General features: G+C 60.4%; 54 protein-coding genes, 2 tRNA genes and 3 pseudogenes. 36 read left to right on the forward strand and 23 right to left on the reverse strand.

Annotation, left to right across the window (positions count from 1 at the left end; genetic code table 11):
* Positions 1-326 precede the first annotated feature (326 nt).
* From rhtA to ACW9IB_RS01415, 4 genes are all read left to right on the forward strand, one after another.
* Positions 327-1,214, forward strand: coding sequence for a threonine/homoserine exporter RhtA (gene rhtA / locus ACW9IB_RS01400; protein WP_457411964.1), 888 nt, complete (start codon positions 327-329; stop codon positions 1,212-1,214).
* A 167-nt stretch (positions 1,215-1,381) separates the two neighbouring features.
* The gene (locus tag ACW9IB_RS01405) at positions 1,382-1,663 is read left to right on the forward strand and encodes a hypothetical protein (RefSeq protein ID WP_016980214.1); all 282 of its coding nucleotides are present in this window, start codon (positions 1,382-1,384) and stop codon (positions 1,661-1,663) included.
* Between the two features lie 108 nt (positions 1,664-1,771).
* A complete protein-coding gene (locus ACW9IB_RS01410) occupies positions 1,772-2,503 on the forward strand; it encodes an SDR family oxidoreductase (RefSeq protein ID WP_457411965.1) in 732 nt (243 codons plus the stop codon).
* Positions 2,504-2,537: 34 nt separating this feature from the next.
* Positions 2,538-3,128 (forward strand): 2-hydroxychromene-2-carboxylate isomerase, encoded by a 591-nt coding sequence (locus ACW9IB_RS01415; RefSeq protein ID WP_457411966.1) that lies wholly within the window; start codon positions 2,538-2,540, stop codon positions 3,126-3,128.
* Here the strand turns inward: ACW9IB_RS01415 and ACW9IB_RS01420 are convergent.
* On the reverse strand, positions 3,125-4,120 hold the full coding sequence (locus ACW9IB_RS01420) for a zinc-dependent alcohol dehydrogenase family protein (protein ID WP_457411967.1): 996 nt from the start codon (positions 4,118-4,120) through the stop codon (positions 3,125-3,127). The genes ACW9IB_RS01415 and ACW9IB_RS01420 overlap by 4 nt on opposite strands.
* 114 nt (positions 4,121-4,234) lie before the next feature.
* On the opposite strand from ACW9IB_RS01420, the gene ACW9IB_RS01425 reads away from it, so the two are divergent.
* Positions 4,235-5,143, forward strand: a complete 909-nt coding sequence (locus ACW9IB_RS01425) for a LysR family transcriptional regulator (protein WP_457411968.1) — start codon at positions 4,235-4,237, stop codon at positions 5,141-5,143.
* Here the strand turns inward: ACW9IB_RS01425 and ACW9IB_RS01430 are convergent.
* From ACW9IB_RS01430 to ACW9IB_RS01440, 3 genes are all read right to left on the reverse strand, one after another.
* On the reverse strand, positions 5,136-6,944 hold the full coding sequence (locus ACW9IB_RS01430; protein ID WP_457411969.1) for an aminopeptidase P family protein: 1,809 nt from the start codon (positions 6,942-6,944) through the stop codon (positions 5,136-5,138). The two genes, ACW9IB_RS01425 and ACW9IB_RS01430, sit on opposite strands and share 8 nt — an antisense overlap.
* Positions 6,945-6,972: 28 nt before the next feature.
* Positions 6,973-8,136, reverse strand: a complete 1,164-nt coding sequence (locus tag ACW9IB_RS01435) for a cysteine desulfurase family protein (protein ID WP_457411970.1) — start codon at positions 8,134-8,136, stop codon at positions 6,973-6,975.
* A gap of 234 nt (positions 8,137-8,370) precedes the next feature.
* The gene (locus ACW9IB_RS01440; protein ID WP_457411971.1) at positions 8,371-8,640 is read right to left on the reverse strand and encodes a hypothetical protein; all 270 of its coding nucleotides are present in this window, start codon (positions 8,638-8,640) and stop codon (positions 8,371-8,373) included.
* 397 nt (positions 8,641-9,037) lie between these two features.
* Between ACW9IB_RS01440 and msuE the strand changes: the two genes are divergently transcribed.
* The 4 genes from msuE to ACW9IB_RS01460 all read left to right on the forward strand — a co-directional run bounded on the left by msuE (position 9,038) and on the right by ACW9IB_RS01460 (position 13,202).
* Complete coding sequence (gene msuE / locus ACW9IB_RS01445; RefSeq protein WP_457411973.1) at positions 9,038-9,601, forward strand: FMN reductase; 564 nt, start codon at positions 9,038-9,040, stop codon at positions 9,599-9,601.
* Positions 9,602-9,610: 9 nt separating this feature from the next.
* Positions 9,611-10,750, forward strand: coding sequence for an FMNH2-dependent alkanesulfonate monooxygenase (gene ssuD / locus ACW9IB_RS01450; RefSeq protein ID WP_457368525.1), 1,140 nt, complete (start codon positions 9,611-9,613; stop codon positions 10,748-10,750).
* 149 nt (positions 10,751-10,899) lie between these two features.
* Positions 10,900-12,087, forward strand: a complete 1,188-nt coding sequence (locus ACW9IB_RS01455; RefSeq protein WP_457411975.1) for an acyl-CoA dehydrogenase family protein — start codon at positions 10,900-10,902, stop codon at positions 12,085-12,087.
* Between the two features lie 11 nt (positions 12,088-12,098).
* Positions 12,099-13,202, forward strand: a complete 1,104-nt coding sequence (locus ACW9IB_RS01460; protein ID WP_457411976.1) for a sigma-54 interaction domain-containing protein — start codon at positions 12,099-12,101, stop codon at positions 13,200-13,202.
* Here the strand turns inward: ACW9IB_RS01460 and ACW9IB_RS01465 are convergent.
* Positions 13,191-13,556 carry an antibiotic biosynthesis monooxygenase gene (locus ACW9IB_RS01465; RefSeq protein ID WP_457368522.1) on the reverse strand — a complete coding sequence of 122 codons (366 nt, stop codon included), beginning with the start codon at positions 13,554-13,556 and terminating at the stop codon, positions 13,191-13,193. The genes ACW9IB_RS01460 and ACW9IB_RS01465 overlap by 12 nt on opposite strands.
* 102 nt (positions 13,557-13,658) lie before the next feature.
* On the opposite strand from ACW9IB_RS01465, the gene soxR reads away from it, so the two are divergent.
* A complete protein-coding gene (soxR, locus tag ACW9IB_RS01470; RefSeq protein WP_457368521.1) occupies positions 13,659-14,108 on the forward strand; it encodes a redox-sensitive transcriptional activator SoxR in 450 nt (149 codons plus the stop codon).
* A 44-nt stretch (positions 14,109-14,152) separates the two neighbouring features.
* Here soxR and ACW9IB_RS01475 read toward each other — a convergent pair whose 3' ends face one another.
* From ACW9IB_RS01475 to ACW9IB_RS01485, 3 genes are read right to left on the reverse strand one after another with little or no spacing between them, the layout of a single operon-like run.
* On the reverse strand, positions 14,153-14,923 hold the full coding sequence (locus ACW9IB_RS01475) for a MetQ/NlpA family ABC transporter substrate-binding protein (protein ID WP_457411978.1): 771 nt from the start codon (positions 14,921-14,923) through the stop codon (positions 14,153-14,155).
* A gap of 29 nt (positions 14,924-14,952) precedes the next feature.
* Positions 14,953-15,618, reverse strand: a complete 666-nt coding sequence (locus tag ACW9IB_RS01480; RefSeq protein WP_457411980.1) for a methionine ABC transporter permease — start codon at positions 15,616-15,618, stop codon at positions 14,953-14,955.
* A gap of 3 nt (positions 15,619-15,621) precedes the next feature.
* On the reverse strand, positions 15,622-16,845 hold the full coding sequence (locus ACW9IB_RS01485) for an SfnB family sulfur acquisition oxidoreductase (protein ID WP_457411981.1): 1,224 nt from the start codon (positions 16,843-16,845) through the stop codon (positions 15,622-15,624).
* Positions 16,846-17,123: 278 nt separating this feature from the next.
* Here ACW9IB_RS01485 and ACW9IB_RS01490 point away from each other — a divergent pair, with 278 nt between their 5' ends.
* The 3 genes from ACW9IB_RS01490 (at position 17,124) to ACW9IB_RS01500 (ending at position 20,391) form a co-directional block, all read left to right on the forward strand.
* Positions 17,124-17,999, forward strand: a complete 876-nt coding sequence (locus ACW9IB_RS01490; RefSeq protein WP_457411983.1) for an alpha/beta fold hydrolase — start codon at positions 17,124-17,126, stop codon at positions 17,997-17,999.
* Between the two features lie 97 nt (positions 18,000-18,096).
* Positions 18,097-19,398, forward strand: a complete 1,302-nt coding sequence (locus tag ACW9IB_RS01495; protein WP_457411984.1) for a dicarboxylate/amino acid:cation symporter — start codon at positions 18,097-18,099, stop codon at positions 19,396-19,398.
* A gap of 78 nt (positions 19,399-19,476) precedes the next feature.
* A complete protein-coding gene (locus ACW9IB_RS01500) occupies positions 19,477-20,391 on the forward strand; it encodes a LysR substrate-binding domain-containing protein (protein ID WP_457368536.1) in 915 nt (304 codons plus the stop codon).
* A 64-nt stretch (positions 20,392-20,455) separates the two neighbouring features.
* Here ACW9IB_RS01500 and leuD read toward each other — a convergent pair whose 3' ends face one another.
* Both leuD and leuC read right to left on the reverse strand, forming a co-directional pair.
* Positions 20,456-21,070: a 3-isopropylmalate dehydratase small subunit gene (leuD, locus tag ACW9IB_RS01505; protein WP_457368516.1), complete on the reverse strand. Its 615-nt coding sequence runs from the start codon at positions 21,068-21,070 to the stop codon at positions 20,456-20,458.
* Entirely contained in the window at positions 21,067-22,485 is a 1,419-nt protein-coding gene (leuC, locus tag ACW9IB_RS01510) for a 3-isopropylmalate dehydratase large subunit (protein ID WP_457411986.1), read from the reverse strand. The genes leuD and leuC overlap by 4 nt, the downstream gene beginning before the upstream one ends.
* Positions 22,486-22,737: 252 nt before the next feature.
* On the opposite strand from leuC, the gene ACW9IB_RS01515 reads away from it, so the two are divergent.
* Genes ACW9IB_RS01515 through ACW9IB_RS01550 form a run of 8 tightly spaced genes read left to right on the forward strand, consistent with a single transcriptional unit; the run spans position 22,738 to position 28,894 of the window.
* Positions 22,738-23,940, forward strand: a complete 1,203-nt coding sequence (locus ACW9IB_RS01515) for a PepSY-associated TM helix domain-containing protein (RefSeq protein WP_457368514.1) — start codon at positions 22,738-22,740, stop codon at positions 23,938-23,940.
* Positions 23,937-24,473, forward strand: coding sequence for a thiamine pyrophosphate-binding protein (locus ACW9IB_RS01520; RefSeq protein WP_457411987.1), 537 nt, complete (start codon positions 23,937-23,939; stop codon positions 24,471-24,473). Before ACW9IB_RS01515 ends, ACW9IB_RS01520 begins: the two co-directional genes overlap by 4 nt.
* Positions 24,470-24,799: a hypothetical protein gene (locus ACW9IB_RS01525; protein WP_457411988.1), complete on the forward strand. Its 330-nt coding sequence runs from the start codon at positions 24,470-24,472 to the stop codon at positions 24,797-24,799. Before ACW9IB_RS01520 ends, ACW9IB_RS01525 begins: the two co-directional genes overlap by 4 nt.
* Positions 24,796-25,356 (forward strand): DUF6162 family protein, encoded by a 561-nt coding sequence (locus ACW9IB_RS01530; RefSeq protein ID WP_457411990.1) that lies wholly within the window; start codon positions 24,796-24,798, stop codon positions 25,354-25,356. The genes ACW9IB_RS01525 and ACW9IB_RS01530 overlap by 4 nt, the downstream gene beginning before the upstream one ends.
* A 19-nt stretch (positions 25,357-25,375) precedes the next feature.
* The gene (locus tag ACW9IB_RS01535) at positions 25,376-26,296 is read left to right on the forward strand and encodes a metal ABC transporter substrate-binding protein (RefSeq protein WP_457411992.1); all 921 of its coding nucleotides are present in this window, start codon (positions 25,376-25,378) and stop codon (positions 26,294-26,296) included.
* Positions 26,293-27,039 carry a metal ABC transporter ATP-binding protein gene (locus tag ACW9IB_RS01540; RefSeq protein WP_457411994.1) on the forward strand — a complete coding sequence of 249 codons (747 nt, stop codon included), beginning with the start codon at positions 26,293-26,295 and terminating at the stop codon, positions 27,037-27,039. Before ACW9IB_RS01535 ends, ACW9IB_RS01540 begins: the two co-directional genes overlap by 4 nt.
* Positions 27,036-27,935, forward strand: a complete 900-nt coding sequence (locus ACW9IB_RS01545; RefSeq protein ID WP_457411995.1) for a metal ABC transporter permease — start codon at positions 27,036-27,038, stop codon at positions 27,933-27,935. Before ACW9IB_RS01540 ends, ACW9IB_RS01545 begins: the two co-directional genes overlap by 4 nt.
* Positions 27,935-28,894 carry a metal ABC transporter substrate-binding protein gene (locus ACW9IB_RS01550; protein ID WP_457411996.1) on the forward strand — a complete coding sequence of 320 codons (960 nt, stop codon included), beginning with the start codon at positions 27,935-27,937 and terminating at the stop codon, positions 28,892-28,894. Before ACW9IB_RS01545 ends, ACW9IB_RS01550 begins: the two co-directional genes overlap by 1 nt.
* A gap of 166 nt (positions 28,895-29,060) precedes the next feature.
* Here the strand turns inward: ACW9IB_RS01550 and ACW9IB_RS01555 are convergent, their stop codons facing one another.
* Complete coding sequence (locus tag ACW9IB_RS01555) at positions 29,061-29,774, reverse strand: UTRA domain-containing protein (protein ID WP_457368506.1); 714 nt, start codon at positions 29,772-29,774, stop codon at positions 29,061-29,063.
* 354 nt (positions 29,775-30,128) lie between these two features.
* Here ACW9IB_RS01555 and ACW9IB_RS01560 point away from each other — a divergent pair, with 354 nt between their 5' ends.
* From ACW9IB_RS01560 to ACW9IB_RS01585, 6 genes are all read left to right on the forward strand, one after another.
* Positions 30,129-31,205 carry an ABC transporter substrate-binding protein gene (locus ACW9IB_RS01560; protein WP_457411997.1) on the forward strand — a complete coding sequence of 359 codons (1,077 nt, stop codon included), beginning with the start codon at positions 30,129-30,131 and terminating at the stop codon, positions 31,203-31,205.
* A 115-nt stretch (positions 31,206-31,320) separates the two neighbouring features.
* Positions 31,321-32,127: an alkaline phosphatase family protein gene (locus ACW9IB_RS01565; protein ID WP_457411998.1), complete on the forward strand. Its 807-nt coding sequence runs from the start codon at positions 31,321-31,323 to the stop codon at positions 32,125-32,127.
* Positions 32,124-32,960, forward strand: coding sequence for an ABC transporter permease (locus tag ACW9IB_RS01570; RefSeq protein ID WP_457368503.1), 837 nt, complete (start codon positions 32,124-32,126; stop codon positions 32,958-32,960). The genes ACW9IB_RS01565 and ACW9IB_RS01570 overlap by 4 nt, the downstream gene beginning before the upstream one ends.
* Positions 32,947-33,747 carry an ABC transporter permease gene (locus ACW9IB_RS01575; protein WP_457368502.1) on the forward strand — a complete coding sequence of 267 codons (801 nt, stop codon included), beginning with the start codon at positions 32,947-32,949 and terminating at the stop codon, positions 33,745-33,747. The genes ACW9IB_RS01570 and ACW9IB_RS01575 overlap by 14 nt, the downstream gene beginning before the upstream one ends.
* Positions 33,744-34,733, forward strand: a complete 990-nt coding sequence (locus ACW9IB_RS01580) for an ABC transporter ATP-binding protein (protein ID WP_457412000.1) — start codon at positions 33,744-33,746, stop codon at positions 34,731-34,733. Before ACW9IB_RS01575 ends, ACW9IB_RS01580 begins: the two co-directional genes overlap by 4 nt.
* Positions 34,734-34,762: 29 nt before the next feature.
* Positions 34,763-35,416 carry an HAD family hydrolase gene (locus tag ACW9IB_RS01585; protein WP_457368500.1) on the forward strand — a complete coding sequence of 218 codons (654 nt, stop codon included), beginning with the start codon at positions 34,763-34,765 and terminating at the stop codon, positions 35,414-35,416.
* Between the two features lie 143 nt (positions 35,417-35,559).
* On the opposite strand, the gene ACW9IB_RS01590 is transcribed toward ACW9IB_RS01585, so the two are convergent.
* Positions 35,560-36,522, reverse strand: a complete 963-nt coding sequence (locus ACW9IB_RS01590) for a zinc-binding dehydrogenase (RefSeq protein WP_457412002.1) — start codon at positions 36,520-36,522, stop codon at positions 35,560-35,562.
* Between the two features lie 138 nt (positions 36,523-36,660).
* Here ACW9IB_RS01590 and ACW9IB_RS01595 point away from each other — a divergent pair, with 138 nt between their 5' ends.
* Both ACW9IB_RS01595 and ACW9IB_RS01600 read left to right on the forward strand, forming a co-directional pair.
* Positions 36,661-38,742 carry a carboxy terminal-processing peptidase gene (locus tag ACW9IB_RS01595; protein ID WP_457369120.1) on the forward strand — a complete coding sequence of 694 codons (2,082 nt, stop codon included), beginning with the start codon at positions 36,661-36,663 and terminating at the stop codon, positions 38,740-38,742.
* A 117-nt stretch (positions 38,743-38,859) separates the two neighbouring features.
* Entirely contained in the window at positions 38,860-40,629 is a 1,770-nt protein-coding gene (locus tag ACW9IB_RS01600; RefSeq protein ID WP_457369119.1) for a bifunctional diguanylate cyclase/phosphodiesterase, read from the forward strand.
* On the opposite strand, the gene ACW9IB_RS01605 is transcribed toward ACW9IB_RS01600, so the two are convergent.
* The 4 genes from ACW9IB_RS01605 to ACW9IB_RS01620 form a co-directional block, all read right to left on the reverse strand.
* Positions 40,626-40,997 carry a hypothetical protein gene (locus ACW9IB_RS01605; RefSeq protein WP_005786715.1) on the reverse strand — a complete coding sequence of 124 codons (372 nt, stop codon included), beginning with the start codon at positions 40,995-40,997 and terminating at the stop codon, positions 40,626-40,628. The genes ACW9IB_RS01600 and ACW9IB_RS01605 overlap by 4 nt on opposite strands.
* Positions 40,994-41,332, reverse strand: a complete 339-nt coding sequence (locus tag ACW9IB_RS01610) for a helix-turn-helix domain-containing protein (protein WP_457369118.1) — start codon at positions 41,330-41,332, stop codon at positions 40,994-40,996. The genes ACW9IB_RS01605 and ACW9IB_RS01610 overlap by 4 nt, the downstream gene beginning before the upstream one ends.
* Before the next feature lie 93 nt (positions 41,333-41,425).
* Entirely contained in the window at positions 41,426-41,884 is a 459-nt protein-coding gene (locus tag ACW9IB_RS01615; protein ID WP_457412003.1) for a YkvA family protein, read from the reverse strand.
* Between the two features lie 320 nt (positions 41,885-42,204).
* Positions 42,205-42,936, reverse strand: a complete 732-nt coding sequence (locus tag ACW9IB_RS01620; RefSeq protein ID WP_457369116.1) for an FKBP-type peptidyl-prolyl cis-trans isomerase — start codon at positions 42,934-42,936, stop codon at positions 42,205-42,207.
* A 247-nt stretch (positions 42,937-43,183) separates the two neighbouring features.
* Here ACW9IB_RS01620 and ACW9IB_RS01625 point away from each other — a divergent pair, with 247 nt between their 5' ends.
* Together ACW9IB_RS01625 and ACW9IB_RS01630 are read left to right on the forward strand one after the other, a co-directional pair.
* Positions 43,184-44,992, forward strand: a complete 1,809-nt coding sequence (locus ACW9IB_RS01625; RefSeq protein WP_457412005.1) for a di-heme-cytochrome C peroxidase — start codon at positions 43,184-43,186, stop codon at positions 44,990-44,992.
* Positions 44,989-46,155 carry a catalase family protein gene (locus ACW9IB_RS01630; RefSeq protein WP_457412006.1) on the forward strand — a complete coding sequence of 389 codons (1,167 nt, stop codon included), beginning with the start codon at positions 44,989-44,991 and terminating at the stop codon, positions 46,153-46,155. The genes ACW9IB_RS01625 and ACW9IB_RS01630 overlap by 4 nt, the downstream gene beginning before the upstream one ends.
* Before the next feature lie 311 nt (positions 46,156-46,466).
* On the opposite strand, the gene ACW9IB_RS01635 is transcribed toward ACW9IB_RS01630, so the two are convergent.
* Positions 46,467-46,543, reverse strand: a tRNA-Asp gene (locus ACW9IB_RS01635).
* Positions 46,544-46,562: 19 nt separating this feature from the next.
* Positions 46,563-46,638 (reverse strand) — tRNA-Val (locus ACW9IB_RS01640).
* Between the two features lie 297 nt (positions 46,639-46,935).
* Between ACW9IB_RS01640 and tnpC the strand changes: the two are divergent.
* Together tnpC and ACW9IB_RS01650 are read left to right on the forward strand one after the other, a co-directional pair.
* Positions 46,936-48,145: pseudogene (tnpC, locus tag ACW9IB_RS01645) on the forward strand (IS66 family transposase); the annotation flags it as partial.
* Positions 48,146-48,400: 255 nt separating this feature from the next.
* Positions 48,401-48,606 (forward strand): annotated as a pseudogene (locus tag ACW9IB_RS01650) (FAD-dependent oxidoreductase); the annotation flags it as partial.
* Positions 48,607-49,522: 916 nt separating this feature from the next.
* On the opposite strand, the gene ACW9IB_RS01655 reads toward ACW9IB_RS01650, so the two are convergent.
* Genes ACW9IB_RS01655 through ACW9IB_RS01670 form a run of 4 tightly spaced genes read right to left on the reverse strand, consistent with a single transcriptional unit; the run spans position 49,523 to position 50,821 of the window.
* Positions 49,523-49,897, reverse strand: coding sequence for a hypothetical protein (locus ACW9IB_RS01655; RefSeq protein WP_051032808.1), 375 nt, complete (start codon positions 49,895-49,897; stop codon positions 49,523-49,525).
* Positions 49,848-50,063 (reverse strand): formyltransferase family protein, encoded by a 216-nt coding sequence (locus ACW9IB_RS01660; protein ID WP_198430922.1) that lies wholly within the window; start codon positions 50,061-50,063, stop codon positions 49,848-49,850. The genes ACW9IB_RS01655 and ACW9IB_RS01660 overlap by 50 nt, the downstream gene beginning before the upstream one ends.
* Positions 50,033-50,356 carry a formyltetrahydrofolate deformylase gene (locus ACW9IB_RS01665; RefSeq protein ID WP_198430923.1) on the reverse strand — a complete coding sequence of 108 codons (324 nt, stop codon included), beginning with the start codon at positions 50,354-50,356 and terminating at the stop codon, positions 50,033-50,035. The genes ACW9IB_RS01660 and ACW9IB_RS01665 overlap by 31 nt, the downstream gene beginning before the upstream one ends.
* A 21-nt stretch (positions 50,357-50,377) precedes the next feature.
* Positions 50,378-50,821, reverse strand: a complete 444-nt coding sequence (locus ACW9IB_RS01670) for an ABC transporter transmembrane domain-containing protein (protein ID WP_100831523.1) — start codon at positions 50,819-50,821, stop codon at positions 50,378-50,380.
* A 510-nt stretch (positions 50,822-51,331) separates the two neighbouring features.
* On the opposite strand from ACW9IB_RS01670, the gene ACW9IB_RS01675 reads away from it, so the two are divergent.
* A complete protein-coding gene (locus ACW9IB_RS01675) occupies positions 51,332-51,739 on the forward strand; it encodes a hypothetical protein (RefSeq protein WP_130886755.1) in 408 nt (135 codons plus the stop codon).
* Here ACW9IB_RS01675 and ACW9IB_RS01680 read toward each other — a convergent pair.
* On the reverse strand, positions 51,705-51,962 hold the full coding sequence (locus ACW9IB_RS01680) for a hypothetical protein (RefSeq protein WP_016973502.1): 258 nt from the start codon (positions 51,960-51,962) through the stop codon (positions 51,705-51,707). The genes ACW9IB_RS01675 and ACW9IB_RS01680 overlap by 35 nt on opposite strands.
* On the opposite strand from ACW9IB_RS01680, the pseudogene ACW9IB_RS01685 reads away from it, so the two are divergent.
* Positions 51,940-52,513, forward strand: a pseudogene (locus ACW9IB_RS01685) (IS66 family transposase); the annotation flags it as partial. The gene ACW9IB_RS01680 and the pseudogene ACW9IB_RS01685 sit on opposite strands and share 23 nt — an antisense overlap.
* A gap of 139 nt (positions 52,514-52,652) precedes the next feature.
* Positions 52,653-55,211, forward strand: a complete 2,559-nt coding sequence (valS, locus tag ACW9IB_RS01690) for a valine--tRNA ligase (protein ID WP_457412113.1) — start codon at positions 52,653-52,655, stop codon at positions 55,209-55,211.
* Positions 55,212-55,611: the final 400 nt, after the last annotated feature.

Consider the following 55,611-nt stretch of genomic DNA (forward strand, 5'->3'; position numbering starts at 1 on the left):
AACGTCAATAGAGCCAAACAACACCGCTCTACCAACTCCCTCCAGGCTTCGATGACCTGAAGCAACTCGCTTTCGAAACCTACTTAACTCATTGAAACTCAAGGAGTTTTCCGTTTCGACTGCGCCGGAAGTGGGGCGAATTATAGACAGATAAAATTCGACGTCAACACTTAATTTGAGTTTTCTATCAGCCCACCTGAATTCTCTAAACACCCCACCTCATATAAAGCCTCAGTGGAATAATTGAGCAGTATATTGCTCACACCTAAACAGTTAAGCATCATAGCGTCCTCTGCTTCTCTAATATGACTTCGGACAAACAATCAATGACCACCCCACCCCGCAGCCTGGCCACGGTATTCTTTCCTGTAGGCCTGCTGTTGATCGCCATGGCCTCCATCCAGTCCGGCGCATCACTGGCCAAAAGCATGTTTCCTATCGCTGGTGCCCAAGGCACCACTGCACTACGCCTCATCTTCGCCAGTGTCATCATGCTGCTTCTACTGCGTCCATGGCGCGCCAGGCTCACCGCCAAGTCTCTGCGCACCGTGGTGGTCTACGGGCTGGCGCTCGGCGGCATGAACCTTCTCTTCTATATGTCACTGCGCAGCGTTCCGCTGGGTATTGCCGTTGCCTTGGAATTTACCGGCCCGTTGGCCGTAGCGATCTATTCGTCAAGGCGTGCGATAGACTTCCTGTGGATCGGCCTCGCAATCATCGGCCTCCTTCTGCTCATCCCAATAGGACAAGCCAGCAATGGGGTCGACCTGGTCGGCGCAGCCTACGCACTCGGCGCCGGCGTCTGCTGGGCGCTCTATATTCTGTTCGGCCAGAAGGCCGGGAATGACAACGGCGTACAAACCGCCGCCCTCGGCGTAATGATCGCTGCGCTATTTGTGGCGCCCATCGGCATCATCCATGCCGGGACCGCGCTACTGACCCCCGCCTTGATCCCCCTCGCGATCGGCGTCGCCATCCTGTCTACCGCATTGCCTTACACCCTGGAAATGGTCGCGCTCACCCGCCTCCCCGCCCGCACATTCGGCACACTTATGAGCATCGAGCCGGCATTCGGTGCGTTATCTGGATTGTTATTCCTTCACGAGCACTTGTCCCTCGCTCAATGGCTGGCCATCACCTGCATTATCCTGGCCTCTGTCGGTGCCACGTTGACGATGCGCAAGGACTCAACGCCGCCGGTTGCAGCCGATTGACCGATCTTTGCAGGTAGCTCTGGCATTTACCGCTCATTTAGGCCATGTTTAGGCCGTAAACGAATGTCATTCATGGAGAATTTCGACAAGGACAGCGCGAACGCTACACTCGAGAGCGAGTAAAGCCTGCTTCCAGCACGGTTGCGAAGCGGCTATTAAGGATAGGAATGAAGCGAATTTTGATACTGTTGATGGTCATGGCCATCGCTGGCTGCGCCGCGACCACCAAAACAGAAGTGAAACGGGGTAAAAAAGGGCTGCACATCAACTGTTCCGGCCTGTCTTCTTCCTGGGACCAGTGCTACACCAGTGCAACCAACTCATGCGGCGCCAAGGGTTATCGGGTCATCGCCAAGTCCGGTGACAATTCGGAAGAACCCGGGGACTACCCTTTCGGTCTCAACCCTGCCGGCTATACCAGCCGCAGCATGATCGTCATCTGCAAGTAACAGTCCGAGCAGCCACCAGGCTGCTCCCATTAAATTCCCGCGACAGACCCAACCCTTCACGACGCTGCGGCTAAACTCCTGCTCGACACATGAGCCCGTGGAGTTCCCATGACACCCAACAAGAAGGTCGTATTGGTCGTAGGCGCCGGAGACGCAACCGGCGGTGCCATTGCCAAGCGCTTCGCCCGCGAAGGTTATGTCGCCTGTGTAACCCGGCGCAGCGCCGAAAAACTGCAACCTCTGATCGACAGTATTCATGCGGCAGGCGGGGAAGCGCATGGCTTTGCCAGCGACGCGCGAAAAGAAGAAGACGTCATCGCCCTGATCGAACAGATTGAAACCGAACTTGGCCCCATTGAAGCCTTCGTTTTCAACATCGGGGCCAACGTGCCTTGCAGCATCCTTGAAGAGACCGCCCGCAAGTATTTCAAGATCTGGGAAATGGCCTGTTTTTCCGGTTTCCTGAATGCGCGCGAAGTGGCCAAGCGCATGGTCACCCGTAATCGCGGCACCATTCTTTTTACCGGTGCGACCGCAGGCTTGCGTGGAGGCGCCGGCTTCGCTGCATTCGCGGGCGCCAAACACGGTATTCGGGCGCTCGCTCAAAGCATGGCCCGTGAGCTCGGCCCCAGAAATATCCACGTCGCCCATATCGTGGTCGACGGGGCAATCGACACCGAATTCATTCGCGACAACTTCCCGCAGAAATATGCCCTCAAAGACCAGGACGGCATTCTCGACCCCATGCATATCGCCGAGAACTACTGGTACCTGCACAGCCAGCCACGGGATGCCTGGACCTTTGAACTGGACCTGCGCCCCTGGAATGAACCCTGGTAAGCCCTCCCATAACAATAAACAGCGAGCAGCGACCATGAGCAAAACCCTGGAGTTCTTCTTCGACCTTGGCAGCCCTGCCACTTATCTGGCCCACACCCAACTACCGTCTCTGTGCGCCGAAACCGGTGCCCGGCTGATATACCAGCCGATGCTGCTGGGCGGGGTCTTCAAAGCCACCGGCAACGCGTCCCCCATCACCATACCCGCCAAGGGCCGTTACATGTTCGACGACCTGGCGCGCTACGCACAACGCTACAACGTCCCCCTCAAGTTCAGCCCGCACTTCCCCATCAATACACTGATGCTGATGCGCGCCGTTACCGGCATGCAATTGCACCGGCCCGAACGTTTCCACGAGTTTGTCGACTGCCTGTTCCACGCCCTCTGGGTCGAAGGCCGCGACCTGGGGGACCTGACCGTCGTGGCGGCAGTGCTGACCGCGCATGGTTTTGATCCCGAAGGAATCCTCGCCCTGGCCAACGACGAGGCCGTCAAAACCGCCCTCAAGGACAAGACCGAACAAGCCGTACAACGCGGCGTATTCGGCGCGCCCAGCCTGTTTGTAGGCGATCGGCTGTTCTTTGGTCAGGACCGTCTGGAGTTTGTGCGCGAAGCACTACGTTAAATCTCGATCGCCAAACGCCCCTGCGCGCCACTTGCCAGTAAATCGTAGGCGGCATTTACCGTGTGCAGGTCGAAACGGCGGGGGTCCAGGATGGGCTTGAGCTTGCCGGCATCGATCAAACCGGCGGCCTTGGCAAGAATCTCGCCGTGGTGCTCACGCCCCTTGCCCGTCAACAGCGGCAACAACGTAAAGACGCCCGAGTAAGTCGCACCACGGAACGACAACGGTGCCAAGCTGTGCTGGCCCCAACCCAGGCAACTCACGACATGGCCGACATACGTTCTGGCCGCGCGAAAAGACGCATCCAGGCTCTCCCCACCCACCGTGTCATACACGATGTCAAACCCTTCGCCAGCAGTGTATTGCTCCACGTAAGCCTCCACCGTCTGTTGCTGGTAATCGATAAACGTGGCTCCCAGGCCCTCGATCACAGCGCGATGCCTGGCGGAGCCTGTCGCAAAGACCTCTGCACCATGGGCAATCGCCAGTTGCACCGCAACATGTCCCACCCCGCCCGCGCCGCCCTGGATCAAGACCTTGTGCCCTGCGCCTACCCGGGCACGGTCCACCAGCCCTTCCCATGCGGTAATCAGCACCAACGGCAGCACCGCCGCTTCGCGCATGCTCAAGGTCTCCGGCTTTTTGGCCAACAGACGCGCGTCGACCGCAGCGTATTCAGCCAGCGAGCCCTGTGCACCACCGATCCCTGTTGCCAGCGCGTAGACTTCATCACCCACATGCCATTCACCAACGCCAGCGCCCACCGACGCTACCGTGCCCGCCAGGTCCATGCCGATCACGGCCGGCAAGGGCTGTCGGGCATGGGCGGCCTGACCTGCGCGAATTTTCCCATCCAGCGGGTTAAGGCCGCTGGCACGAATCCTCACCAACACCTGCCCTTCGCCCGCCACCGGCTTGGCCATCGTCGTCAATCGGAACGGCGCATCGACCGTGTCCACTACCAGCGCCTGCATTTCAGTTGTATCAGTCATGTCGATGATCTCGGGTGTCTAGGGAATGAGGCCATCATCCCCGCGCTTCTCCATGCCGATAAGACACTAAAAAGCTATAGTGCCCATGCGCATACGGCATGAATCGGACACCCCATGGACAAACTCAACGCAATGGCGATTTTCGTTCGAGTCATCGAACGCGGCAGTTTTTCCGCCGTCGCCCGGGAACTGCACACCACCCAGCCGACCATCAGCAAAATCCTGCGCGCCCTGGAAACCGAACTGGGTGGCAAGCTGATCTCCCGCAGCACACGTCAACTGTCTCTCACTGATGAGGGGCAGCGGTACTACAACCATTGCCGGAAAATCCTAGCCGCCGTAGACGCTGCCGAGCACAGCTTCCAGACCGGCAAAGAGACCATTGCGGGCCCTTTGCGTATCGGCTCTTCCGTCAGCTTCGGTCGCCTGCACATTGCAGCACGCCTCGCGGGCTTCCTGCAGCGCTACCCCGACGTACAGGTGGACCTTCAACTCAGCGATCAATTGCAAGATCTGGTCAGCGAAGGGCTGGACGTGACCCTGCGCATCGGCGAACTGCGCGACAGCGGCCTGATCGCCCGGCAAATCGGCACCACCCATCGCATCACCGTCGCCAGCCCGGCTTATCTCGCCAGGCACCCTGCCCCGCAAACCCCGCAGGACCTGACGCAGCACAATTGCCTGCTGTTCAGTCTGTTGAGCAGCCAGAACCAATGGATCTACCAGAAAGAAGGGATACAGCAAGCGGTGCGCATCACCGGCAACGCCCAGAGCAATAACTCCGAGGCGGTGCGAGAGATGGTGTTGACCGGGCTCGGCATTGCGCTGTCGCCCCTCTGGCTGTTCTACGATGATTTGAAGGCCGGCCGCGTGGTCGCGCTGCTGCCGGACTACACCCCATCGTCACTGCCGATCCACGCGGTGTTGGCAGCCAATCGGCGCCAGTCGGCCCGGGTCAAGGCGTTTGTCGACTACATGGCCGACGCCCTGGCCCTGGCCCCCGAGCTACAACCGATCAGATAGCTGCGGTACGCACCTGCAGCCACTCCAGCGCAGCACCACTCACCAACGGACTCAGGCGCTCACGCACCTCGGCGTGGTAGGCGTTGAACCACTCACGCTCATCCGCCGTCAGCAGCGACGGCACCAGGCAGCGGGTATCAATCGGGCAAAGCGTCAGGGTTTCGAACTTGAGAAACTCGCCGAACTCGGTCTTGCCCGCCTCACGGTTCAACACCAGGTTTTCGATACGCACGCCCCAGCGGCCCGGACGGTACGTACCGGGTTCAATTGAAGTGATCATGCCCGGCTGCATCGCGGTTTGCGGCGCGGTGGCCGCTTGGTAGGCGATGACCTGCGGCCCCTCATGCACATTGAGGAAATAACCGACACCGTGACCTGTACCGTGGCCGTAGTCCACGCCTTCAGCCCAGATCGGCGCACGCGCAATCGAGTCCAGCAGCGGCGACAGAATGCCCTTGGGAAACTGCGCGCGGGACAAGGCAATCACGCCTTTGAGCACCCGCGTGCAATCACGCTTCTGCTCATCGCTCGGCGTACCGATCGGCACCATGCGCGTGATGTCCGTGGTACCGCCCAGGTACTGACCACCCGAGTCGATCAGCAACAGGCCATCGCCTTCGATCAGCGCATGTTCTTCTTCGGTGGCGCGGTAATGCGGCATTGCTCCATTGGCGTTGAACCCGGCAATGGTATTGAAGCTCAACGACACATACCCCGGGCGACGCATCCGCGCGGCCGTCAGGTGTTCATCGATCGTCAGCTCGGTGATGCGCTCGCGCCCCAGCGCACTGTCCAGCCAGGCGAAAAATTCGCACAGTGCCGCGCCGTCCTGCTCCATGGCCAGACGGATATGCTCCGCATCGGCCAGGCTCTTGCGCGACTTGGCCAAGGTAGTCGGGTTCAACCCTTCGACCAGCTTGACGCCCGCATCGAGGTTTTCCAGCAACCCGGCGGTCACCCGCGCCGGGTCAACCTGCAGGCTGGCGCCCGCGGGTACCGCACGCAGCCCATCGGCCACTTCACTGTAGTCGCGCAGGGTCACGCCATCCTGCGCCAGCACGGCCCGCAATTCGGCGTCGACCTTACTCAGCGCCACGAACAGCGTGGCCTGCTGCTGGCTGATCAGGGCAAACGAGACAAACACCGGGTTGAACGAAACATCCCCGCCACGCAGGTTGAACAGCCAGGCGATGTCATCCAGGGTAGCGATGAAATGCCAGTCGGCACCCTTCTCTTTCAGGCTGGCGCGCAACGCGGCGAGTTTGTCGCCACGACTGAGCGTGGCCTGCGGCGGCAAATGTTGATAGATCGGCTGATCCGGCAGGCTCGGGCGGTCCTTCCAGACTTCATTCAACAGGTCGATGTCGGTACGCAAGCGCGCACCGCGCTCGGCCAGCTTGCAGCCCAAGGTACGCGCCGAGGCCACGGCCATGACCGCACCGTCCACCGCCACCACACCGCCTTCGGGGGTTTGCTCGGCCAACCACTCCAGCGGCCCGGGTTGACCAGGCTGCAGTTTCACCAGTTCGATGCCACTGCCCTTGAGTTCCTTCGTCGCCTGCTCCCAGTAACGACTGTCGGCCCAGACACCGGCGAAATCCGCAGTGACAATCAACGTGCCGACCGAGCCATGAAAACCCGACAACCATTGACGGCCCTGCCAGTAACCCGGCAGGTATTCAGACAAATGCGGGTCAGCCGACGGCACCAGCAGGGCGTGAATGCCCTCGCGGCTCATCAGCTCACGGGTATGCGCCAGGCGCTGGGGGACCGTTCCATGGGTCAAAGGCTGCGTACTCATTGTTTCTCCTGCTAACCACGAATAATTGTTATGTGTTCGCCCAAAACGCCGGCGCACTGGCGAGAGCGGCCTTGATCAGGCCAACGGCCTGGTCAATATCCTGCTCGGTGGTAAACCGGCCCAGACTCAGCCGAATGGTGCGACCGGCACTGCGCGCATCATGCCCCAGTGCCAGAAGCACGTGGGACGGCGCATTACTGGCCGAGTTGCAGGCCGAGGTGGCCGAAAACGCGATGCCCGCGCTCAGCGCTGCGGCATTGAACTCGCCGTCATCGAAGGTCAGGCTCAGCGTATGGGGAATGCGCTGGGACGGGCTGCCGTTGAGCCGTACCCCCGCGACCGAGGCGAGTTGGTCCAGCAGGCGCTGGCGCAAGGCGACAATCGTGGCCTTCTCTTCGGCAAACGCCTGCGCAGCCAGGGCAAACGCGGTGCCCATGCCGGCAATCTGATGCGTCGCCAGGGTACCGGAACGCAAGCCGCCCTCATGGCCGCCGCCATGAATCTGCGCCAACACCTTCTGTTGCGCACGCGGGCCGACATACAACGCGCCGATGCCTTTGGGGCCATACAGCTTGTGGGCAGAAAACGACATCAGGTCCACCGGCCACTGGGCCAGATCGATGGCCACCTTGCCCGCGCCCTGTGCCGCATCCACATGCAGCAACGCGCCATGCTCACGCACCCGCGCGCCAATGGCCGGGATGTCATTCAGGGTGCCCAACTCGTTGTTCACCAGCATCAGCGACACCAGAAAAGTGTCATCACGCAACGCTTCGCTCACCGCCTCGGCACTGATCAAACCGTTGGCATCCGGTACCAGGAAGGTCACGGCCACGCCGGCTTCCTGCAATTGCCGGGCGGTGTCCAGCGTGGCCTTGTGTTCGATCTGGCTGGTGATGATATGCCCACCCGCCACGCCCCGCGCCTGGGCCACGCCCTTGATCGCCAGGTTGTTGGATTCCGTGGCGCCGGACGTCCACACGATCTGCCCGGGCTGGGCACCGACCAGTTCCGCCACCTGGCGACGCGCCTGCTCAACCGTTTGCCGGGCCGCCTGACCGAACGCATGGGAACTGGACGCAGGGTTGCCGAAATTGGCGTTGAAGCCCAGGCATTCAACCATCACCTGGATGACCCGCTCATCCACCGGCGTGGTGGCGGCGTAGTCGAAATACAACGGACGTTTATTCATGACAGTCAAGACTCGCAGAGCAGGTTCCCGAGAGCAGGGCCTCAGGGGCATCGACCGGGACAGGGGCCGTCAGGTTTAACCGATCGAATGCCGTTGAAGAAAGACCACTTTATTGCAAATGTGCGTAGGAACGCTCCTGATTTCAGCTTAACAGACTGCAGTCATGCCATGGAAAACAAAAAGCCCGAGGTTTCTCAGTGGAAGCCTCGGGCTTTTTGTCGTCGACACGCGAGCTCAACTGGGGCGACCGTGCAAGGTCACACTGCGTTCGGCGTTCATTTCACCCTGCTGATCAAAGCTGTAGGACTTCTGCGGTTGCCCCATCAACGCAGCACGCTGCTGCTGGTATTCATCGAACGACAACCCTCGCCGGCTCAACGCTTCCAGCGCCAATTGTTTCGTCTCATCCGCCGTGTAGGGCCGCAGTTCGGGTGAAGGATGGGTCGCACATCCAGCCAAGACAGCGGTGACAAGCAATAACGAAACAGCGAGAAATCGGTTCATGGCGAGGGCCCTGCAAAGGAGGTTTCGAGTCAATGAACACAGGCTACTCCCGCCCCTTCACGCTGAAAAATCAACGTCCGTGATAGTCGCTATCAACCGTAGAAGCACCTTCGATAGCCGCACGCACATATCTCTTTATGATCTATAAATATGGAAATACGTTCGTTTACGGAATAAAAACAACCCTCTATAAATGACCTCAACACCCGCCACTGTTGGCCACGCAACTGTTGCCCCAGCAACAGCCATTCAACAAAACACCAGTCAGACAACAGCCGCATTTTTCAGCAGGAAGCTTGCAGCCCGCGTTCCCCAAGGGTTGCAGCCATTGGTACAGCTCTTGCTCAAGCCGTCCTACTTCTTTTGCTGTGAACCACTGTTGAAAAAGGAACTGTTCATGACCCGTCCCCTGAATGTCGTTGCCCTCTCCGGCGGAACCTGGCGCCCGTCCCGCACCCTCGTACTGACCCAAGCCGTGTTGACCGCATTGGCCGCCCAGCTGCCGATCCAGCCCACCGTGATCGAACTGGGCGACATTGCCCGGCCATTGGGCGGCGCACTGTCCCGCGATGAACTGCCCGCAGAGGTCGAAGCGCAACTGTTGGCCATCGAACAGGCGGACTTGCTGATCGTCGCAGCACCGGTCTATCGCGGCTCCTACCCGGGCTTGCTCAAGCATCTGTTCGATCTGATCGGCCTCAATGCGTTGATCAACACCCCGGTGTTGTTGGCCGCCACTGGAGGCAGCGAGCGCCACGCCCTGGTCCTCGACCACCAACTGCGGCCGCTGTTCAGCTTCTTCCAGGCCTTGACCCTGCCGATTGGCGTGTACGCCACCGAGGCGGACTTCACCGACTATCAAATCACCAGCGAGCTGCTCAAGGCGCGCATTCAACTGGCGGCGGAACGTGCAGCCCCTTTGTTTGCGGCGCATGCCCCTTCTCTGCGCAAAATTGCCTAAGGATTTGTCATGGATGTTTTCTGGTTTCTGCCGACTCACGGCGACGGTCATTTCCTGGGCACCACCCAAGGCGCACGCCCCGTCACCCTCAACTACCTGAAACAAGTCGCGCAAGCGGCTGACAGCCTGGGTTACCACGGCGTATTGATTCCCACCGGACGCTCGTGCGAAGACTCCTGGGTCATCGCCTCGGCGCTGGTGCCGCTGACCGAACGCCTGCGCTACCTGGTCGCCATTCGCCCCGGCATCATCTCGCCCACCGTCTCCGCGCGCATGGCAGCAACCCTGGACCGCCTGTCCAACGGCCGCCTGCTGATCAACGTCGTGACCGGCGGCGACCCCGACGAAAATCGCGGTGACGGCAGCTTTCTCGACCACAGTGAACGCTACGAAGTCACCGACGAATTCCTCAGGATCTGGCGCCGCGTGTTGCAGGGCGAATCCGTGGATTTCGAAGGCAAACACCTGCGCGTACAGAATGCCAAGGCCCTCTATCCACCCGTGCAGAAGCCTTATCCACCGCTGTATTTCGGCGGCTCTTCCGACGCGGCCCATGACCTGGCCGCCGAACAGGTGGACGTGTACCTCACCTGGGGCGAGCCGCCCGCCGCCGTCGCGGAAAAACTCGCCGACGTGCGTGAACGCGCCGCCCGCCACGGTCGCACGGTGAAGTTCGGTATTCGTCTGCATGTGATCGTGCGCGAAACCGAAGAAGAGGCCTGGAAGGCCGCCAACAAACTGATCGAACACATCAGCGATGACACCATCGCCGCCGCGCAGAAATCGTTCTCGCGCTTTGACTCCGAAGGCCAACGACGCATGGCGGCCCTGCACGATGGGCGCCGCGACAACCTGGAAATCGCCCCCAACCTGTGGGCCGGTGTCGGCCTGGTACGCGGCGGTGCCGGCACCGCGCTGGTGGGCAACCCGCAGCAAGTGGCCGCGCGCATCAAGGAATATGCGGACCTGGGCATCGAAAGCTTCATTTTCTCGGGCTACCCGCATCTGGAAGAAGCCTATCGCTTCGCCGAGCTGGTGTTTCCGCTGCTGCCGGAGCCCTACGCCAGCCTGGCCGGACGCGGCATCACCAACCTCACCGGTCCGTTCGGCGAAATGATTGCCAACGATGTATTGCCAGCCAAAGCCTAGGAACGTTGGGATCTGCTTTATGTGGGAGCCGGGCTTGCCCGCGATGCAGCCGACTCGGTTTTCCAGTGGTTGCCGGATGACGCCATCGCAGGCAAGCCAGCTCCCACATTTGGCCTCGATTACCCAAACAGACATTGAGGAACCCCAGCGTGACAGCCAAACCCCACAGCGTCCTGCCCTCCCCGTTGCAGACCGCCAAACTGCTGGCCGCCGAATTCGCCGTCACTGCCGTCGAACGTGACGAGCGTGGCGGCACCCCCAAGGCCGAACGTGACGCCCTGCGCCAAAGCGGCTTGCTGGCCCTGAGCATTCCCACTCAATACGGCGGCCTTGGCGCACGCTGGAGCGAGACCTTGGGCATCGTCCGCGAATTCGCCAAGGTCGACAGCTCCATCGCCCATGTCTTCGGCTTTCATCACTTGATGCTGGCCACGGTACGCCTGTTTGCGCGCCCGGACCAATGGCAACCCTGGTTTGAACAGACCGCGCGCAAAAACTGGTTCTGGGGCAACGCCCTCAACCCGCTGGACACACGCACCGTGGTCAAGGACTTCGGCGGCTGGCGCGAGTTCTCCGGCAAGAAGAGCTTCTGCTCCGGCGCCAGTGACTCGGAAATGCTCATTGCCTCGGCGGTGGACGAGACCGCCGGCGGCAAATTGCTGATTGCCGCGATCCCCAGTGGGCGCAGTGGCATTACCCTGCATAACGACTGGAACAATATTGGCCAGCGCCAGACCGACAGCGGCAGCGCCAGCTTCGAGCGCGTGCGCGTCGAAGAGTCGGAACTGCTGCTCGACCCAGGCCCGCTGAGCACACCGTTTGCCTGCCTGCGCCCGCTGATCGCCCAGCTGACCTTCACCCATATGTTCCTCGGCATTGCCGAAGGCGCCTTTGAAGAAGCGCGCAATTACACCCTCACCGAAACCCGCTCGTGGCATAAGTCCGCCGCCGAAGACGTGCGCCAGGACCCTTACGTGCTGCACCACTACGGCGAATTCTGGGTCGCCCTCGAAGGCGTGCGCCTGCTGGTGGAACGCGCCGCCGAGCAACTCGATCAGGCCTGGGCCAAGGGGCCCAACCTCAGCGAAAGCGAGCGCGGCCAACTGGCCATCGCCATCGCCACCGCCAAAGTCGCCGCCACACGCCAGGGCCTGGACCTGTGCAGCCGCCTGTTCGACGTCACCGGTGCGCGCTCCACCCACGCCTCGCTGCGCCTGGATCGCCATTGGCGCAACCTGCGCACCCAGACCCTGCACGATCCGGTGGACTACAAACTCCACGAACTCGGCGACTGGGCCTTGAACCAGTCCCTGCCCATTCCCACGTTCTACTCCTGAGAGAGGTGCCCATGCAGCTTTTGACCCTACCGCCCTCGCCCGCCCTCGCGACCTCGATCCGCGCCACGGCCCAGGTCTTCGAAGACCACAAGTCCCAGGCCTTGCTCGCGCACATCCAACAAGTGGCCCCCAGCGAAGCCAGCGTGCTGATCATCGGCGAAACCGGTACCGGTAAAGAGCTGGTGGCGCGGCATATCCACAACCTCAGCGCGCGGCGCAATCGACCGTTCGTGGCGGTGAACTGCGGCGCGTTCTCCGAATCCCTGGTAGAGGCCGAACTGTTCGGTCATGAAAAAGGCGCCTTCACCGGCGCCCTCAGCGCCAAGGCCGGCTGGTTCGAAGAGGCCAACGGCGGCACGCTGTTCCTGGACGAGATCGGCGATTTGCCGATGGCGATCCAGGTCAAGCTGCTGCGGGTCTTGCAGGAACGCGAAGTGGTGCGCCTGGGTTCACGCAAAAGCATTCCGATTGACGTGCGGGTACTGGCCGCGACCAACGTGCAACTGGAAAAAGCCATCAACGCCGGGCATTTCCGCGAAGACCTTTATTACCGACTCGATGTGGTCAGCCTGGAACTCAGCCCGCTGCGCGAGCGACCCGGCGATATCCTGCCGCTGACCCGGCATTTCATCGAAGCCTACAGCCAACGCCTGGGCTACGGCCCGATCACCATCAGCCGCGACGCCGAACACAAGCTCAAGAGTTACAGCTGGCCGGGCAATATCCGCGAGCTGGAAAACGTGATTCACCACACCCTGTTGATCTGCCGCAACGGCGTGATCGAGCGCGACGACCTGCGCCTGTCGAACATGCGCATCGAACGGCAGGACGACAGCCCACACGGCATCGACAACAGTGCCGAAGCACTGCTGGCCCGGGCGTTTCAAAAGTTGTTCGAGGAACAGGCCGGCGCCCTGCATGAAAAAGTCGAAGATGCCCTGTTGCGCGCCGCCTACCGCTTCAGCCATTACAACCAGGTGCACACCGCCAACCTGCTGGGCCTGAGCCGCAACGTCACGCGCACTCGCCTGATCAAGATCGGCGAGCTGGCGGTGAACAAGCGGCGGCCCGGGGAAAACGTGCAGGGCGAACGCATGCTGCATCTATCCATTTAGGCGGCAATGCAATGCGTCGTCATGGCTGCGCTCGAAACTGCGCAGCACCTGGAAGGAGCCGAACGACACCGCCTTGGCCTGGTGCGCGCGAATCAGGGTCCAGAAGTCTTCCTGGCCCTGCTCGAAACACTCGAACGCCGCCTCCCCGTCCGCGCGGGTTTGCCATTGCAGGCTATTAAGCACCCGACGACCGTCTTCACTCACCTGCACGCTCGCACTCAGGAAACCACTGTGGCCCTGAGCCAGACGCTCGCTTTGAGTGGACAGCGCCGCCACCAGGGCATCGTGCTGGCCAGGCTCGATGTGGAATTCGATCAGCTGATAAAAACTACGATTCTTCTCTGATATCTGCATGAACATTCCCCTCTCTACTGTAGGCAGAATCTTGCGATTCGATGCAACGCAGGGTAAAACCTTGAGTTAACTCGAGGTCAAGCATTGTTTCGGAGTTTTTCCATGCTCAACAAGGAACTTACCGTCGGCCAACTGGCGGCCCGCAGCGGCGTGGCCGTGACGGCCCTGCACTTTTACGAAACCAAGGGGTTGATCAAGAGCAACCGCAACGCCGGCAACCAGCGGCGCTATCCACGGGATGTGCTGCGACGGGTGGTGGTGATCAAGATCGCCCAGCGCCTGGGCATTCCCTTGGCGACCATTGGCGAGACCTTGCAGACGCTGCCGAATGGACGCACGCCGAATGTCCAGGATTGGGAGCGCTTGTCGGCGCTGTGGCGGGAAGATTTGGATGAGCGCATCAACAAACTGATGTTGCTGCGCGACAAACTCAACGGTTGCATTGGTTGCGGGTGTCTGTCGCTGGAAGCCTGCCCGTTGCGCAATCAGGACGACAAGCTGGGCGAATGCGGCCCGGGTGCCCAATTGCTTGAGCCCACCTCCGAGACCTGAAGGCTGGCCTCATCGCTCCCACGCAGCGTGGGAGCGATCAGTTATCAGAAACCCGGCGCGATCTGGCCCTTGTAGCGCGTCAGGATGAACTGGCGCACGTCATCGGAGTTCAGCGCCTTGGCCAGTTTCTGGATGCGCGGGTCGTTGATGTTGTCCGGGCGTGCCACCAGGAACTCGATATACAGGTCCTTGCCCTTCTCTACGATCAACGCACTGTTGGTGTCGATCCCCGCCTCCAGGGCGTAGTTGGCAAACACGAATGCCAGGTCCACCTGGCTCACCGACCGGGCCAGCAAGGCACCTTCCAGCTCGCGGATTTTCAGGTGCCTGGGGTTTTCGGCGATATCGCGCTGGGTGCTCAAGGTATTGCTCGGATCCTTGAGTTTGATCAGGCCCGCTTCGTGCAAAAGCACCAGGGCGCGGCCGGTATTGACCGGGTCATTGGGGATCGACACCGTGGCGCCGTCCTTCAGCTCGGCGATGCTTTTGATCTTGGTCGAATACGCGCCGAACGGTTCGATGTGCACCCCCACCACCGGCACCAGGTCGGTGTGGCGGGTCTTGTTGTAGTCGTCGAGGAACGGGCGGTACTGATAGTAGTTGGCATCGAGGTTCTTCAACGCCAGTTGCTGGTTGGGCTGGATGAAGTCTGTGAAAACCTTGATCTGCAGGTCGACACCTTCCTTGTCCAGCACCGGTTTGACGAACTCCAGGATTTCCGCGTGGGGCACGGGCGTTGCGCCCACTACCAGCTTTTCATTGGCGAAGGCATTGAATGACAGCACAGCGGCCAGTACGGCCAACGTTTTTTTCATGATTGCTCCAAAGGCAGACGTTATAAAAATCAACGGCGGCTGTATCGCGCCACCAAACGATCACCGGTCATCTGCAGGGCCTGGACCAGCACCAGCAACAGCACCACGGTGACGACCATCACATCGGTCTGGAACCGCTGATAACCGTAGCGAATGGCCAGGTCACCCAAGCCTCCGCCACCGATCACCCCGGCCATGGCGGTGTAATCCACCAGCACGATCGCCGTGACAGTCACCGCCGCCAGCAACCCTCCCCGGGCTTCCGGCAACAGGGTGTGGCGGATCACTTGCCACGTACTGGCGCCCATGGACTGGGTCGCCTCCACCACACCGCGATCGACCTCCCGCAGCGCGGTTTCCACCAGCCGCGCAAAGAACGGCGTACACCCCACCACCAGCGGCGGGATAGTGCCGGGCACGCCGAGGGAAGTGCCCAACAGCAAGGTGGTCAGCGGGATCAACACAATCAGCAGGATGATGAACGGCAGCGAACGCAGCACGTTGACCACCACCGACAGCAACCGGTACACCACCAGGGCTTCGTGCAATTGGCGCTTGCCGGTCAGAAACAGCAGCACACCCAGGGGCAACCCCAGCAGCACGGTAAAACCCAGGGCCGCGGCGAGCATGCTCAGGGTCTCCAGGCACGCCTGGCCGATGTCGGCCCAATAGATGTTCTTGAACAGTTCAGCCATGGCTCACGACCAGTCATGGCGCGGCGGTTTGACGCCGTTGAGCAGCCAGTTGCCCACCACGTGGTACTTCCAGCGCACCGGGTCGTGCAGTGTGTGTACCCGCGCGTTGCGCCAGTGCCGGTCGAAGTTGTGCTTTTTCAAGGTGGAGCGGGTGCCGCCGAGTTCGAACAGTTTGTTGCTGGCCTCGATGGCGATCTCGGTAGTCAGCACCTTGGCCCGGGCCACGGCCAGGGACGCCTGGGCGACGCTGTGTTCATCCGGCGCCGGGCGCGCGGCATCCAGCGCAAGACCGGCGCGTTCCAACAGCGCTTCGGCAGCTTCCAGCCGAATATCCAGGGCGCCGACCTGAATAATAGTGAGTGGGTCTTCACTGGCTTTTTCCACGCCGGCATCGATCCAGGGCCGCGCAAACTGCTGCACGAACTGCACGGTGTCACGCAGCGCCGCGCGGGCAATGCCGGCGTCGATGGCGGCGGTGGTCAGTTGCGCGAACGGTCCGGCCAGGGTGGGCGAATCGTAGGATTTATGGGTAGGGAACAAATTGAATGCCGGTACCCGCAGGTTTTGCGCCAGTACCGTGCCGCTGGACGTGGTGCGCTGGCCCATGCTGTCCCAGTCGTCGACCACCACCAGCCCTTCGGTACCGCGCGGTACGAAGGCCAACTGGGCGTTCTGTTGGTCGTCCAGCGCCAGCACCGCCAGCCAATGGGCATACAGCGAACCGGTGCAATAGCCCTTGCGTCCGTTGATCACATAGCCATCGCCTTCGCGGCGAATCGTCGCCTGGATGTCCTGCACGTTCTTGCCGCCGGTTTCCGACAGCGCATTGGCGAAACGATGGCCTTGCAGCGCCAGACCGAAGAAGTGCGCCTGCTGCTCGGGAGTGCCTTGCAGGCGAATGTCTTCCAGCAGGCAATAGTGGTTCTGCGGGATCTGCCCCAGGGAAGGGTCCGCTGCCGAAATGATCGCGATCACCTGCGCCAGTACCGCGTACGACACCTGGGCCCCGCCGAACTCACGCGGCACGCTGATGCCCCACAGGCCACTGTTGGAATACAGGTCCACCACGTCGGCGGGCACCTGGCGGGTGCGGTCACGTTCGGCGTCCTGCTCCAGCAGCGCAGCGGCCACACGGTGCGCCACGGCAATGGCTTGGGCTTCGTCGCGGATCAGCTCGGCACGGGGGGTATGGATCGGGTAATCGGCAGATACAGGCAGTACAGACATACAACGCTCTCGGGCGAATGGTTTGCCTGGGCTATTGCAGCTTCTGTGCCCGCGGCCCCGGGCCCGTCAATACGGGCATTCATGGGGCTCAGCGGATCCAATCACGCACGTGGCGCAGCAAACTGCCCGTTCACTGTTGCATGGCCGACACCTCGTCGGCTCTCACAACACCGCGGGTTCCTGCATCACACTTCATGAACAACCCTTCCACGCTTTCCCCCTTGCCCCGAACGGCGGGTGATTCCACGATGCAGGCAATCATCACAAGGAGTCATTCCATGTTCGCCGGTTTCCAAAAAGACCAGTGCCACGTCAACGGCGTGGACATCAGCTACCGCAAAGGCGGTACAGGTCCCGGTCTGCTCCTGCTGCACGGGCACCCGCAAACCCATGTCATCTGGCACAAGGTGGCTGAACAACTGGCCGAGCACTTCACCGTGGTCGCCGCTGACTTGCGGGGTTACGGCGACAGCAGCAAGCCGCCGGCCGATGAGCGGCACGTCAACTATTCGAAACGGGAAATGGCGCGGGACGGCGTCGAACTGATGAGCGTCCTGGGCTTCGACACGTTCTCGGTGCTGGCCCACGACCGGGGCGCCCGGGTCGCTCACCGGCTGGCCCTGGACCACCCTCAGACCGTGCAACGCATGGTGTTGCTGGACATCGCGCCCACCCTGTCGATGTACGCCCAGACCAACGAAGCCTTTGCCCGCGCCTACTGGCACTGGTTCTTCCTGATCCGCCCGGCGCCGTTGCCCGAAGCCCTGATTGAAAGCAACCCCGAGCAGTACCTGCGCAGCGTGATGGGCAGCCGCAGCGCCGGGCTCAAGCCGTTCACCGACGAAGCCTTCGCCGAATACGCGCGCTGCCTCAAGCTGCCGGGCGCCGCCACCGGTATCTGCGAAGACTACCGCGCGGCCGCCGGCATCGACCTTGAGCACGACCAGGCGGATATCGACGCCGGCCATCACCTCAACCTGCCGTTGCTGGTGATGTGGGGCGCCGAAGGCACCGTGGGCCGCTGTTTCGAGCCGCTCGAGGAGTGGCAGAAAGTCGCCACCGACGTGCGTGGCAAAGCCCTGCCGGCCGGCCATTACATTGCTGAAGAAATCCCTGAAATATTGCTGGGCGAAGTCCTGACCTTCCTTCGCTGAGCCCGATCAACCCCTGACCTGATGGCCCCGCCTCGCAGGCTTGAAAAAGCCTGCGACGGGGTTTGCTTGCCCCAAAAAACACCGCGAGATAATAACAATGACAATCAAAAAACTGCTGGGAACCCTGTATGTCCAGGTGCTCATCGCCATCGCGCTGGGTGTGTTGATCGGCCATCAGTGGCCCCAGGTCGGCATCGACCTCAAGCCGCTCGGCGACGGCTTCATCAAATTGATCAAGATGATCATCGGCCCGATCATCTTCTGTACGGTGGTGTCCGGCATCACCAGCATGCACGACGTGAAACAGGTGGGCCGGGTCGGTGGCAAGGCGCTGTTGTACTTCGAAATCGTCTCTACCATCGCCCTGCTGATCGGCATTCTCGCCGCGCACCTGTTGCACCCGGGCGTCGGCTTCAACATCGACGTGAAGACTCTCGACAGCTCAGCCATCGCCGGCTTCGTCGGCCAGGCGCAGCACAGCGAAGGCCTTACCGGCTTCTTGTTGAACGTGATTCCGGGCACCTTTTTCGACGCGTTCGCCAAGGGCGAGATTCTGCCGGTGCTGTTCATTTCCCTGCTGTTCGGCCTGGGCCTGGTGATGGTCGGTGAAAAGGCGCGGCCACTGGTGACGGTGATCAACCAGGCCAGCGAAGTGTTCTTCCGCATCGTCGGCATGATCAGCCGCGTGGCACCGATCGGCGCGTTCGGCGCCATTGCCTTCACCATCGGCAAATACGGCGTGGGCTCGTTGCTGCCACTGCTGAAACTGGTAGGTACGTTCTATCTCACTGCGTTTTTCTTTGTCACGGTGATCCTGGGCAGCGTCGCCCGCTATGCCGGGTTCAGCATTTTCAAACTGCTGGGTTACATCAAGTCGGAACTGCTGATTGTGCTGGGCACCAGCTCGTCGGAATCGGCATTGCCGCAACTGATCCAGAAACTCGAAAGCCTTGGCGCCTCCAAGGGCGTGGTGGGCATCGTGGTGCCGACCGGCTACACCTTCAATCTGGACGGCACCAACATCTATATGACCCTTGCGGTGCTGTTCCTGGCCCAGGCCACCAACATCCACCTGCCGCTGGAACAGCAACTGACCTTGCTGGCGGTGGCCATGCTCACCTCCAAGGGCGCCGGCGCCGTGGTGGGTGCGGGCTTCGTGGCGCTGGCCGCGAGCCTGGCGGTGGTGCCGACGGTGCCGGTGGCAGCGATGGTGCTGATCCTGGGCGTCGACCGCTTCATGGCCGAATGCCGTTCGCTGACCAATATCATCGGCAACGCCGTGGCCGCCCTGGTAGTGGCTGCGTGGGAAGGTGAACTGGACCGTGAAAAAATGGCCCCCATCGCCCTCAAGCGCGGCCGCCATGCCCGCGCTGCCCAGGCGAAGATCGCCACCGACTGAAGAATGACGGCCAGGCGCGCCGGAAGGCGCGCCCATCCGGTGCTATTCTGGCGGCTCATGCCGCCACGCCTGTTTCTGATGACCAACAAGAAAGATACCGTGCCCCTACCCGAAGACCTGCGGGTGTTTTTGACCGTAATCCGCAAGGCTGGCTTCGCCGCGGCCGCCGATGAACTGGGGCTGTCGCCCGCGTACGTCAGCAAGCGCATCCAGATCCTCGAAACCACCCTGGCCACCCGCCTGCTGCACCGCACCAGCCGCCGCATCGCCCTGACCGAAGACGGCGAGCGGGTCCAACGCTGGGCCGTGCGCATCCTCGAAGACTTCCAGCAACTGTCCGATGAACTGTCCGACGCCCACGACAGCCCCCGTGGCCACCTGCACCTGTGCAGCAGCTTCGGTTTCGGGCGCAACCACGTGGCCCCGGCCCTGTCATTGCTGGCCGAACAGTACCCGGACCTGGAAATCCGTCTGGACCTGTTCGACCGCGTGGTGGACATCGTCAGCGAAGGCTTCGACCTGGAGATCCGCGTGGGCGATGACATCCCCGGCCAGCACATCGGCCGCCGTCTGGTGAGCAATCGCCGGGTGCTGTGCGCCGCCCCGGCTTACCTGCAGCGCCGGGGCACGCCGCACCAGTTGAGCGACCTGGAGCAGCACGATTGCCTGGTGCTCAAGGAGCGTGACAACGCCTTCGGCATCTGGAACCTGGAACACGAAGGCGCACCGCACAGCGTGCGAGTGCGCGGACCGCTGTCATCGAACAATGGCGAGATCGTGCTGCAATGGGCATTGGACGGGCGCGGGGTGCTGCTGCGATCGATGTGGGATGTGAAGCCGTTGCTGGAGCAAGGCAAGCTGGTGCAGGTTCTGCACAGCTATACCCAGAGCGCCAACGTGTGGGCGGTGTACCCGACACGCTTGGCGCACTCCGGAAAGCTGAGGGCTTGCGTGGAGTTTCTGCAGGAACACTTCAAGGGGTTGTCAATATAGGGATGCAAACCCGATCAACTGTGGGAGCTGGCTTGCCTGCTCCCACAGGTTGATTATTGTTGTGTCAGTTGAGCCAGGGGTTGGCTTGCAGGTGGCGGCGTTCGAAGGCCTTGATCGCGTCGCTGCGCTGCAAGGTGCTGCCGATGGCATCCAGGCCCAGCAGCAGCGCAGTCTTGCGCAAGGTGTCGATCTGGAACGGGATCACCTGGCCATCGGCCAAATGAATGTCCTGGGCTTCCAGGTCCACGCTGATCTGCGCTTGCTCGGGCTGGCTGACGGTCTGGCCGAGCGACTGCAACACCGCCTCGTCCAGGGTGATCAACAACACCCCGTTACGCTGGCAGTTGTCGTAGAAAATCCCGGCAAAGCTGCTGCCGATCAACGCGCGGATACCCATCTGTTTCAGGCCCCACACCGCGTGTTCACGGCTCGAACCGCAACCGAAGTTGGGGCCCACCACCATAAAGCTCGCGCCCTGCCAGGCCGGCTGGTTCAGCACGAACTCCGGGTTGGGTTCGCCGGATGCCAAAAAGCGCAGGTCAAAGAACAACCCGCGGTCCAGACCACTGCGGTCGATGCCCTTGAGGAACTGCTTGGGCATGATCACGTCGGTGTCGATGTTCGCCGCCAGCATCGGCGCGGCCTTGCCGGTCACGCGGGTAAAGGGTTGCAGGCTCATGGACGGTCTCCAAAGTGGCGGATATCGGTGAGGCGGCCGGTAATCGCCGCCGCGGCAACCATCGCCGGGCTCATCAGGTGGGTACGAGCACCCGCGCCCTGGCGGCCTTCGAAGTTGCGGTTGGTGCTGGACGCGCAGCGATCACCCGGGGCCAGCACATCGTCGTTCATCGCCAGGCACATCGAGCAGCCCGACTGGCGCCATTCAAAACCGGCGTCGATAAAGATCGCCGCCAACCCTTCGGCCTCGGCCTGGTCACGCACTTCGGTGGAGCCGGGCACGATCATCGCCCGCACGTGGTCGGCCACACGCTTGCCACGCACCACACTGGCCGCGTCGCGCAGGTCTTCGATGCGCGCGTTGGTGCACGAGCCGATAAAGGCATGGCTGATGACGATTTCGCTCAGCGGCATGCCGGCTTCCAGGCCCATGTAATTGAGGGCGCGGCGCATGTCCTGACGCAGGATCAGGTCGCTGACGTCCTGCGGGTCGGGCACACGAGCACCGATGGGCGCGGCCTGGTCGGGGCTGGTACCCCAGGTGACCATGGGTTCCAGGGCGGAGGCATCCAGCGTCACTTCCTGGTCGAACACCGCATCGGCGTCCGAATGCAGTTGGCGCCAGCCCACCAGCGCCTGCTCCCACAACTCGCCCTTCGGCGCCCGAGGCTTGCCCTTGAGGTAGGCGAAGACTTTTTCGTCCGGCGCCATGAAAGCACCACGTGCACCGGCTTCCACCGCCATGTTGCAGATGGTCATGCGCGCCTCGACGCTCAGGGCATCGATGGTGGAACCGCGAAACTCGATCGCATAGCCGGTGGCACCCGAAGCACCGATCTTGCCGATCAGCGCCATGATCACGTCTTTGGAGGTCAGGCCCTTGGCCAGCGTGCCGTCGACGCTCACGCGCATGGTTTTCAGGCGCTTGTAGACCAGGGTCTGCGACGCCAGCAGGTGTTCGATCTCCGACGTGCCGATGCCGAAACCGAACGCGCCCAGCGCGCCATACGTGGTGGTGTGGCTGTCACCGGCGGCAATCACCATGCCCGGCAGGATAAAACCCTGCTCGGGCGCGATCACGTGTTCGATGCCCTGGCGTTTGTCGAGGATATCCAGCAGCTCGATGCCGAAGTCCCGGCAGTTTTCCGCCAGGTACGACACCTGCCGCGCGCCGCCCGCGTCCGGCATGGCCGCGATGCGCTTGGGCGTGGTGGGGTTCACATGGTCGACCACCGCCAGCGCGGTGCCGGGGCGCCAGACGCCACGGCCAGCTTCGCGCAGGCCACTGAACGCCTGGGGGCTGGTGTATTCGTTGATCACCTGGCGGTCTATATAAAGCAGGACATGGCCCTGGTCATCCAGGGGGCACACCGTGTGGGAGTCGATGTGCTTGTCGTAGAGGGTTCTGGCAGTCATTTATTGTGGGGCTCGCTCAACGGTATAGGCCCCATCCTACGCAGCCTCCCGGCCCCATCAATGCCACCTCGGTGATGGCTTGGAACATGTTTCGTGTTCAATCCGGGCTCTGAAACATTTTCTTTCATGTTTCGCTTAGGGATTTCCCATTCTCATCCGTCTTAACTTAGATACAGCCTGTCGCGTCAGCAAAAGCTACGACCGGCCTTTTCCGGGCCTGCATTGCCCCCTCCGATCAAGACCCTCATCCACATGTCGAAGAAGTCACGCTCAAAACTCTGGTTTCTCGTACACAGCTGGCTGGCCCTGCCCATCTGGTTCTTTGTACTGATCGTCTGCGTCACCGGCACCCTGGCGGTGGTCAGCCAGGAAATCGTCTGGCTGGCCAACCCGGATATCCGCGCGAGCAAACCGTCGGACGATGCCGAACCGCTGAGCTACGACCAGGTGATCGCCGCGATCAAGCGCGAAGAACCCCAGGTGTTCGTCCAGTCGATCGACCGCCCCGACGAATCCCATTTCGCGCTCAGCGTCGACCTCAGCTACCCCGACGGGCGCTCCGTGGAGGTCTACGTCAACCCCTACACCGGGGCGATTCAGGGCATCAGCCCGTCGTTCAACTTCAAGGCCTTTACCCGTGCCCTGCACGGCTGGTGGCTGGTGCCATTCACCAACGGCTACAGCTGGGGCTGGTACCTGGTCTCGGCATTGGGTATTCCGCTGCTGGCGTCGCTGGTTACCGGACTGGTGGTGTACAAGCGCTTCTGGAAGGGTTTTCTGCGCCCGACCCTACGCATCCGCCACGGCGCGCGGATCTTCTGGGGGGACTTCCACCGCCTGAGCGGTATCTGGTCGATCTGGTTCATCGCAGTGATTTCCGTCACCGGCATCTGGTTCCTGATCCGGGCGATCCTGGGAGACAACCAGATCTCGATTTCCACCGAGCCGGTGATCCCGGTGATCGCGCGTGAAAAGGTGCCGATGTCGGCGCCCGGCGTGCCGGCACCGATGATTCCCGTCGACGACGCAATCAAGATCGCCACCCAGCGCATCCCGGGCCTGGAGGCGAGTTTCATCAGCCTGCCGCTCAATGCCTACAGCCACCTGCAGATCGGCGGGCGCGGCTGGTATCCGTTGATGTTCCAGACCGCGCAGATCAACCCCTATGACGGCGAAGTCGCGGCCGCGCACTTGCTGTCCGACCGTTCGAAACTGGAGTTCGTCACCGAATCCATGCGCCCGCTGCACACCGGCGACTTTGGCGGCCTGTGGGTCAAGCTGATCTGGGCATTCTTTGGCCTGATCATGAGCATGATGGTGTTGAGCGGCCTGCTGATCTGGACCAAACGCACCGCCCTGGCCACCCTCAATGCGCTCAAGCGCGAAACCAAGGCACAACGCAAGCCGGCGGCCATCCCCGTCAGGCAGGCTGAAACCTCGGAGGCCCACCCATGAGCAAGGTCGCTGCTGCAACACCTTCGCCGCTGCGGACCTTCTGGCTGAAATGGCGCTTCCACATCAATGTGCTGTTGTTGCTGATCCCGTTGGGTTTCATGCCCAAGTACTTCGCCGACGCGGCGCTGTTTCGCGGCGACACCGGCATCGGCGAGCGAGTGGCCGGCGAAGTGCAGGTCGGGCCGTGGAGCCTGACCCTCGCGGAGTTCCGCAATGAAGGCCCGCGCCCCGACCCGGCGGGCCCGATGAAACTCTTCAATGCCGCCCTGTGCGACACCTGCGCCGAACAGGTCAAGGCCACTTACCTGCGCATCGGCAAACCCCGCAGCCTGCGCGCCGCCGGGGTGATTTTCTTCGGCACGCCCTACCGCATGGGTGCCGCCCTGCCCGTGCCTGAACGCACGCCGGTCGAGGCTGAACTGTGGGTCACCATGGAAGGCTGGGACGGCACGATGCATCAGGGTTTCATCCCGCTGAGTCAGGCCTCGCCTGCCACCATTGCCTGGCTGAACAAGCAAGGAGTCAAACCATGATCGTCACGTACCTGACCCGTGCCGGTGTACTGCTGTTGCTGTGCGCCGGTTTCAGCAATACCGCCCTGGCCCACAACCCGATGTGCGAGTGCAAGGAAATCCCCGGCGAGCAGATCAAATGCACTGGCGGATTCTCCGATGGCAGCGGTGCCCCCGGCGTGACCCTGGACGTGATCGGCTACGACGAAACCATCCTGCTGCCCGGCAAGCTTGGCCAGGACTCGACCCTGACCTTCAAGAAACCCTCCGCCGAGTTCTATGTGCTGTTCGACGCGGGCCCCGGCCACGTGGTGGAAATCGACCAAGCGGATATCCAGCCCCAATGAGTACCACCCAGGTTGTACGCCCCGCCGGCGCCGGGCATGAAACCCTCTACGTCCTGCTGCTGTGCCTGATCATCCTCGCGGTGGCCGGTACGGTGGTGGCGCTGCACGGAGAATCCCGGACAGCGGTGGCCGTGCCCAGCCATCAACTGGATGCGCGCCGCGACCTGAGCGCAGCGGAACAAGGTCTCTATGCCGACCTGCGGGTGACCCTGGATGAAATCCAGCTGTTGCAGCAAGAACAGAATGGCCTGCCGACACCCGAGCAATTGGCCGAAGAAGGCTTTGCGCCTTTCGCCCACGACGCCAGCTCGGTCAGCCGTGGCGACCATCGCTGGCAACTGCTGGCGCCGTCGGCCTACCTGGGCCTGAGCCAGACGCCCGCCAGCAGCGGCTCGCTGCTGATGCGTGTGCACGGTGCCGAACCGGACATCTGGCTCAACCGTGAGGCCGATCTCGTCGCCCCTTCCGACCTGACTGACCCGGCATTGATCGCCGCCGGCTGGCAACAGGTGGTCACGCAATTCGATGCCGGCGTGACCCGCCAGCACCGCCACTGAACGAGAAGACCGAGTGCCCATGTCCATTTCATCTCCCCTGCTGCGCCTGTTGCTGGTCAGCCTGTTCAGCCTGCTGCTCGCTCCCCTGGCCAATGCCGAGGCCGCCAAGCGCCTGCGAATCGGTATCACCCTGCACCCTTATTACAGCTATGTAGCGAATATCGTCGGCGACAAGGCCGAGGTGGTGCCGCTGATCCCGGCGGGCTTCAATCCCCACGCCTACGAGCCGCGCGCCGAAGACATCAAGCGCATTGGCACCCTCGACGTGATCGTGCTCAACGGCGTCGGCCATGACGACTTCGCCGACCGCATGATCGCCACCAGCGAGCGCCCGGACATCCCGGTGATCGAAGCCAACGCCAACGTGCCGCTGCTGGCCGCCACCGGCAACGCGGCCCGCGGTGCAGGCAAGGTGGTCAACCCGCATACCTTCCTGTCGATCAGCGCCTCGATTGCCCAGGTCAACAACATCGCCCGTGAGCTGGGCAAACTCGACCCGGACAACGCCAGGACCTACACCCAGAACGCCCGCGCCTATGGCAAACGCCTGCGCCAGATGCGCGCCGATGCACTGGCCAAGTTGACCAGCGCACCGAACCCGGACCTGCGCGTAGCCACCGTGCATGCAGCCTATGACTACCTGCTGCGTGAGTTCGGCCTGGAAGTGACCGCCGTGGTCGAACCGGCCCACGGCATCGAACCGAGCCCCAGCCAGTTGAAAAAGACCATCGATGAACTGCGTGCACTGGACGTGAAGGTCATCTTCTCGGAGATGGACTTCCCGTCCACCTATGTCGACACCATCCAGCGCGAGTCCGGGGTCAAGCTGTACCCGCTGTCGCATATTTCCTACGGTGAATACAGCGCCGAGAAGTACGAAGTGGAAATGACCGGCAACCTCAATACGGTGGTGCGGGCCATTCAGGAGTCCGGCTCATGACCGCGGCGCAGCGACTGAGTGTGGCCAGCATCGGCCCCACCCTTGAATTCGACCAGGTGTCACTGACTCTGGGCCGTACCGTCATCCTCGACAACGTGACGTTCCAGGTATCCCCCGGCAGCGTCCATGCACTGGTCGGCCCCAACGGTGGTGGCAAAAGCTCGTTGATCAAGACCCTGTTGGGGCAAACCCCGCATCAGGGCCAACTGCGCCTGCGATGGCCGACCACCCCCGGCACCATTGGCTATGTGCCCCAGGCCCTGGAGTTCGACCGGGGTTTGCCGATGACCGTCGACGACTTCATGGCTGCCATGTGCCAGCGACGCCCTGCCTTTCTGGGCCTGTCCAGGCATTACGCCGGGGCGATTGGCGAAGCGCTTGAACGCGTAGGCATGCAGGACAAACGCAAGCGGCGCATGGGCGCGTTGTCCGGCGGTGAACGTCAGCGCGTGCTGCTGGCTCAAGGGCTGATTCCGGCGCCCCAATTGCTGGTGCTGGATGAACCGATGTCGGCGCTCGACGAGGCCGGGATCCAGGTCTTCGAGCGCCTGCTGAATGACTGGCGCCTGGCTGGAATCACCGTGCTGTGGATCGAGCACGACCTGGAAGCCGTGGGCCGCCTGGCCGATCGTGTCACCGGGCTGAACCGCCGCGTGCTGTTCGATGCCGCCCCCCAAGAGGCGCTGACCCCGGATCGCCTGCTGAGCCTGTTTTCCACCCATCCTCGGAGCCCGGCGCAATGAGTTACGAAGCGTTTCGCCTGATGGTCCAGGGCTGGGCCTCTTCCGGGTACCTGCCGGAAGCGCTGGCCTATGGTTTTGTGGTCAACGCGCTGCTCGCCGGCCTGTTGATCGGCCCGGTGCTGGGCGGGCTCGGCACGTTGGTAGTGGTCAAGCGCTTTGCGTTTTTCTCCGAAGCGGTCGGGCATGCCGCACTGACCGGCGTGGCCGTGGGCATCCTGCTGGGCGAACCCTATACCGGTCCCTACGGCAGCCTGTTCGGCTACTGCCTGTTGTTCGGCATCCTGCTCAACTACCTGCGCAACCGCACCGGCCTGGCGCCGGACACCCTGATCGGCGTGTTCCTGTCGGTGTCCCTGGCCCTGGGCGCGAGCCTGCTGCTGATCCTGGCGGGCAAGATCAACGTGCACATCCTGGAGAACGTGCTGTTCGGCTCGGTGCTGACGGTCAACGGCAACGACCTGCTGGTGCTGGCGATTGTCGGTTCACTGGTGATGGCCCTGGCGCTGCCACTGTACAACCGCATCATGCTGGCCAGCTTCAACCCGCAACTGGCCGCGGTGCGTGGTGTGGCCGTGAAGACTTTGGATTACCTGTTCGTGATCCTGGTGACGCTGATCACAGTGGCGGCGGTCAAGGTGATCGGCGCGATTCTGGTGGGCGCGTTGCTGGTGATCCCGGCTGCTGCGGCACGCCTGTTGAGTCAGTCGCTCAAAGGCTTCTTCTGGGTCTCGGTGGCGATTGCCACGATCAGCACCCTGTGCGGGATCCTGCTGCCGATTGTCTTCGACCTGCCGATTCCATCCGGGGCCGCCATCATTCTGGCCGCCGGTATCGCTTTCGCCCTCGCCGCCATCGCCCGCGGCACCGTGCCCAGCCTCAAAGGGAATCTTGGATAATGCGCCCAGTCTTTCGCCCACTGGCCCTGGCCATCGCCTGCCTGATCAGCACCTCGGCGCTGGCCGTCGACGGCTTCGAGCCCAAGGACTTCAAGGTCAACCAGGGTCTTGGTCATGCGGCCCTGACCAAAAGCCACAAGCCGGTCAAAGTGCTGGCCTCGTTGCCGATCACCTACGGCCTGGCCGAGGTGCTGCTCAAGGGCACCGACGTTCAGCTTGAGCGCGCCGCGCCGGCCAACTTGCCGGGGTCGCGTCAAGTGTCCTACTTCACCGGGCGCGGCGCTCCCGCGCTGAACAGCCTGGCCCAGGACGCCGACGCCGCCATCGGCCTGCGCTCGCTGTGGGCTGATGACCCGCTGTACCCGGTGGCGCGGCGCAGCAATATCCGTATCGTCGAAGTGGATGCCGCGCGCCCGGTGGACGGCGGTCTGCCTGGCATCGCCGTGCAGCCAGGCGTCGCCGATGGCCTGAACAGCCAACCGTGGCAGTCGAGCAACAACCTGGGCCGCATGGCCGACGTGATGGCCGCCGATCTGAGCCGTCTGGCCCCAGGCGCCAAACCAAAGATCGACGCCAACCTCGCAGCCCTCAAGCAACGCCTGCTCAAACTCAGTGCCGACAGCGAAACACGATTGGCACAGGCAGATAACCTGAGTGTGTTCAGCCTGAGCGATCACTTTGCGTACCTGGTCAGCAGCCTGAACCTGGAAGTACTCGGCACCGATGCCCGACCCGATGCCGACTGGACACCCGAGGCCCTGCAGAAACTCAGCACTCAGTTGAAGGAAAACGACGTGAGCGTGGTGCTGCACCATCGCCAGCCAAGCGAAGCGGTGACCGCCGCGATCATGGCGGGCGGCGCCCAACTGCTGGTGCTGAATGTCGACGGTGCAGAACCGGTGGCGGAACTGGAGGGTAATGTGGATCGGCTCATCAAGGCACTCACGCCCGGTACGTGACACAAGCACACTGTTTGTGATGATGCGGCTTTCCGTAGTGAGCAGGCTTGTCCTGCGCTGGGGCGCGAAGCGGCCCTGACAAGGCACCCACGGTTTGTCAGATACACCCTGGTGGCAGGTTTTGGGACTGCTCCGCAGCCCGGCGCGGGACAAGCCCGAACCCGCATCACACCACATCCACACCGACATGAATGGCGTCGTGCCGCCAGAACTCCAGGTCGCAGTCGATCAACCGCTGGTGCTGGTCATAGTTGACCCGGGCGATCCGCAAACCGGGGCTGCCCGTCGACACGCGCAAGGCAGCGGCGGCGTCCAGCGGTAATGACGTCGGCACGATTTCGAAGCGCACCCGTCCGTAATGCAGGTCGTATTTACGGGCATACAGCTCGGTCATCGACTGATTCAGGTCACAGTCCAGAATCCCGGGAAAATACTGCGGGTTGAGGTAGTGCTCCACATACAGCACCAGGCGCCCGTCAATACGCCGACCGCGACAGATCTGGATCACACTCGACAACGCCGGCAACTGCAACCACGCACACACCGCCGCCGACGCCGGTTGCAGGCGGGCAGAGATCACTTCGGTAGAGGCCACACGGCCCTGGTCACTGACCATTGCGTGAAAGTGACTGCGTTGCATCAGGTTGTAGGCCAGGCGGGGTGGCGAGACGAACCAGCCCCGGCGCTCCTCGCGGTAAATCTGCCCCTGGGCTTCGAGTTGTAACAAGGCTTCCCGCACCGTGATGCGGGTGGTACCAAACAACTCGCTGAGCTTGCGCTCGGCGGGCAATTTGCTGGCAGGCGGCAACAGACCATGGTCGATCTGCTCTTGCAGCGCCAGGCCGATGGATGTCACCGCCTTGATTGCCTCATCACGCATCAATGTTACCTATCTGGACTAGACCAGCACCGTTCAGGTGCACAAACCACGCTGTATTCGGGCCTCTGCTGCTGCGTGCCAGCCTAGGCATTGCAGATGACCGACAGATGACAGTCCGCGCCACCCACGCCCTCCACACCCTGCAATACATCGGCCAAGTCCAGCACCTGCGGGCACTTGGGCATGGTCTACGCTAACTCTGCGCCGAGCGACATCGGCGATTTAAAAACGACATCGACATGAAACTGTCATGCCTGGCGCCTAAATTGGCTCAGGTATTGCTCTGACCTAGACCAACACCACCGCTAACGTTCATAAAAAACGCCGCGTTGAAAACGCCCATAGGAGCTTCGGATGAAACAGCTTTTCCTGGCATCATTGTTAGGCTCGACCATCGCCATGTGCACCGCTGCCATGGCAGCTGATACCGACCTGAAAACCCTGGAAGCCGCCGCGAAAACGGAAGGCGCCGTCAACAGCGTCGGCATGCCCGATGACTGGGCCAACTGGAAAGGCACCTGGGAAGACCTGGCCCAGACCTATGGCCTCAAGCACATCGACACCGACATGAGCTCGGCCCAGGAAATCGCCAAGTTCAAGGCGGAAAAAGATAACGCCAGCGCCGATATCGGCGACGTGGGCGCGGCGTTCGGCCCGATCGCGGTGAAACAGGACGTGACCCAGCCGTACAAACCGACCACCTGGGACCAAGTGCCGGATTGGGCAAAAGACAAGGACGGCCACTGGGCCCTGGCCTACACCGGCACCATCGCGTTCATCGTCAACAAGAAGCTGCTGCACGGTTCCGAAGTGCCAACCAGCTGGGCTGACCTGCAAACCGGCAAGTACAAAGTCTCGGTGGGCGACGTGAGCACCGCGGCGCAGGCATCCAACGCCGTACTGGCGGCCGCCATTGCCAACAAGGGCGACGAAAAGAATATCGCGCCCGGCCTGCAGTTTTTCACCAAGATCGCCCAGCAAGGCCGCCTGTCGCTGTCCAACCCGACCATCGCCACCATGGAAAAAGGCGAAGTCGAAGTGGGCCTCGTCTGGGACTTCAACGGCCTGAGCTACAAAGCCAAGATGGCCAACCCGGATGATTACGTGGTGCTGATCCCGTCGGATGGCTCGGTGAAATCCGGCTACACCACCATCATCAACAAATACGCCAAGCACCCGAACGCCGCCAAGCTGACCCGCGAATACATCTTCAGCGACGCCGGCCAGATCAACCTGGCCAAGGGCAACGCACGTCCGATCCGCGCCGAAACCGACCTGAAACTGCCGGCCGATATCGCCAAGAACCTGATCCCGGGCGAGCAGTACACCAAGGCCAACCCGCAGCCGATCAAGGATGCCGATGCCTGGGAAGCCACTTCCAAGAAGCTGCCTCAACTGTGGAACGAGCAGGTCATTGTTGAGATGAAGTAATAGGCTTCACTGCCTGAAATGCGGTCAGTGTGGGAGCAGGCAAGCCAGCTCCCACATTTGATCCCGTTCCAAGTTGAAATTGAGTCAAACCACCTGTTGCGGAGCTCCAGCCCCCATGAAGCACAATGTCATCCTTGTCGTGCTCGACGGCCTGAACTACGAGGTTGCGAGGCACGCCATGGGGCACTTGCAGGCCTATGTCGGCGCAGGACGCGCAGCCCTCTACAAACTGGAATGTGCACTGCCCGCCCTGTCCCGCCCGTTGTATGAATGCATCCTCACCGGCGTGCCACCGATCGACAGCGGCATCGTCCACAACAACGTCTCGCGCCTGTCCAACCAGCGCAGCATTTTTCATTACGCCACCGACGCAGGCCTGGTCACTGCGGCAGCGGCTTATCACTGGGTGAGCGAGTTGTATAACCGCACCCCGTTCATCGCCGCCCGCGATCGTCATACCGACGACAAGACACTGGCGATCCAGCACGGGCATTTCTACTGGAATGACCATTACCCGGACTCTCACCTGTTCGCCGACGCCGAAAACCTGCGCCTCAAACATGCACCGCACTTTCTGGTGGTACACCCGATGAACATCGACGATGCCGGCCACAAGCACGGCCTCGATACCCCGCAATACCGCAACAGCGCGCGCTCGGCCGACATCATCCTGGCCGACTACCTGCAAGGCTGGCTCGACGCCGGTTACCAGGTGCTGGTGACAGCCGACCACGGCATGAACAACGACCGCTCCCACAATGGCCTCTTGCCAGAAGAGCGTGAAGTGCCGCTGTTCGTCCTTGGCGATGCCTTCAGTCTGGATGCCAACGCAGCGCCCCGGCAAACCGAACTGTGCGGTACCGTCTGCGAACTGCTGGGCGTGCCCCACGACAAACCTGTCTGCCGGGAGCTGTTGAAATGACCCGTGGTAAATGGCTGGCGCTGCTGTGCCTGGTGCCCTTCGCGCTGTTCTTTATCGTGTTCGAAATCGCCCCGCTGGTCTGGGTGCTGATCAACAGCCTGCAAACCGAAGACGCCGGCTGGAGCCTGGAAAACTTCACGCGCATCTTCAGCTCGAAGTTCTACCTGCAAGCCATCCAGTTCAGCCTGGAGATCAGCTTCTATTCCAGTGTCTTCGGCATCATCATCGCCACCCTCGGCAGCTACTCCCTGCGCCGCGTGGATTCGCCGCTGCGCAATTTCGTCACCGCGTTCGCCAACATGACCAGCAACTTTGCCGGTGTGCCTCTGGCGTTCGCGTTCATCATCCTGCTGGGTTTCAACGGCAGCATTACCCTCATGCTCAAGCAATCGGGGATCATTCAGGATTTCAACCTGTACTCCAAGTCCGGGCTGATCATTCTCTACACCTACTTCCAGATTCCCCTGGGCGTGCTGCTGCTCTACCCGGCGTTCGATGCACTGCGCGAAGACTGGCGCGAGTCGGCAGCCCTGCTGGGCGCCAACGGCTGGCAGTTCTGGCGGCATATCGGCCTACCGGTGCTCACGCCCGCTCTGCTGGGCACCTTCGTGATCCTGCTGGCCAATGCCCTGGGCGCCTATGCCACGGTCTACGCCTTGACCACCGGTAACTTCAACGTGCTGCCGATCCGCATCGCGGGCCTGGTCTCGGGGGATGTGTCCCTCGACCCGTACATGGCCAGCGCCCTGGCCGTGGTGCTGGTGGCGCTGATGACCCTGGTGACCGTAGTCCATCAACTGCTGCTCAAGAGGAGCTACCATGTCTCGCGCTGAAGCCGGTCCTGTCTCCCTCTACCATCGGGTAGTGGTGTACCTGTTGTTTGCGATCCTGGTGCTGCCGCTGTTGGGCACCTTTGTCTATTCCATCGCGAGCAGTTGGTCGGCCACCGTGCTGCCGGCCGGGTTCACCCTCAAATGGTACGTGCAGCTGTGGAGCGACCCGCGCTTCCTGATGGCCTTCGGACAGTCGCTGCTGGTGTGCGTCGGCGCGCTGATCCTGTCGGTGGTACTGATCCTGCCGCTGCTGTTCGTGGTGCACTACCACTTTCCCAAGCTCGACGCGCTGATGAACATTCTGATCCTGCTGCCCTTTGCGGTGCCGCCGGTGGTGTCGTCGGTGGGCCTGCTGCAACTCTACGGTTCCGGGCCGCTGGCGATGGTGGGCACGCCGTGGATTTTGATCGGCTGCTACTTCACCGTGGCCCTGCCGTTCATGTACCGCGCGATCACCAACAACCTGCAAGCCATCAACCTGCGCGACCTGATGGACGCCTCCCAACTGCTCGGCGCCAGCACCTGGCAGGCGGCGATCCTGGTGGTGCTGCCCAATCTGCGCAAGGGCCTGATGGTGGCGCTGTTGCTGTCGTTCTCGTTCCTGTTCGGGGAGTTCGTGTTCGCCAATATCCTGGTGGGCACGCGCTACGAAACCCTGCAGGTGTACCTCAATAACATGCGCAACAGCAGCGGCCATTTCACCAGCGCCGTGGTCATTTCCTATTTCTTCTTTGTGCTGGTGCTGACCTGGGCCGCCAATATTCTGAACAAGGACAAAAGCCAATGAGCTTCGTCAACGTCCAACACCTGCAAAAAGGCTACGCCGGCACGCCAGTGTTCAGCGACATCAACTGCGAGATCGCCAAGGGTGAATTCGTCACCCTGCTCGGCCCGTCCGGTTGCGGCAAATCCACCCTGCTGCGCTGCATCGCCGGGCTGACGCCGGTGGACAGCGGCAAGATTCTGCTCGACGGCCAGGACATCGTTCCCCTGAGCCCGCAGAAGCGCAATATCGGCATGGTGTTCCAGAGCTACGCGCTGTTCCCCAACATGACTGTGGAGCAGAACGTCGCCTTCGGCCTGCGCATGCAGAAGGTCAACGCCGATGACAGCCACAAACGCGTGCAGGAAGTGCTGCAACTGGTAGAACTCAAGGACCTGGCAAGCCGCTATCCGCACCAGATGTCCGGCGGCCAGTGCCAACGCGTGGCCCTCGCCCGCTCCCTGGTGACCCGCCCGCGCCTGCTGCTGCTGGATGAGCCGCTGTCGGCACTGGATGCGCGGATACGCAAGCACCTGCGCGAGCAGATCCGCCAGATCCAGCGCGAACTGGGGCTGACCACCATCTTCGTGACCCACGATCAGGAAGAAGCCCTGACCATGTCCGACCGGATCTTCCTGATGAACCAGGGCAAGATCGTGCAGAGCGGCGACGCGGAAACCCTCTACACCGCGCCCGTTGACGTGTTCGCCGCCGGGTTCATCGGCAACTACAACCTGCTGGATGCCGACAAGGCCAGCCAACTGCTGCAACGGCCCATCAGCGGACGCATCGCCATTCGCCCCGAGGCCATCGAGCTGAGCCGCGAGGGCGTGCTGGATGCACGGGTGCGCAGCCACAGCCTGCTGGGTAACGTGATCCGCTACCGCATCGAAGCACGCGGCGTGGAGCTGGTGGTGGACGTGCTCAACCGTTCGGCTGACGACCTGTATCCAGAGGGTCAACGCCTGGCACTTTCCATCGACCCGAGCGCCCTGTGTGAAGTAGCCTGATGCAACGTTTTATTGAGAGAGCATGACCGATGGCATTGGTAATTTTTGATCTGGACGACACCCTGATCCATGGCGACTGCGCCACCTTGTGGAGCGAGCAGATGGGTCGCCTGGGCTGGGTGGACCCGGCGTCGTTCATGCGCAGGAACAACGAACTGATGGACGCCTACAGCCAGGGCAAACTGGCCATGGAAGACTTCATGGACTTCAGCCTGGAACCGATGATCGGCCGCACACCGGAGGAAATCGAACATTTGGTCGAGCCTTGGGTCGAGGACATCATCGAGCCGCTGATCTACAGCGATGCCACCAAGACCATCGCTCGCCACCGTGCTAACGGTGACCGGATCCTGGTGATTTCGGCCTCGGGCACTCATCTGGTCACACCGATTGCGGCGCGGATCGGTATCGATGAGGTACTGGGTATCGATCTTGAGGTCAGCCATGGCGTATACAGCGGGCGTACCGTGGGTGTGCTCACGTACCGTGAAGGCAAGATTACCCGGTTGCTGGAATGGCTGGAGCAGGAAGGCGAAACGTTGGACGGCGCATATTTCTATTCGGATTCGCGCAATGATTTGCCGCTGCTGAGCAAGGTTGAATTCCCACAGGCGGTGAACCCGGATCCGGTATTGCGCGAACACGCAGAAAGGGCCGGTTGGCCGATCCACCACTGGGTCTGACACCTCGGTCATGAAGTGAAAACCCAATCAAATGTGAGAGCTGGCTTGCCTGCGATAGCGGTAGTTCAGATGAAACATTCTTCACTGATACACCGCTATCGCAGGCAAGCCAGCTCCCACACTGACTGCATTTCAAGCTGAAGTCAGCTCAGGCTTTCGTCGATCACCAACACCAACTTCCCGGAAACCCGGTTGCTCGCCAACTCGGCAAACGCCGCCTCGGCGTCCTTGATTGGGAAGGTTCTGGCCAGTTGCGGGCTCAGGCGCCCTTCAACGAACAGCGGCCATACGTGCTGGCTCAACTCACTGAACAAGTCCGCCTTGAACTGATCGCTGCGACTGCGCAGGGTCGAACCCAGCAACTGGATGCGCTTGCCCAGCACCTGTGCCAGGTCCAGTTGCGCCTCGCGCCCACCCATCAGGCCGATCAGCACCCAGCGGCCGTCAACGGCCAGCAGCTTGAGGTCCAGGGCGGCATAGTTGGCGCCCACCGGGTCGAGGATCACGTCGAACGGCCCGAAATCCCGCAGCCCTTCAATGCCGTCGGTACGCACCACGCCGCCCTGCGCCCCCAGGTCCTCGCAGTACGCCAGGCGCTCGGCCGAGCCGACGCTGACCCAGCATGGGCTACCAAACGCCTTGCACAACTGGATCGCTGCCGAGCCCACGCCACTGGCGCCGGCGTGCAGCAGCACCTTCTCGCCAGGCTTGAGCCCCGCCAGCTGGAACAGATTGAGCCACGCCGTGCTGTACACCTCAGGCAGTGCAGCAGCTTCGATCAGCGTCAGGCCTTCCGGCACCGGCAGCACATGGCGGGCGTCCACCACCACTTCTTCGGCCATGCCGCCGCCGGCCAGCAGCGCGCATACGCGGTCACCCACCTGCCAGGACGCGCCGGCACCGACCTCGCTGATCACCCCGGAACACTCCAGGCCCAGCACGGCGCTGGCACCGGGCGGTGGCGGATAGAGCCCCGCGCGCTGTAATAAATCAGCACGATTGAGGCCGGCAGCCGCCACTCGAATGCGAACTTGGCCTACATCGCACGTAGGACTTGGTTCATCAAGCCACTCCACATGACCGTCAACGCCTTGCAATGCTTTCACAGTGCCTCCATAGTGAGTCTGGACTGAGCCCGTAGCTGTAGCGCCGGGCTTTTTGCATTATGCGACCGGACCATATGGAACCGGCTCCCTCAAAGACGGCCTAATATGCGTTATCAATTGCCCCCGCGTCGAATCAGCATGAAGCATTTGTTCCCCAGCACCGCCCTCGCTCTTTTCATTGGTCTCGGCCTCACGTCGATGTCGACCAATACGTTCGCAGCCAATAGCTGGGACAACCTTCAGCCGGATCGCGATGAGGTGATTGCCAGCCTTAACGTCGTCGAGTTGCTCAAGCGCCATCACTACAGCAAGCCGCCGCTGGACGACGCACGCTCGGTGATCATCTACGACAGCTACATCAAGCTGCTCGACCCGTCGCGCAGCTACTTCCTGGCCAGCGACATCGCCGAGTTCGACAAGTGGAAGACGCAGTTCGACGACTTCCTCAAGAGCGGCGACCTGCAACCCGGCTTCACCATCTACAAGCGTTACCTGGACCGCGTCAAAGCGCGTCTGGATTTCGCCCTGGCCGAATTGGACAAAGGTGTCGACAAGCTCGACTTCACCCAGAAGGAAACCCTTCTGGTGGACCGCAAGGACGCTCCCTGGCTGACCAGCACCGCCGCCCTCGATGACCTGTGGCGCAAACGCGTCAAGGATGAAGTGCTGCGCCTGAAGATCGCCGGCAAAGAGCCCAAGGCCATTCAGGAACTGCTGACCAAGCGCTACAAGAATCAACTGGCGCGCCTGGACCAGACCCGTGCCGAAGACATCTTCCAGGCCTACATCAACACCTTCGCGATGTCCTACGACCCGCACACCAATTATCTGTCGCCGGATAACGCAGAGAATTTCGATATCAACATGAGTCTGTCGCTGGAAGGCATCGGTGCCGTCCTGCAAAGCGACAATGACCAGGTCAAGATCGTGCGCCTGGTGCCGGCAGGTCCGGCTGACAAGACCAAGCAAGTCGCTCCGGCGGACAAGATCATCGGCGTGGCCCAGGGCGACAAAGAGATGGTCGACGTGGTCGGCTGGCGCCTGGACGAAGTGGTCAAGCTGATCCGTGGGCCGAAAGGCAGCGTGGTGCGTCTGGAAGTGATCCCGCACACCAATGCGCCGAACGACCAGACCAGCAAGATCGTGTCCATCACCCGTGAAGCGGTGAAGCTCGAAGACCAGGCCGTGCAGAAGAAAGTCCTCAACCTCAAGCAGGATGGCAAGGACTACAAGCTGGGCGTGATCGAAATCCCGGCCTTCTACCTGGACTTCAAGGCGTTCCGTGCTGGCGATCCGGACTACAAGTCCACCACCCGTGACGTGAAGAAGATCCTGACAGAGCTGCAGAAAGACAAAGTCGACGGCGTGGTCATCGACCTGCGCAACAACGGCGGCGGCTCTCTGCAGGAAGCCACCGAGCTGACCAGCCTGTTCATCGACAAAGGCCCGACCGTGTTGGTGCGCAACGCGGACGGTCGCGTGGATGTGCTGGAAGACGAGAACCCGGGTGCCTTCTACAAAGGCCCGATGGCGTTGCTGGTCAACCGCCTCTCGGCTTCGGCTTCGGAGATTTTCGCCGGCGCCATGCAGGACTATCACCGCGCACTGATCATCGGTGGCCAGACCTTCGGCAAAGGCACCGTGCAGACCATCCAGCCGCTGAACCATGGCGAGCTCAAGCTGACACTGGCCAAGTTCTACCGGGTTTCCGGGCAAAGCACCCAGCACCAGGGCGTGTTGCCGGACATCGACTTCCCGTCGATCATCGACACCAAGGAAATCGGTGAAAGCGCCCTGCCGGAAGCCATGCCGTGGGACACCATCCGCCCTGCGATCAAGCCCGCGTCGGATCCGTTCAAGCCGTTCCTGGCGCAGTTGAAGGCTGACCACGACACCCGCTCCGCCAAGGATGCCGAGTTCGTGTTCATCCGCGACAAGCTGGCCCTGGCCAAGAAGCTGATGGAAGAAAAAACCGTCAGCCTCAATGAAGTGGATCGCCGCGCGCAGCACACCGACATCGAGAACAAGCAACTTGCACTGGAAAACATCCGCCGCAAGGCCAAGGGTGAAGATCCACTCAAGGAGCTGAAGAAAGAAGATGAGGATGCGCTGCCTGCCGAAGCTGAAAAGACCAAGCCGGAAGATGACGCCTACCTGGCGGAGACGGGCCGGATCCTGCTGGACTACCTGAAAATCACCAAGCAGGTGGCCAAGCAATAAATGATGGCGATTTAATGTGATCGCTCCCTGGAGTGTCATCATATAGACATCATTCTGTCGTGAAATGAAGGACCGCCGGCTCAAGCCTGCGGTCCTTTTTTTTCGATCGAGATCGCCATGACCATGACCGAACAGCTGAATGCATTGGGCTCAATCCTGGCTCAAGGCAGTTTGCACAGCCTGTTCCAACCGATCATCTGCCTGTCTGAACGGCGCATCCTGGGCTATGAAGCCCTCAGTCGCGGCCCGTCCAACAGCCCGCTGCACTCCCCTGTTGCGCTGTTCTCCGTGGCCAGCCATGCCGGACGCCTCAGCGAACTGGAAATGGCCTGTCGCGAGAGTGCCTGCCGACGCTTCAGCGAACAGAAGCTGCCGGGCAAACTCTTTCTGAACATCTCGCCGGAATCCCTGATGGAAACCGCGCACCAGCCGGGGCGCACCCTGCAATTGCTGCATGACTTCGGTATCCCGCCCAGCCAGGTGGTAATCGAACTGACCGAACAAACCCCGACCGACGATTTCGACCTGCTGCAAAATGCTCTGCACCACTACCGCAACATGGGGTTTTCGATTGCGCTGGATGACCTGGGCGCCGGCTACTCGAGCCTGCGGCTGTGGTCGGAGCTGCGTCCGGACTATGTGAAAATCGACCGACACTTCATCGACGGCATCCACCAGGATGCGCTCAAGCGCGAGTTTGTCGGTTCCATCCTGCAAATCGCCAAGGCATCGAGGGCCCAGGTGATCGCCGAGGGCATCGAACTGCCGGAGGAGTTGGCGGTACTCACGGAAATGGGCGTCGACCTGGTGCAAGGCTACCTGTTGTGCCGTCCCCAGGAACAGCCGCCGCAGGAAGCTCGCCTGATGCTGCCCAAGCCCGATGCCGCCAGCGCGACCCTCAGCGAAGAAGGCAGCGACCTGAGCGCCTTGCTCAACGAACAACCGGCCGTGGACCAGGACACTGCCACCGCGCAGGTACTGGAAGCCTTTCGCCGCCAGGCCAACCTCAACTCCCTGGCGGTGCTGGACGGGCGTGGCCACCCGATCGGCATCGTGCACCGGCATTCACTCTCCGATGCGCTGCTCAAGCCCTTCGCCACCGATCTGTTCGCGCGCAAGCCGATCAGCCGTTTGATGAGCGATGATTTTCTTGCGGTGGAATTGAGCCAATCGCTGCAACAGGTCAGTCGCCTGCTCACCAGCCGGGCCCGACAGCGCATCGAAGAAGATTTCATCATTACGCTCAATGGCGATTACCTGGGCCTGGGCCGGGTGATCGACGTGCTCAAGCTGATCACCGAGCTGAAAATCCAGCAGGCGCGATACGCCAACCCATTGACCCTGCTGCCCGGCAATGTGCCGATCCAGCAGTGCCTCACGCGGCTGCTGCAACAGCAACGGGAGTCGGTGATCTGCTACGTGGATATCGACAGCTTCAAGCCGTTCAACGATATCTATGGTTACGGACGCGGAGACGAGGTGTTGTTGTGCCTGGCACAGTGCCTGAACGATCGCGTCGACCCCAGCCGCGACTTTGTCGGGCACATTGGCGGAGATGATTTCTTGCTGGTGCTGGGGCCGCAGGATTGGCGCAAACGCCTCAATCAATTACTGGATGACTTTCACACCCAGTGCCGGCGTTTCTACCGCGCCGAACACCTGGAAGCCGGCTGCTTCGTGGCGTTGAACCGTCAGGGCCTGCGCCAGGAATTTGCGTTGCTCTCGCTCTCCATCGGCGTGGTGCATTTATATCCACAGGCCTGTGGACAACTCGACGCCAGCCAGTTGGCAGAGCTGGCCTCGCAGGCCAAGCATCACGCCAAGGATGTGGCGGGCTACAGCATCCACGTGATCGACAGCCTGGACACGCTGCCTCAGGCGCTCTAAGCCTCGGCGGACTCCGGGTACTCGTATTCGAACACCCGCACCACCTCCGAAGCGTGCCAGGAGGCGGCGGCCACACCATCGGATGGCCCGCTGAAGCGCCCCAGGCGCTCCACGCATTCGAAGAAGCCGGTACGCGGCAGGCGGCTGGCGCCCTGGCTGATCACCAGAGAGCTGCGCAGCGGCTGCTCGGCCTTGGCGTCGAGAGCGGCCAGATGCTCCAGTGCAGCGGCCAGGGTCTGCATGGCCGGCGTGGGGAACTGCAAGCGCTCCAGCAGCGCGCGGTAGGTCAGCAAATGGCGCTGGCGGCGCGCCTGGTCCAGTTCGTTGAGCAACCCGTCCCAGTGTTGACGGCTGATACGTAGACTCAAGATTCATCCCTCCAACCTGCAACGCCCAATTCCCAGGCCAGGCTGCGACGGATCGCAGCATCCGGCTGGCGCTCACCACTTTCGATCAAACCCAGATAAGACGGGCTGATGCCCACGGTTCGGGCCAGGGCCTCAATGGCCAGGCCCTTGCCCTCGCGCAAGCCACGCAGCTCTGCGAGCGGGCGCAGGTCCTGAACGGGCGTGGCGTGAGCGATGGGGGAAGCGGTGGGTGCGGATGGCGGGTGACCGGCTGCTTTGAGTAGCGCCTGGTACTGATCCCATGGCAACACCGCGTATTCGGGTTCGCCATTGCGTGAAATTATCTGAATATCCATGACTGCCCCGTAGGATAACAACACTTACTGAGTAAGCTCTTTCCTTAGGAGTGTAATCCTAACAGCCACAAAGGTCGCAGGGGGATAGGCGCGTCATACGTTTTTTTGCGGGTTCTCCTTGGCCAGCAAGGCAGGCGTCGCGGGCAGCCGCTCGACCACTACGAGTTTTTCCGGGCGCTGCGCTTCACGCCAGGCCCGGAAAGCGCTGAGTTCGCCATCGAGGGTTTTCATGACCCAGGCCAGTACGGCAATGTCATCGAGCATGCCAAACATGGGAATAAAGTCCGGGATCGCATCGATCGGACTGAGGAAGTACATCAGCCCCGCCACCACCGACACCAGCGCCTTGGGACTGATCGCCCGGTATTCGCCCCGCCAGTAGGCCAGGCATAACGCCTGTAACAGCTTGAGATCATCCTTGAGCTTACCCAAGCGGCTGCCCTGGCTCGAGCCTTTGGCGGCGACGGCGAACAGCAGGGTCGGCAAACGGCCTCGGCCCAGCAAGCGGGCGGCCATGGGCAGGAAACGGGTGAAATTGAAGGGTGGTTTCATCGTCACTCCAGTTCCAGGCGACAAGAAATGTTATCCACACAAATTGTGGATAACCTTGTGAACAGAGCCTATTTTCCCGGCTGAAAGCCACGATTTACAAGGCTTGCAGTTAGATCGGGCGTTTTTTGCGCACATAAAAAAAACCCAAGATTTCATTGACTTGGCGCTGATGTGCGTCTACCCGTACTCGAGTCTTATATCAGACTGTTGCGCGCTACAGACGTTCGTTTGGATCTGCAGAGGCTCCCACATTCAAAAATATGCAACCCCGGAAACAACAACGCCCCGTCAAGACGGGGCGTTGTGTATTCAAGTGCCGATTACTTCTTGGCAGCAGGTGCAGCAGGCGCTTCGGCCTTGGCCGGGTCCTTGATGGCCAGCAGCTCCAGGTCGAAAACCAGCACGGAGTTGGCTGGAATCGCCGGGCTCGGGCTCTGGGCACCGTAGGCCAAGTCGGACGGGATGTACAGCTCGACTTTCTCGCCGACGTGCATCAGTTGCAAGCCTTCGACCCAACCCGGGATCACGCCGCTGACCGGCAGATCGATCGGGCTGCCGCGGTCCACGGAGCTGTCAAAGGTGGTGCCGTTGGTGAGCTTGCCGGTGTAGTGAACAGTCACGACATCAGTCGGCTTGGGCTGCGCGCCGTCGGCTTTCTTCACGATCTTGTACTGCAGGCCGGAAGCGGTGGTGACAACGCCGTCCTTCTTGCCGTTTTCTTCGAGGAATTTCTTGCCGGCGGCTGCCGACTCTTCACTCATCTTGGTCATGCGTTCTTCAGCACGCTTCTGCAGTGCGGCAAACGCTTCGACCAGTTCTTCGTCTTTCAGCTTCTGTTCTTTCTTGCCGACGGCATCTTCGATGCCCTGGGCTACCGCTTTGGAGTCCAGGTCATCCATGCCTTCTTGCGCCAGGCTCTTGCCCATGTTCAGGCCGATGCCGTAGGAAGCTTTCTGCGCCGGGGTTTTCAGCTCTACGCTGGTCTGCGAATCACAACCCGCAAGTACCAGGCTAACCAGGGCCACCGCCGCCGCCAACCGATGCTGTTTCATGCTATTTCCTTGTTCATGCGCCAAAAGGGCAATCGAATAAAGTCGCGAGCTTATCAGGCGGCCACGACCAATGGCTACCGGCATGTGAGCAGGAAACTTCCGATAAGTTCACGTGTTTAAAAGCATTTTCATTCATGATGGAGGCCCGCGACGGATCGCGGGGCCGCCCACTAACGGGCTCATGGCCACTTGCCGCACCTGTGGCGTAGTGGCATAACAACGCGACAACTCGACAAGGATAGTTATCTTGCGCATTTTTTCCCGTGCTTTACTCCTGATATTCACGTTGCTGGGGATTGCCCTGGCCGTGGTGCTTTACTACACCATCAACCCCAAACTCCCCGATTACGTGCCTGTGGAGCAAGTGCACTATCAGGATCAATGGAGTGCCGCCGACCGCCAGACCTATTACTTCACGCCCCAGGGCACCCAGGTAAAAGGCCTGCACTACGACTGGTTCACGGCCCTGGAACTACCGTTTTCCGAGCAGCGCTTCGCCGCCCCGGAATACCTGGCCCGCTTCGGTTTTTTGGTGGACCCCAAACAAGTGCCCACCGCGCAAAACCCTGGCAACCTGCCGGTGGGATTCGCCCGGCACCGCAACGCCGGCAACAACACTGAGTATCTGGATATCACCTGCGCCGCGTGCCACACCGGCGAGCTGCACTTCAAAGGCCAGGCTCTACGTATCGACGGCGGTTCCGCCCAACACGTGCTGCCCTCCAGCGTCCCCACCTTGCGCGGCGGCAGTTTCGGCCAGGCCCTGGTGGCCAGTCTGGCGGCGACCTACTACAACCCGTGGAAATTCGAGCGTTTCGCCCGCCATGTGCTGGGGGATCGCTACGACGCCGAACGCTCACAACTGCGTCAGGACTTCAAACAGTCGCTGAACCAGTTCCTCAAGGTTGCCTGGAACGATACCCATCGCGGCCTCTACCCCACCGAAGAAGGCCCGGGCCGCACGGACGCGTTTGGCCGTATCGCCAACGCCAGCTTTGGCGACGCCATCTCGCCGGACAACTACCGCATCGCCAATGCGCCAGTGGACTACCCGCACCTGTGGGATATCTGGACCTTCGACTGGGTGCAGTGGAACGGTTCGGCCCAACAACCCATGGCGCGCAACATCGGTGAGGCGCTGGGCGTGGGTGCGACCCTGACCTTTTTCGACGACGCCGGCCAGCCACTCCAGGGCGATGCGCGCTACCCTTCCAGCGTACGCGTGCGTGACCTGAACCAGATCGAAGAAACCCTGCAGCGCCTGAAGCCTCCGACCTGGCCCGAAGACCTGTTCGGCGCCATCGACAAGCCCCTCGCGGCCCAGGGCCGCGCGTTGTTCGCCGAGAACTGTGCGGGCTGCCATGTGCCGACGGTCACCCAGGAAAACGGCCGACCGGTGCAGCAACTGAAAATGCTGCCGGTGGATTACATCGGCACCGACCCCGGCACCGCCAGCAACATCGCCGACCACCGCTACGACCTCAGCGCATTGCAATGGGACCCGGCGGAACTGGCTCGACTCAACGTGGAATTGCACCCGACGCCGACTGAACCCCTGGATCTTAAAAAAATGTCTGTGGCCAAGGGCCTGGCGTACGTCACTGCGTTCGTCGAAGCACACGCTTACCGTGCCGCCGGCGTCACGCCTGCCGAACGACCACGCCTGGATGGTTTCGGCCTGCCCATCGGCGTGCGCGAACTGCGTGCCTACAAGGCACGCCCATTGGCCGGCGTATGGGCCACCCCGCCCTTCCTGCATAACGGCTCGGTGCCCACGATTTATCAGTTGCTCTCGCCCCAGGACGAGCGCAGCACCACCTTTTATAAAGGCACCTTCGACTACGACCCGCGCCACTTGGGCTTCCAGACAGACGCCTTCAAGAACGCCTTCCTGTTCGATACCAAAATCACCGGCAACCACAACAGCGGTCACGAATTCCGTGCAGGCCAGCGTGGCAATGGCGTCATCGGTCGCGGCTTGCTGCCGCAAGAGCGATGGGCCTTGCTGGAATACCTCAAAGTGCTGGGCGGCCCGCTGGAGCAACAACTGCCATGATGATTCGATCCCGATACGACCAACCCTCCCTGCTCGCCCGCCTCTGGCTGCGCCTCGGTGGTTTTCTCGGCAAAACCCTGCTGTGGCTGCTGAGCCTCGGCCTGCTCGGCTGGCTGGCTGCCACCGCGTGGTATGCCTGGCAACACAGCGGCCCAGTGTCGCCGAATGAACAGATTCCGCCGGGCGAAGCCGCGATGACCCAGGGCATCATCCAGACCGCGGTGCGCATCGTCGACCAACACCGTGAAGGCACTCGCTACCTGCGTGACGCCCACGCCAAGGCCCATGGTTGCGTAAAGGCCGACGTCAGCGTGCTGGCAGACCTGGACCCAGCGCTGCGCCAAGGCGTGTTCGCCGAACCGGGCAAGACCTGGCAGGCGTTGATTCGACTGTCCAACGGTAACGCCTACCCGCAGTTCGACAGCATTCGCGATGCGCGGGGCATGGCGATCAAGTTGCTCGACGTGCCCGGCAAACAGTTGCTCGCTGACCAGCAAAACCGTACGGAGCAGGACTTCGTGATGTTCAGCCATCCGAATTTCTTTGTCAGCGATGTAGCGGAATATGCCCAGAACATTGGTGCACAGGCCGATGGCAAGAAAGTGCTGGCGTTCTTTCCTACGCTCGACCCGCGCAGTTGGCAAGTACGCCACCTGTTCATCGCCCTGGCCACCCTCGCGCCGGCGCCTGCCAGTCCGACACAGACCACTTACTTTTCGGTTTCGCCCTACAAGTTCGGGACAGCCAACGCCAAATTCCGCGTCGCACCCGACCCACAAAGCTGTCCGCAATACGATCTGCCAAAGCAGAACCAGGACCTGCCGAACTTTCTGCGCAGCGCACTGAACCAGCAGCTGTCCACCGACCGCGTACCGGCGTGCTTTGTATTGCAGATCCAGCGCCAGAACCCGCAAAAATTCATGCCGATCGAAGACACCAGCATCGAATGGAAAGAGAGCGACGCCCCCTATGAGACCGTGGCCAAAATCAAGCTGCCGGCCCAGGATTTCGACACACCGGCGTTGAACCTGGCCTGTGACAACCAGTCGTTCAACCCCTGGTTTGGCGTGCAGGAGCACCGGCCTATCGGCGGCATCAACCGCCTGCGCAAGGCAGTGTACGAAGCGGTGAGCGATTACCGCCACAGCCGCAACGCGCCGTAAAGAGTAGGTAAAAATGGGCCCGGCGCCGTAAGGATTGCGTCGGGTCTATTGAGCCAGACTCGTCCCGACTCTACCGTGAGATCCAACCCCTCACCTGCTCAGGACGTCATCGTGGAAAGCTCAACCCTCGGCATGATCGTGCTTTCAATAATCGCCGTGTTCGGCACCGCTTCGTTTTGCTTCGAACACCTGGCCACGCGCCAGCCGCGAAAGAAAAAAACCAAATAGGCAAATCGCAGGCACAAAAAAGCCCGCTCAATGAGCGGGCTTCCTGTGGTGACCTGGCGTTCAGTGTTCCAGGCTACCGAATATGGCGCAGCGGACGGGACTCGAACCCGCGACCCCCGGCGTGACAGGCCGGTATTCTAACCGACTGAACTACCGCTGCGCGTAACACATGAAACGAATGGTGGGTGATGACGGGATCGAACCGCCGACCCTCTGCTTGTAAGGCAGATGCTCTCCCGGCTGAGCTAATCACCCTTCGCTTCGGTGTGGGCGCATCATACACTAAAAAATCGTAATGTCTTGATTTAAATGCAATTTATTCAAAAAAAGTTTACCCACGATTTTTTGCCATATTCCAGACAGCAAAAAGCCCGCTATTAAGCGGGCTTTCCGTGGCGACCTGGCGTTCAGTGTTCCAGGTTACCGAATATGGCGCAGCGGACGGGAACATAACTCAACCTCTAACCTGTTGATTTAACGCACAACCAAACTAGAAAACATAATGCAAGTACTTAAATATGTACTCATTTTCTCTGGCTGACAAGCCCCTCACCGCTCGCGCCGCTAGAGCAACGCCAGCAACCCAATCGTGCGCCATTACCGCCGCATTTCCCGCGCACCGTGACCTATTAATAACCGGACACCACTCGATGCGTTTGCGGCTGCCAGCTTCAGCGCATCGGAGAAGATGTCAGCGAGAAGCGGGATTACACACCGGGCGTGTTCACCGCTGAACAGTACGTAAGGGGGAAATGGGTTTGCCCAGTGCGAAACACTGATCCAAGCGCCGGTGCCGCCGCAGGTGATCGACAAGGGCATCCCCACGGCGGGCCTGCTGGCGCACGTGATGGTGCCAAGTTCGCCGATTACCTACCATCCTGCGTTCAACGCTGTCGTAGTGGGTGGGTCAAACCGGCGTACTACTTCAGCCCTTCGTCGATGCGCTGCGCGATGTGGTGCTGGCCCAGCGCGTGGTTCACGCTGACGAAACGCCGGTACAAATGCTGTTGCCGGGTCGGAAGAAAACCCACCGCGCTTACATTTTGGCCTACAACTCTACGCCGGTTTCGGCACTCAACGCCGTGGTCTACGACTTCAGCCCCAGCCGTGCTGGAGAACATGCGCGTAACCTCCTGGGCTCCTGGAACAGCAAGCTGGTCTGTGACCACTTCGCCGGCTATGTGGCTAGCTTCGTGCTGGGCATCACCGAAATTGGCTGCATGCCCATGCGCGCCGCAAGTTCTTTGACCGGCATATGGCCAACAAAAGCCAGATGGCGGAGCAGGAGCTTCACTCGATTAGTGGGCTGTACAAAGTCGAAAAACACGCCAAGGAAATGAGTGACGAGGACCTTTGGCGATTACGCCAGGAAATGGCGGTGCCCATCGCTGGAAAACTGCATGAGTGGATGTTGGCTCCGCGTGCACTTGTGCCCGAGGGTTCGACCACGGCCAAGGCCCTAGATTACAGCCTGAAAAGCTGGGTAGCGCAGGCGCGCTACCTAGAAGAGGGTGCTGTGCGCATAGACAACAACCAGATCGAGAACTTGATCCGCGCGTGGGCGCTTGGGCGGTCGAACTGGTTAGTTGCTGGGTCGCTGCGCAGCGGCAAAAAGGCGGCGGTGATAATGAGCTTGATTCAATCTGCACGCTTCAATGGGCATGACCCGTACACTTATCTCAAGGATGTGCTCACGCGGCTGCCGACTCAGCGAGCCCTTCACTTTGAGCAATTGCTGCCTCATCAGTGGTCGCCTGCCTAACTTGCGCATGGGAGGTGCACTCAGGCTCGAATACTCGCAGCCGGAGCCACCGCGCAGTACCCTCATCCTGTCTTCGAAGCCGAAGCGAACAGGGCGTTAGACCGCGTCATGCAAGACGGCTTCGACATGTTATGGGATGTCTACCTCTCAATCCCTGACTCTCCTGCCCCTGTCGATTTGCTAAGCCCAACGGCGCATCAGCGTCGATGAATAATTGAGTTTCGAAAGTTTAGATAACATTAATGAGGGTGGATCATGGCTCAAACCGAAGTTCTCGTAGTCGGAGCTGGCCCAACTGGGCTCGCTCTCGCTCTCTGGCTAACCAAGCAAGGGGTTACCGTAAGAATCATAGATAAAAGCAGCGACTCAGGTGAAACGTTTTGCACAATGGCTCTTCAGGCGCGAACGCTGGAGTTCTATCGCCAACTCGGCTGGCCGATGCGGTCGTAGAGGCCGGCTATTAAAACTGCGAAAAACAATAGTGAAAGGCTAGACCAAGCAAAGGCCTGTCCAGCAACTATCCTCATTTATGAACTTGTTGTTGGGCGGATCGGTGGAGGAATTCACGCCTGTGGCTGCAGCACCTGCCCTCGATATTGAGAGTCGACCGGGTCTTACCTTCCACCCAGGGCTAGATGCGACTCAGCCCCCTGCACCTATAAAGGTGCGCATCAGGGTAATCGATCTTGATCGAGGTGACCATGAAGTAAATCCTCCATCCTGCCTTGCCGTTTGCACGCTTGGTTGACGTCCTGAATTTGCCCCTTTGTGCTGGATACCAACTCTCAGTTAAGTCGATGTCTCCGCTGACGAAGCCCTGCGCCAAACCGTTACCGTTTAGGCTTTGCCGGGGGCGCTTTGCACATGACACCATATCGACTTTCAACACTCCCTAGCTTCAAGTCGCGGGCATTAACACCGCGATATCCGGCTGGGGACGCCGCAGTCGATGTCCGATAAATTTGTTTCGCCGGACAGCTAATCGCGAGCGCACCATACCAAGATAACCGGGTCCGCTAGCCATTTCCGGCGACAAAGGTAAGGGGACAATCCATCTTCGCGAGCAGATAATCACCACGGTATCTTTGAGAATTTTCGCCTCCCGAGTTTTCTGCTCAGCATCCGTTGCAGTTCGCGAATCGCCTGAGCATAATTTTCAGCTCGGGCGCCCGCACCTACTCACTGGGGTTGCATGCAGGATCAGACTGGAGGGAAAAATGGGGGCGGGCAGCGCATGAATAAAATAATAACATTTAGATTCAAGAACTTAATAAAATAAAAACGTCTCCCACAAGCCGGGCTAACCTAAAACCAAATAGCTAGAGTCAGAGGGTTGCCGGGGACGTACTGACGAGAGTTGAGTCCACACGCCTCGGCCTAGGAGGTCTTGTTTCGCACATACACCCGGCTGGCCATGTCCTCGCCGACCAGCACCACTGCAGGACCAGGTGTAATGGCGTGCCACCCCACAGCCGAGCGAATCCCTTCCAAGATGTGTTCCACGATGACCTGGCTGCGCATCACCTGGGCGGCACTAGTAGAAAACGACTGTGCGATCGTCATTGAGCAGAATTCTGTGTTCAAAGTGAAGTTGCACGGCGCGGGCGAGTACCTAGCATTCGGTGTCGCGACATTGGCCACCAGATCATCTGCAGTTGGGGCATGATCAATGCGCTGCAAGTTCGACTCGATGAGTGGATCCTCATCGTGGCCCGCCGTCACATAGTGGGCAGTGGCTGCGATGAGCTTCACCCCTAAGTTTATGGGTTTGATGGTAAGAACCCTCGACCTTGACGCTGAGTAGGATCGAGTGATGGATATCGATGATTTGGCCGGCCCATAGTCTTGATACGTCACCGCTCAGGATCTGTGTGTAACGGGCGAGAATCACGGTGTCGATCTTCTGCTCACGCACCATTTCCAGAAGTTGGCTTCCTGCTTGTTTTTTTCAGAAGTGACAGGCAGGTAGTGAAAATCCAGCCTCTCATGCTCAGCTCTGCGCCTGAACTTCTCAAGGTTCGATACGATCAAGACCAGTTCCATTGGCAAATGATCGACACTGTTGCGGTACAGCAGGTCATTCAAGCAATGGCCCATCTGAGACACCATCATCATGACCCGCGGCTCCACTGACGTGTCATAGGTGTTCCATTCCATGCCGTAGCAGGCTTCGCGCGAGTCGCTCAGCGCAACGCCGTGGCGCAACTCCACGCAAACGCGCATGAAGAACTTTTACGTTAGGCCGAAAAAATTCAACGACTGATGGAGCTGAAGTATGTACGCATTGACTAGTACAATATCGCCCAAGCCCATTGCCCCTTCATGTATGCGCCTTACTGCAATCAGCATTATGAAAATTAGGCCGGTGGATATGATGAAGACCTGCCCAATGCTCAAACAAACAAACGTCCACTCATTCCTGGCAGATGCGTCCTCCCGCTTTCTCAACGCAGCATCGAGACGCTGAGCCTCATGATCTTCTGCGCCGAAGTATTTCACCGTCTCGAAATTTAGAAGACTATCAATTGATTTGCTGCTGGATTCAGCGCTCGCCTCGTTGAGCGCGCGACGGAAACGAGTGCACCACGCGCTAATGGAAATTGTAAACCCTGCGTAGGCAGCCACAGTAGCCAAAGTCACCAATCTGAAGATCGCACCGAAGAGGTACCAAAGAATGGTTCAGACAAGCACGACCTCGAAGGCGATAGGCACCAGAGAGAACAAGACTGTCGATAGAATGACCGGGATACAGTGCGTACCCGCTCAATTTAACGCGCTACCCCCTCCCCTGTCTTCCGATCAAGGTGGAATCTGAGACTGAGCTGATGCAGCCTCTTGAAGATGCGAAGTCCTGACAAGCGAGTTGCGTTAGCGTTGACACGGACGAATACTGCGGTCCGCAGCTCATCAAAGACGGTAGCCATCAGTCGGCCGCCGCCGTAGGCGAGTACAAGGCCAACCGGTGTCGCAAGATCCCCCGTGTTTACCTCCAACTTCAAGCGATCGATTTCCCGCAGGAAATTCAACTGTTTTTCCAGTGCTAAGACCGTCATGACGCTTACCCTTGTGATTCTGCACTCAGCAATACCCATTCGAAGAGCGTGTAGGTAGCTCCAGGAAGAATAATTTTTATTTGCCTTCCAACTAGTAAACAGTTAAACCCAAGCCGTGTCATAAGGAACTATCATGATCATCATTCCTGCCCTGCTGCCAGCACCTTATGTGTTACCAAAAACCGCAGAAACCGGGAGTTGCCCGGGGGCGAAAGCAGTTGCCGCTGATTTTCCGGCGCTGTTGAAGGAACAATGCCAGCTTACTTCGGCGAGCGTCGACGTCCACAGCGCACCCCGAGACGACATCGGACACGCCAACACGTGTAAGAACGCCTATATTCTCGGTATTCCTTTCGAATGCAGAGTGCCCGCGTCCCTTAATGCCTTGGCGCAGCCCGCAAGCGTGCTCACCTGGATACAGACTGACGTGGCTCGAACGTCGGCGCAGCCGCCCCGGGCCCGGCCTTCTTATAAGCCCGAACCCGTGCTCTCTGACTTCAATCTTTTTAAAGGAAGAGCCTGTCGAACAGGGGCTCAGTGATCACACCGAAGACTTCTGGATCGCCATAGGCGCGCGCCGAAAGCATGGCGCCATGAACCGCTGCCATGAACATCTCTGCTTCGGCACGCGCATCACTGGACAACACCAATACTCCCTGTTTTGCCCCTCGCTCTAGTACAGAGGTTATCCAGGCCGAAAGCGAGCGAAAATGGGCCCGCACCTCCAAAACCACGTCTTGAGGCATCACCGAGATCGGCTGCATGGCACACGCATGCCGTAAGTTCTTCGAACTGCATGTGGCAAACAAAAGCCAACTGGCTGAACAGGCACTTCACTCAGTCGGCGGCCTGTACGAGATCGAGCGGCAAGCCAAAGACATGAACGATGAAGAACGCAGGCGATTACGTCAGGAAATAACGGTGCCCATTGCAGGAAAGTTGCATGAGTGGATGCTGGCTCAGCGCGAGCTTGTGCCAGAAGGCTCAGCGACGGCCAAGACTTTGGATTACAGCTTGAAACGCAGGGTAGCGCTAACGCGCTACCTGGATGATGGTGCTGTGCCCATCGACAATAACCCGGTCGAAAACACGATCAGGACATGGGCGCTTGGGCGCTCCAATTGATTGGTTGTTTGCCGGATCTCTGCGCAGCGGCAAACGAGCGGCCGCGATCATGAGTTTGATCCAGTCGGCGCGGCTCAACGGGCATGATCCATATGCTTACTTGAAAGACGCTGTGGCTCGACTGCCAACACAGCGTGCAAGTGACATCGCCGAGCTGCTGCCGCATAAATGGGCTCCTCAGGTGATGTAAATCTGAATGCATCCTCTTGGACGAGCCGTCAGTTGCATTGAACTACGAGGGCAAACGTTGATTAGGGGGTTTACTTCAAAGGGGATTCAATATAATTTGAAATTGTGCGCACACTAACCGTTGTGCCCCCTGATATTAAATAGGAGGATGCTATGTCACCGTTAAACGTGATGAAGTTCTAAACGATCAAGCTGTCACCCCCTCTCTCGAAAATCTTGAAACACGCTGGTCTCAACGTTGGCAGCTCGAAGGCACTTACGCCTTTGACCACGCAGCCCAACGCGACGCCGTGTTCTCAATTGATACGCCCCCGCCGACGGCTTCAGGCTCGCTGCATGTCGGCCATGTCTTCAGCTATACCCACACAGATATCATCGCTCGATTCCAGCGTATGCGAGGCAAGGCTGTGTTCTATCCCATGGGATGGGACGACAACGGATTGCCTACCGAACGCAGGGTCGAGAATTTCTATGGGGTACGCTGCGACTCGCTGGCAGCCTATCAGCCTGGTTTCAGGCCATCTGAGCCCGCTCCTTTAAAGCGAGGTGACTTTACTGTCATCAGTAGGCGCAACTTCATCGAGTTGTGTCACGAACTGACAGCTATTGATGAGCAAGCATTCCGTGCACTCTTCGTGCAACTGGGCTTGTCCGTTGATTGGAGCCTTTCATATGCCACCATTGATGAGCGCTCCCAACGAGTAAGTCAGCGCGCTTTACTTCGTAACTATCAGCGTGGCGAACTTTATAGCCAGGAAGCGCCTTGCCTGTGGGATGTAACGTTTCAGACAGCCGTGGCTCAAGCAGAGCTTGAAGAGCGCGAGGTCGATGGTGCATATCACGAACTCGTCTTTGAGTCAGCGGATGGTGGCGCATTGAAGGTTGCTACCACTCGGCCTGAGCTACTGATGGCATGCGTGGCGCTGGTAGCTCACCCGGACGACGTTCGCTATCAGGAGCAGTTCGGGCAATCCATGCGCTTGCCGATTTTTGACTTTGAGGTACCGCTGCTGGCACACCCTTTGGGTGATCCTGATAAGGGCACCGGCTTGGTCATGGTCTGCACCTTTGGCGATCTTACCGATGTGATTTGGTGGCGGGAATTGCAGTTGCCAACGCGATCGATACTGGGAAAAGATGGGCGCCTGTTGCTTGAGACGCCTTCCTGGTTGACGACACCCCGTAGCCAGCAGGCCTATGCAGGCTTGGCCGGCCGTAATTTGTCTCAGGTTCGTACACTGCTCGTGTCGATGCTGCGCGACTGCAGCGCCATGCAAGATGAGCCACGACCGATTCGACACTTTGTAAAGTTTTTCGAAAAAGGTGACCGACCTTTGGAAGTTCTCGCCACTCGACAGTGGTACTTGCGCAATGGCGGACGCGATATGAGCCTGCGGAACTCGTTACTTACCTCTGGCCAGGCGCTGGACTGGCATCCGCCGCATATGCTCAGGCGTTACGAGCACTGGGTCGGTGGTTTGAATGGTGATTGGTTAATCAGTCGTCAGCGCATGTTCGGCGTGCCGATACCGTTCTGGTACAGCCTGAACGCACAAAGCGAAGCGCAATACAGCGCTCCGATTATTGCCTACGAGGAAAGCTTGCCAGTTGATCCGAGCCTGGATACTCCGCCAGGGTATCGGCCAGAACAACGTGGGCAACCGAATGGTTTCATCGGCGAACAGGACATCATGGATACGTGGGCCACCAGCTCGCTGACGCCTCAAATCGCAGGAGGGTGGGGAGATGACGACGCATTGTTCGCCAAAATATACCCCATGGATCTCAGGCCTCAAGGTCACGACATAATCCGCACTTGGCTATTCTCAACTTTGGTACGCAGCCATTTTGAACACCGTTGCGTGCCATGGCGTAATGTCGCGCTCTCTGGGTGGATTCTTGATCCTGACCGTAAAAAAATGTCTAAATCCAAGGGTAACGTGGTGACCCCTCAAGACTTGCTCGACCAGCATGGAAGTGACGGCGTGCGCTACTGGGCAGCCTCAGCGCGGCTCGGCAGTGATACAGCCTTTGAGGAACAGCAGATGAAGATCGGCCGCCGTTTGGCCGTCAAGCTGTTCAATCTATCAAAGTTGGTTCAAGGTTTTGCGAAGGATGACAACGGAGATATCGACCAACCGCTGGATCAGGCCATGCTTAAACGCTTGGACTGCGTAGTCCAGGACGCTACGTTCGCCCTTGAGGCGTACGACTATAGCGTGGCGCTCTCGCGTATCGAAGGGTTCTTTTGGTGGTTTTGCGATGACTACGTCGAGTTGGTCAAGCGTCGCGCCTATCGACCAGAAGGCCATTCGGCCCGTAATGCTCTTGCACATGCACTGAGCGTGCAACAGCGACTGTTTGCGCCATTTCTGCCATTTGTGTGCGAGGAAGTATGGCAATTTTGGAATTGCGGCTCAGTGCACAATGCGTCTTGGCCGCAAGGGGATGCTTCTCCTGACGCGTCTAGTGAAAGCTTATTGATGAGTGTTAGTGCCGTGCTATCCGCGATTCGCAAAGCAAAATCTGACAGCCGCCAATCCATGAAGGCTCCGGTAGCACGTGTTGAACTGGTTGACAGTGCTGCGCGGCTTGAAGTGATAAAAGGCGTTCGCCAAGACTTGATCGAAGCAGGTCAGGTTGAGGCTTTGGTGTTTATAGAGGGAACTGAGCAGCAGGTCGGTGTATGGCTGAAGTGACGCATACTTAAAGGCAAGTCTATTCGCGGGGCGATCAAGGAGATCGCTTCGCGTGCACGTGTATAGTCGTCCATCAAACACTTGGTTCATATACCAAACAGAAGATATGCCGTAGTGGTTTGACCTGCAACCAGATCTCATTCCGTCAGGCATCTCAGTAGTTAGAGCTCCTACCTGCCTAGATTGCTGCCGTCAAAGTTATCGCGTTGGGTGGGTTTACCAACCGCTTACCCCACAGACCCGTAGGTGCTGAACTACCGCATACGGCTCCTGCCTTGGATGGGTGACGCGAAACGATCCTCAGGGTAAGGATGTGCACTCTTAGGGCTCGGCATATTGAGGTCAGCAAAGCGTCCAAGACGTGACCATTGAAGCCGATGACGCTGACTGCGACGCTTGT

This window comes from Pseudomonas sp. SDO524_S393, assembly GCF_054071875.1.

Bases quoted from the DNA above. Each gene is read 5' to 3' on its own strand.
- rhtA (WP_457411964.1), top strand. From the start codon at position 327: ATGACCACCCCACCCCGCAGCCTGGCCACGGTATTCTTTCCTGTAGGC.
- ACW9IB_RS01405 (WP_016980214.1), top strand. From the start codon at position 1,382: ATGAAGCGAATTTTGATACTGTTGATGGTCATGGCCATCGCTGGCTGC.
- ACW9IB_RS01410 (WP_457411965.1), top strand. From the start codon at position 1,772: ATGACACCCAACAAGAAGGTCGTATTGGTCGTAGGCGCCGGAGACGCA.
- ACW9IB_RS01415 (WP_457411966.1), top strand. From the start codon at position 2,538: ATGAGCAAAACCCTGGAGTTCTTCTTCGACCTTGGCAGCCCTGCCACT.
- ACW9IB_RS01420 (WP_457411967.1), bottom strand. From the start codon at position 4,120: ATGACTGATACAACTGAAATGCAGGCGCTGGTAGTGGACACGGTCGAT.
- ACW9IB_RS01425 (WP_457411968.1), top strand. From the start codon at position 4,235: ATGGACAAACTCAACGCAATGGCGATTTTCGTTCGAGTCATCGAACGC.
- ACW9IB_RS01430 (WP_457411969.1), bottom strand. From the start codon at position 6,944: ATGAGTACGCAGCCTTTGACCCATGGAACGGTCCCCCAGCGCCTGGCG.
- ACW9IB_RS01435 (WP_457411970.1), bottom strand. From the start codon at position 8,136: ATGAATAAACGTCCGTTGTATTTCGACTACGCCGCCACCACGCCGGTG.
- ACW9IB_RS01440 (WP_457411971.1), bottom strand. From the start codon at position 8,640: ATGAACCGATTTCTCGCTGTTTCGTTATTGCTTGTCACCGCTGTCTTG.
- msuE (WP_457411973.1), top strand. From the start codon at position 9,038: ATGACCCGTCCCCTGAATGTCGTTGCCCTCTCCGGCGGAACCTGGCGC.
- ssuD (WP_457368525.1), top strand. From the start codon at position 9,611: ATGGATGTTTTCTGGTTTCTGCCGACTCACGGCGACGGTCATTTCCTG.
- ACW9IB_RS01460 (WP_457411976.1), top strand. From the start codon at position 12,099: ATGCAGCTTTTGACCCTACCGCCCTCGCCCGCCCTCGCGACCTCGATC.
- ACW9IB_RS01465 (WP_457368522.1), bottom strand. From the start codon at position 13,556: ATGCAGATATCAGAGAAGAATCGTAGTTTTTATCAGCTGATCGAATTC.
- soxR (WP_457368521.1), top strand. From the start codon at position 13,659: ATGCTCAACAAGGAACTTACCGTCGGCCAACTGGCGGCCCGCAGCGGC.
- ACW9IB_RS01475 (WP_457411978.1), bottom strand. From the start codon at position 14,923: ATGAAAAAAACGTTGGCCGTACTGGCCGCTGTGCTGTCATTCAATGCC.
- ACW9IB_RS01480 (WP_457411980.1), bottom strand. From the start codon at position 15,618: ATGGCTGAACTGTTCAAGAACATCTATTGGGCCGACATCGGCCAGGCG.
- ACW9IB_RS01485 (WP_457411981.1), bottom strand. From the start codon at position 16,845: ATGTCTGTACTGCCTGTATCTGCCGATTACCCGATCCATACCCCCCGT.
- ACW9IB_RS01490 (WP_457411983.1), top strand. From the start codon at position 17,124: ATGTTCGCCGGTTTCCAAAAAGACCAGTGCCACGTCAACGGCGTGGAC.
- ACW9IB_RS01495 (WP_457411984.1), top strand. From the start codon at position 18,097: ATGACAATCAAAAAACTGCTGGGAACCCTGTATGTCCAGGTGCTCATC.
- ACW9IB_RS01500 (WP_457368536.1), top strand. From the start codon at position 19,477: ATGACCAACAAGAAAGATACCGTGCCCCTACCCGAAGACCTGCGGGTG.
- leuD (WP_457368516.1), bottom strand. From the start codon at position 21,070: ATGAGCCTGCAACCCTTTACCCGCGTGACCGGCAAGGCCGCGCCGATG.
- leuC (WP_457411986.1), bottom strand. From the start codon at position 22,485: ATGACTGCCAGAACCCTCTACGACAAGCACATCGACTCCCACACGGTG.
- ACW9IB_RS01515 (WP_457368514.1), top strand. From the start codon at position 22,738: ATGTCGAAGAAGTCACGCTCAAAACTCTGGTTTCTCGTACACAGCTGG.
- ACW9IB_RS01520 (WP_457411987.1), top strand. From the start codon at position 23,937: ATGAGCAAGGTCGCTGCTGCAACACCTTCGCCGCTGCGGACCTTCTGG.
- ACW9IB_RS01525 (WP_457411988.1), top strand. From the start codon at position 24,470: ATGATCGTCACGTACCTGACCCGTGCCGGTGTACTGCTGTTGCTGTGC.
- ACW9IB_RS01530 (WP_457411990.1), top strand. From the start codon at position 24,796: ATGAGTACCACCCAGGTTGTACGCCCCGCCGGCGCCGGGCATGAAACC.
- ACW9IB_RS01535 (WP_457411992.1), top strand. From the start codon at position 25,376: ATGTCCATTTCATCTCCCCTGCTGCGCCTGTTGCTGGTCAGCCTGTTC.
- ACW9IB_RS01540 (WP_457411994.1), top strand. From the start codon at position 26,293: ATGACCGCGGCGCAGCGACTGAGTGTGGCCAGCATCGGCCCCACCCTT.
- ACW9IB_RS01545 (WP_457411995.1), top strand. From the start codon at position 27,036: ATGAGTTACGAAGCGTTTCGCCTGATGGTCCAGGGCTGGGCCTCTTCC.
- ACW9IB_RS01550 (WP_457411996.1), top strand. From the start codon at position 27,935: ATGCGCCCAGTCTTTCGCCCACTGGCCCTGGCCATCGCCTGCCTGATC.
- ACW9IB_RS01555 (WP_457368506.1), bottom strand. From the start codon at position 29,774: ATGCGTGATGAGGCAATCAAGGCGGTGACATCCATCGGCCTGGCGCTG.
- ACW9IB_RS01560 (WP_457411997.1), top strand. From the start codon at position 30,129: ATGAAACAGCTTTTCCTGGCATCATTGTTAGGCTCGACCATCGCCATG.
- ACW9IB_RS01565 (WP_457411998.1), top strand. From the start codon at position 31,321: ATGAAGCACAATGTCATCCTTGTCGTGCTCGACGGCCTGAACTACGAG.
- ACW9IB_RS01570 (WP_457368503.1), top strand. From the start codon at position 32,124: ATGACCCGTGGTAAATGGCTGGCGCTGCTGTGCCTGGTGCCCTTCGCG.
- ACW9IB_RS01575 (WP_457368502.1), top strand. From the start codon at position 32,947: ATGTCTCGCGCTGAAGCCGGTCCTGTCTCCCTCTACCATCGGGTAGTG.
- ACW9IB_RS01580 (WP_457412000.1), top strand. From the start codon at position 33,744: ATGAGCTTCGTCAACGTCCAACACCTGCAAAAAGGCTACGCCGGCACG.
- ACW9IB_RS01585 (WP_457368500.1), top strand. From the start codon at position 34,763: ATGGCATTGGTAATTTTTGATCTGGACGACACCCTGATCCATGGCGAC.
- ACW9IB_RS01595 (WP_457369120.1), top strand. From the start codon at position 36,661: ATGAAGCATTTGTTCCCCAGCACCGCCCTCGCTCTTTTCATTGGTCTC.
- ACW9IB_RS01600 (WP_457369119.1), top strand. From the start codon at position 38,860: ATGACCATGACCGAACAGCTGAATGCATTGGGCTCAATCCTGGCTCAA.
- ACW9IB_RS01610 (WP_457369118.1), bottom strand. From the start codon at position 41,332: ATGGATATTCAGATAATTTCACGCAATGGCGAACCCGAATACGCGGTG.
- ACW9IB_RS01615 (WP_457412003.1), bottom strand. From the start codon at position 41,884: ATGAAACCACCCTTCAATTTCACCCGTTTCCTGCCCATGGCCGCCCGC.
- ACW9IB_RS01620 (WP_457369116.1), bottom strand. From the start codon at position 42,936: ATGAAACAGCATCGGTTGGCGGCGGCGGTGGCCCTGGTTAGCCTGGTA.
- ACW9IB_RS01630 (WP_457412006.1), top strand. From the start codon at position 44,989: ATGATGATTCGATCCCGATACGACCAACCCTCCCTGCTCGCCCGCCTC.
- ACW9IB_RS01660 (WP_198430922.1), bottom strand. From the start codon at position 50,063: ATGGTGCGTGAGCAGAAGATCGACACCGTGATTCTCGCCCGTTACACA.
- ACW9IB_RS01675 (WP_130886755.1), top strand. From the start codon at position 51,332: ATGATCATCATTCCTGCCCTGCTGCCAGCACCTTATGTGTTACCAAAA.
- ACW9IB_RS01680 (WP_016973502.1), bottom strand. From the start codon at position 51,962: ATGCAGCCGATCTCGGTGATGCCTCAAGACGTGGTTTTGGAGGTGCGG.